At 72.8% G+C, this 55,629-nt stretch carries 49 protein-coding genes, 3 pseudogenes and 1 riboswitch (1 of these 53 running past the window's edge); of the genes and pseudogenes, 26 read left to right on the forward strand and 26 right to left on the reverse strand.

What is annotated here, in order from left to right; all coding sequences use genetic code 11:
- The first annotated feature begins 341 nt into the window (after positions 1-341).
- Together ACIQ9G_RS18760 and ACIQ9G_RS18765 are read left to right on the forward strand one after the other, a co-directional pair.
- A complete protein-coding gene (locus ACIQ9G_RS18760; RefSeq protein ID WP_403610511.1) occupies positions 342-1,337 on the forward strand; it encodes a DUF1259 domain-containing protein in 996 nt (331 codons plus the stop codon).
- On the forward strand, positions 1,334-2,539 hold the full coding sequence (locus ACIQ9G_RS18765; RefSeq protein ID WP_403610513.1) for a cytochrome P450: 1,206 nt from the start codon (positions 1,334-1,336) through the stop codon (positions 2,537-2,539). The genes ACIQ9G_RS18760 and ACIQ9G_RS18765 overlap by 4 nt, the downstream gene beginning before the upstream one ends.
- 381 nt (positions 2,540-2,920) lie before the next feature.
- On the opposite strand, the gene ACIQ9G_RS18770 is transcribed toward ACIQ9G_RS18765, so the two are convergent.
- Positions 2,921-3,061, reverse strand: coding sequence for a hypothetical protein (locus tag ACIQ9G_RS18770; RefSeq protein ID WP_403610515.1), 141 nt, complete (start codon positions 3,059-3,061; stop codon positions 2,921-2,923).
- A gap of 245 nt (positions 3,062-3,306) precedes the next feature.
- Here ACIQ9G_RS18770 and ACIQ9G_RS18775 point away from each other — a divergent pair, with 245 nt between their 5' ends.
- The 4 genes from ACIQ9G_RS18775 (at position 3,307) to ACIQ9G_RS18790 (ending at position 7,723) form a co-directional block, all read left to right on the forward strand.
- On the forward strand, positions 3,307-5,001 hold the full coding sequence (locus ACIQ9G_RS18775) for an MFS transporter (protein ID WP_403610517.1): 1,695 nt from the start codon (positions 3,307-3,309) through the stop codon (positions 4,999-5,001).
- 398 nt (positions 5,002-5,399) lie between these two features.
- Positions 5,400-5,603 carry a cold-shock protein gene (locus tag ACIQ9G_RS18780; RefSeq protein WP_065963989.1) on the forward strand — a complete coding sequence of 68 codons (204 nt, stop codon included), beginning with the start codon at positions 5,400-5,402 and terminating at the stop codon, positions 5,601-5,603.
- Between the two features lie 179 nt (positions 5,604-5,782).
- Positions 5,783-7,273, forward strand: a complete 1,491-nt coding sequence (locus tag ACIQ9G_RS18785; RefSeq protein WP_403610520.1) for a DEAD/DEAH box helicase — start codon at positions 5,783-5,785, stop codon at positions 7,271-7,273.
- Between the two features lie 132 nt (positions 7,274-7,405).
- Complete coding sequence (locus tag ACIQ9G_RS18790) at positions 7,406-7,723, forward strand: CBS domain-containing protein (protein WP_403611283.1); 318 nt, start codon at positions 7,406-7,408, stop codon at positions 7,721-7,723.
- A gap of 207 nt (positions 7,724-7,930) precedes the next feature.
- Here ACIQ9G_RS18790 and ACIQ9G_RS18795 read toward each other — a convergent pair whose 3' ends face one another.
- Positions 7,931-8,305: a hypothetical protein gene (locus ACIQ9G_RS18795; protein WP_403610523.1), complete on the reverse strand. Its 375-nt coding sequence runs from the start codon at positions 8,303-8,305 to the stop codon at positions 7,931-7,933.
- Between the two features lie 638 nt (positions 8,306-8,943).
- Between ACIQ9G_RS18795 and ACIQ9G_RS18800 the strand changes: the two genes are divergently transcribed.
- Positions 8,944-9,288, forward strand: coding sequence for a MerR family transcriptional regulator (locus tag ACIQ9G_RS18800; protein WP_403610525.1), 345 nt, complete (start codon positions 8,944-8,946; stop codon positions 9,286-9,288).
- A 38-nt stretch (positions 9,289-9,326) separates the two neighbouring features.
- Here ACIQ9G_RS18800 and ACIQ9G_RS18805 read toward each other — a convergent pair whose 3' ends face one another.
- The 9 genes and pseudogenes from ACIQ9G_RS18805 to ACIQ9G_RS18845 form a co-directional block, all read right to left on the reverse strand.
- A complete protein-coding gene (locus ACIQ9G_RS18805; protein WP_403610528.1) occupies positions 9,327-9,587 on the reverse strand; it encodes a hypothetical protein in 261 nt (86 codons plus the stop codon).
- Positions 9,584-11,230, reverse strand: a complete 1,647-nt coding sequence (locus ACIQ9G_RS18810) for an FAD-dependent oxidoreductase (protein WP_403610530.1) — start codon at positions 11,228-11,230, stop codon at positions 9,584-9,586. The genes ACIQ9G_RS18805 and ACIQ9G_RS18810 overlap by 4 nt, the downstream gene beginning before the upstream one ends.
- Before the next feature lie 71 nt (positions 11,231-11,301).
- Entirely contained in the window at positions 11,302-12,048 is a 747-nt protein-coding gene (locus tag ACIQ9G_RS18815; protein WP_403610533.1) for a ferric reductase-like transmembrane domain-containing protein, read from the reverse strand.
- Between the two features lie 394 nt (positions 12,049-12,442).
- Complete coding sequence (locus tag ACIQ9G_RS18820; RefSeq protein WP_403610535.1) at positions 12,443-13,930, reverse strand: NADH-ubiquinone oxidoreductase-F iron-sulfur binding region domain-containing protein; 1,488 nt, start codon at positions 13,928-13,930, stop codon at positions 12,443-12,445.
- Positions 13,927-14,772 carry a hypothetical protein gene (locus ACIQ9G_RS18825; protein ID WP_403610538.1) on the reverse strand — a complete coding sequence of 282 codons (846 nt, stop codon included), beginning with the start codon at positions 14,770-14,772 and terminating at the stop codon, positions 13,927-13,929. Before ACIQ9G_RS18825 ends, ACIQ9G_RS18820 begins: the two co-directional genes overlap by 4 nt.
- A gap of 305 nt (positions 14,773-15,077) precedes the next feature.
- Positions 15,078-15,277: pseudogene (locus ACIQ9G_RS18830) on the reverse strand (TerD-family protein); the annotation flags it as partial.
- Positions 15,278-15,557: 280 nt separating this feature from the next.
- On the reverse strand, positions 15,558-16,751 hold the full coding sequence (locus ACIQ9G_RS18835; RefSeq protein WP_403610541.1) for an NAD(P)/FAD-dependent oxidoreductase: 1,194 nt from the start codon (positions 16,749-16,751) through the stop codon (positions 15,558-15,560).
- 108 nt (positions 16,752-16,859) lie between these two features.
- Complete coding sequence (gene sigJ / locus ACIQ9G_RS18840) at positions 16,860-17,804, reverse strand: RNA polymerase sigma factor SigJ (protein WP_403610544.1); 945 nt, start codon at positions 17,802-17,804, stop codon at positions 16,860-16,862.
- A gap of 105 nt (positions 17,805-17,909) precedes the next feature.
- A complete protein-coding gene (locus tag ACIQ9G_RS18845; protein ID WP_403610546.1) occupies positions 17,910-18,704 on the reverse strand; it encodes a hypothetical protein in 795 nt (264 codons plus the stop codon).
- 300 nt (positions 18,705-19,004) lie between these two features.
- Here ACIQ9G_RS18845 and ACIQ9G_RS18850 point away from each other — a divergent pair, with 300 nt between their 5' ends.
- Entirely contained in the window at positions 19,005-19,916 is a 912-nt protein-coding gene (locus tag ACIQ9G_RS18850; protein ID WP_403610548.1) for a hypothetical protein, read from the forward strand.
- Positions 19,917-20,211: 295 nt separating this feature from the next.
- Here ACIQ9G_RS18850 and ACIQ9G_RS18855 read toward each other — a convergent pair whose 3' ends face one another.
- Entirely contained in the window at positions 20,212-20,694 is a 483-nt protein-coding gene (locus tag ACIQ9G_RS18855) for an SRPBCC family protein (RefSeq protein WP_403610550.1), read from the reverse strand.
- Between the two features lie 392 nt (positions 20,695-21,086).
- Here ACIQ9G_RS18855 and ACIQ9G_RS18860 point away from each other — a divergent pair, with 392 nt between their 5' ends.
- Complete coding sequence (locus ACIQ9G_RS18860; protein ID WP_403611285.1) at positions 21,087-21,662, forward strand: cysteine hydrolase family protein; 576 nt, start codon at positions 21,087-21,089, stop codon at positions 21,660-21,662.
- 193 nt (positions 21,663-21,855) lie between these two features.
- On the opposite strand, the pseudogene ACIQ9G_RS18865 reads toward ACIQ9G_RS18860, so the two are convergent.
- From ACIQ9G_RS18865 to ACIQ9G_RS18875, 3 genes and pseudogenes are all read right to left on the reverse strand, one after another.
- Positions 21,856-22,218 (reverse strand): annotated as a pseudogene (locus tag ACIQ9G_RS18865) (hypothetical protein).
- 102 nt (positions 22,219-22,320) lie between these two features.
- Positions 22,321-23,766, reverse strand: a complete 1,446-nt coding sequence (gene rox, locus ACIQ9G_RS18870) for a rifampin monooxygenase (protein ID WP_403610553.1) — start codon at positions 23,764-23,766, stop codon at positions 22,321-22,323.
- 160 nt (positions 23,767-23,926) lie between these two features.
- On the reverse strand, positions 23,927-24,508 hold the full coding sequence (locus tag ACIQ9G_RS18875; RefSeq protein ID WP_403610555.1) for a TetR/AcrR family transcriptional regulator: 582 nt from the start codon (positions 24,506-24,508) through the stop codon (positions 23,927-23,929).
- Between the two features lie 118 nt (positions 24,509-24,626).
- Between ACIQ9G_RS18875 and ACIQ9G_RS18880 the strand changes: the two genes are divergently transcribed.
- The 5 genes and pseudogenes from ACIQ9G_RS18880 (at position 24,627) to ACIQ9G_RS18900 (ending at position 28,671) form a co-directional block, all read left to right on the forward strand.
- Entirely contained in the window at positions 24,627-25,664 is a 1,038-nt protein-coding gene (locus ACIQ9G_RS18880; RefSeq protein WP_403610557.1) for an aldo/keto reductase, read from the forward strand.
- Positions 25,665-25,749: 85 nt separating this feature from the next.
- Positions 25,750-26,115 (forward strand): annotated as a pseudogene (locus ACIQ9G_RS18885) (tyrosinase family protein); the annotation flags it as partial.
- A 125-nt stretch (positions 26,116-26,240) separates the two neighbouring features.
- Positions 26,241-26,486: a hypothetical protein gene (locus ACIQ9G_RS18890; protein WP_403611328.1), complete on the forward strand. Its 246-nt coding sequence runs from the start codon at positions 26,241-26,243 to the stop codon at positions 26,484-26,486.
- A gap of 1,112 nt (positions 26,487-27,598) precedes the next feature.
- The gene (locus tag ACIQ9G_RS18895) at positions 27,599-28,255 is read left to right on the forward strand and encodes a YeeE/YedE family protein (RefSeq protein WP_403610559.1); all 657 of its coding nucleotides are present in this window, start codon (positions 27,599-27,601) and stop codon (positions 28,253-28,255) included.
- The gene (locus ACIQ9G_RS18900; RefSeq protein WP_403610562.1) at positions 28,255-28,671 is read left to right on the forward strand and encodes a YeeE/YedE thiosulfate transporter family protein; all 417 of its coding nucleotides are present in this window, start codon (positions 28,255-28,257) and stop codon (positions 28,669-28,671) included. The genes ACIQ9G_RS18895 and ACIQ9G_RS18900 overlap by 1 nt, the downstream gene beginning before the upstream one ends.
- 152 nt (positions 28,672-28,823) lie before the next feature.
- Here ACIQ9G_RS18900 and ACIQ9G_RS18905 read toward each other — a convergent pair whose 3' ends face one another.
- The 4 genes from ACIQ9G_RS18905 to ACIQ9G_RS18920 form a co-directional block, all read right to left on the reverse strand.
- Complete coding sequence (locus ACIQ9G_RS18905) at positions 28,824-31,139, reverse strand: transglycosylase domain-containing protein (RefSeq protein ID WP_403610564.1); 2,316 nt, start codon at positions 31,137-31,139, stop codon at positions 28,824-28,826.
- Positions 31,140-31,159: 20 nt separating this feature from the next.
- Entirely contained in the window at positions 31,160-33,745 is a 2,586-nt protein-coding gene (locus ACIQ9G_RS18910) for a glycosyltransferase (protein WP_403610567.1), read from the reverse strand.
- A complete protein-coding gene (locus ACIQ9G_RS18915) occupies positions 33,742-34,620 on the reverse strand; it encodes a hypothetical protein (protein ID WP_403610569.1) in 879 nt (292 codons plus the stop codon). Before ACIQ9G_RS18915 ends, ACIQ9G_RS18910 begins: the two co-directional genes overlap by 4 nt.
- Positions 34,621-34,710: 90 nt before the next feature.
- On the reverse strand, positions 34,711-35,214 hold the full coding sequence (locus tag ACIQ9G_RS18920) for a DUF1877 family protein (RefSeq protein ID WP_403610572.1): 504 nt from the start codon (positions 35,212-35,214) through the stop codon (positions 34,711-34,713).
- A 177-nt stretch (positions 35,215-35,391) separates the two neighbouring features.
- On the opposite strand from ACIQ9G_RS18920, the gene ACIQ9G_RS18925 reads away from it, so the two are divergent.
- The 3 genes from ACIQ9G_RS18925 (at position 35,392) to ACIQ9G_RS18935 (ending at position 37,712) form a co-directional block, all read left to right on the forward strand.
- Positions 35,392-35,841 (forward strand): hypothetical protein, encoded by a 450-nt coding sequence (locus tag ACIQ9G_RS18925; RefSeq protein WP_403610574.1) that lies wholly within the window; start codon positions 35,392-35,394, stop codon positions 35,839-35,841.
- 288 nt (positions 35,842-36,129) lie between these two features.
- Positions 36,130-36,834 carry an RNA polymerase sigma factor gene (locus ACIQ9G_RS18930; protein WP_403610577.1) on the forward strand — a complete coding sequence of 235 codons (705 nt, stop codon included), beginning with the start codon at positions 36,130-36,132 and terminating at the stop codon, positions 36,832-36,834.
- Between the two features lie 95 nt (positions 36,835-36,929).
- Complete coding sequence (locus ACIQ9G_RS18935) at positions 36,930-37,712, forward strand: hypothetical protein (RefSeq protein ID WP_403610580.1); 783 nt, start codon at positions 36,930-36,932, stop codon at positions 37,710-37,712.
- Positions 37,713-37,755: 43 nt separating this feature from the next.
- Here the strand turns inward: ACIQ9G_RS18935 and ACIQ9G_RS18940 are convergent, their stop codons facing one another.
- Positions 37,756-38,877: a RimK family alpha-L-glutamate ligase gene (locus tag ACIQ9G_RS18940; RefSeq protein ID WP_403610583.1), complete on the reverse strand. Its 1,122-nt coding sequence runs from the start codon at positions 38,875-38,877 to the stop codon at positions 37,756-37,758.
- A gap of 242 nt (positions 38,878-39,119) precedes the next feature.
- On the opposite strand from ACIQ9G_RS18940, the gene ACIQ9G_RS18945 reads away from it, so the two are divergent.
- The 7 genes from ACIQ9G_RS18945 to ACIQ9G_RS18975 all read left to right on the forward strand — a co-directional run bounded on the left by ACIQ9G_RS18945 (position 39,120) and on the right by ACIQ9G_RS18975 (position 48,046).
- On the forward strand, positions 39,120-40,811 hold the full coding sequence (locus tag ACIQ9G_RS18945; protein ID WP_403610585.1) for an acetolactate synthase large subunit: 1,692 nt from the start codon (positions 39,120-39,122) through the stop codon (positions 40,809-40,811).
- Between the two features lie 126 nt (positions 40,812-40,937).
- Positions 40,938-42,131 carry a PP2C family protein-serine/threonine phosphatase gene (locus ACIQ9G_RS18950; RefSeq protein WP_403610588.1) on the forward strand — a complete coding sequence of 398 codons (1,194 nt, stop codon included), beginning with the start codon at positions 40,938-40,940 and terminating at the stop codon, positions 42,129-42,131.
- A 53-nt stretch (positions 42,132-42,184) separates the two neighbouring features.
- On the forward strand, positions 42,185-44,806 hold the full coding sequence (locus ACIQ9G_RS18955; protein ID WP_403610591.1) for a SpoIIE family protein phosphatase: 2,622 nt from the start codon (positions 42,185-42,187) through the stop codon (positions 44,804-44,806).
- A 36-nt stretch (positions 44,807-44,842) separates the two neighbouring features.
- Complete coding sequence (locus tag ACIQ9G_RS18960) at positions 44,843-45,184, forward strand: hypothetical protein (protein WP_403610593.1); 342 nt, start codon at positions 44,843-44,845, stop codon at positions 45,182-45,184.
- A 255-nt stretch (positions 45,185-45,439) separates the two neighbouring features.
- Positions 45,440-46,249 carry a hypothetical protein gene (locus ACIQ9G_RS18965; protein ID WP_403611287.1) on the forward strand — a complete coding sequence of 270 codons (810 nt, stop codon included), beginning with the start codon at positions 45,440-45,442 and terminating at the stop codon, positions 46,247-46,249.
- Positions 46,250-46,431: 182 nt separating this feature from the next.
- Positions 46,432-46,797, forward strand: a complete 366-nt coding sequence (locus tag ACIQ9G_RS18970; protein ID WP_403610596.1) for a hypothetical protein — start codon at positions 46,432-46,434, stop codon at positions 46,795-46,797.
- Between the two features lie 229 nt (positions 46,798-47,026).
- On the forward strand, positions 47,027-48,046 hold the full coding sequence (locus tag ACIQ9G_RS18975; RefSeq protein WP_403610598.1) for a hypothetical protein: 1,020 nt from the start codon (positions 47,027-47,029) through the stop codon (positions 48,044-48,046).
- Positions 48,047-48,097: 51 nt separating this feature from the next.
- Here ACIQ9G_RS18975 and ACIQ9G_RS18980 read toward each other — a convergent pair whose 3' ends face one another.
- Positions 48,098-48,988 carry an NAD(P)-dependent oxidoreductase gene (locus ACIQ9G_RS18980; protein ID WP_403610601.1) on the reverse strand — a complete coding sequence of 297 codons (891 nt, stop codon included), beginning with the start codon at positions 48,986-48,988 and terminating at the stop codon, positions 48,098-48,100.
- A gap of 160 nt (positions 48,989-49,148) precedes the next feature.
- Positions 49,149-49,844 (reverse strand): type 1 glutamine amidotransferase domain-containing protein, encoded by a 696-nt coding sequence (locus tag ACIQ9G_RS18985; RefSeq protein ID WP_403610604.1) that lies wholly within the window; start codon positions 49,842-49,844, stop codon positions 49,149-49,151.
- Between the two features lie 374 nt (positions 49,845-50,218).
- Here ACIQ9G_RS18985 and ACIQ9G_RS18990 point away from each other — a divergent pair, with 374 nt between their 5' ends.
- The gene (locus ACIQ9G_RS18990; protein WP_403610607.1) at positions 50,219-50,704 is read left to right on the forward strand and encodes a hypothetical protein; all 486 of its coding nucleotides are present in this window, start codon (positions 50,219-50,221) and stop codon (positions 50,702-50,704) included.
- A gap of 84 nt (positions 50,705-50,788) precedes the next feature.
- Here ACIQ9G_RS18990 and ACIQ9G_RS18995 read toward each other — a convergent pair whose 3' ends face one another.
- Complete coding sequence (locus ACIQ9G_RS18995) at positions 50,789-51,472, reverse strand: DUF6445 family protein (RefSeq protein WP_403610609.1); 684 nt, start codon at positions 51,470-51,472, stop codon at positions 50,789-50,791.
- 10 nt (positions 51,473-51,482) lie between these two features.
- On the reverse strand, positions 51,483-52,049 hold the full coding sequence (gene grpE, locus ACIQ9G_RS19000; RefSeq protein WP_403610611.1) for a nucleotide exchange factor GrpE: 567 nt from the start codon (positions 52,047-52,049) through the stop codon (positions 51,483-51,485).
- A gap of 265 nt (positions 52,050-52,314) precedes the next feature.
- Between grpE and ACIQ9G_RS19005 the strand changes: the two genes are divergently transcribed.
- Entirely contained in the window at positions 52,315-53,046 is a 732-nt protein-coding gene (locus ACIQ9G_RS19005; RefSeq protein WP_403610615.1) for a DUF4142 domain-containing protein, read from the forward strand.
- Positions 53,047-53,068: 22 nt separating this feature from the next.
- Here ACIQ9G_RS19005 and ACIQ9G_RS19010 read toward each other — a convergent pair whose 3' ends face one another.
- Both ACIQ9G_RS19010 and ACIQ9G_RS19015 read right to left on the reverse strand, forming a co-directional pair.
- Positions 53,069-54,760, reverse strand: coding sequence for a glycoside hydrolase family 13 protein (locus ACIQ9G_RS19010; RefSeq protein ID WP_403610617.1), 1,692 nt, complete (start codon positions 54,758-54,760; stop codon positions 53,069-53,071).
- A gap of 295 nt (positions 54,761-55,055) precedes the next feature.
- Complete coding sequence (locus ACIQ9G_RS19015) at positions 55,056-55,430, reverse strand: ArsR/SmtB family transcription factor (protein ID WP_403610619.1); 375 nt, start codon at positions 55,428-55,430, stop codon at positions 55,056-55,058.
- An 80-nt stretch (positions 55,431-55,510) separates the two neighbouring features.
- A riboswitch (cobalamin riboswitch) is annotated at positions 55,511-55,629 on the forward strand (it continues 82 nt past the right edge of the window).

The following is a 55,629-nucleotide window of genomic DNA, read 5'->3' on the forward strand; positions in this document are numbered from 1 at the left end:
TGACGGGACCGGCGAGGATGCCGCCGGACTCACCTGATCAGTCGGCATGCCCACCGTCGTGGCTGACTTTCGTCGGCTCAGGCACAGACGACCCCCGGGACGAGGTGCCGCCCTCACCGGTGGAGGGCGGCCACAGCCTTGACTCGGTCATTGAAACTCCCGGCCAAAGTCGCTATGCCGACCACGTGGCGTGCTGACAGGTGCAGATGGGGCACCAGGCGGGTTCGAGGTGTGGACAGCGGCTGTGCGGTGGCCCATTAGCCCACCTGGCGAGGTGTGCCGGTGCGGGGCGCCGGTCTGCGCGCTTTCGCGTGCTTCGATCGGGCCAGGAGGCATACGACATGGTTGACGACCGATCACACCGCACCCGCCCCCCGTTCGTCCCGTCCCGGCGCAACCTGCTGACCGCGGCGGTGGTGGCCCCCGTTCTCACCGGGGTCCCCGGCGCCCGGGCCCTGTCAGGGCCGCACGGCCGCGCCCAGGTGGCGCCGGTGATGACCACGCCGGCGGACTGGGCGGACGTGGGCAGGGCGCTGGGCCGGCCCGGTGACATGCGGCGGTTCATGTACCACACGGGTATGCCGCGCGGGGACCTCGAAGTGTTCTCCCACGGCGTCCGGATCGACCCCGCGCTCGCCCTGGGTACGCACGTGTCCTTCGTCCGGTACGCCGACGGCAGCACGCTCCTGATGGGCGACGTCGTGCTCACCGAGGACGAACTGCAGTGCGTCACCGACGTCCTGCAGCAGCACGACATCATGCAGACCGCGATCCACAAGCACCTGCTCGCCCACGAGCCGGACGTCTGGTGGCTCCACGTGCACGCCCACGGGCACGATCCGGTCGCCGTCGCCCGCGGCCTGCGCGCCGCGTTCGACCGCACCGGCACTCCGCCCGCCGAACCGGCCGCCCCCGCGCCGCGGGTCGACCTGGACACCGCCGCCATCGACGCCGCCATGGGCGTCAAGGGTGTCCCCGACGGCGTGGTCTACAAGTCCACCTACGTGCGCCGCGAGACCGTCGCCGACGGTCATCTGATCCTGCCCCCGGGGCTCGGCTCCACCACTTCCGTCAACTTCCAGCCGCTGGGCGGGGGCAGGGCGGCCGTCAGCGGTGACCTGGTGATGACCGCCGGCGAGGTCCAGCCCGCGCTCGTGGCCCTGCGGCGGGGCGGCATCGAACTGGTCGAGCTGCACCACCACCACCTGACCGACGAGCCGCGCCTGTTCTTCGTCCACTACTGGGCCGTCGGCGACGCCGTCGCGCTCGCCATGGCCGTGCGCCGAGCCGTGGACACCACCGACGTCGTCCCCATGCCCGGAGGAACCAGCTCATGACCGCGGACGACGAGCCGATCACCTGCCCGTTCGACCACAGCGAAGCCCTGGAGTTCGACCCCGCACTCGCGGACCTCATGCGCCGCGGCTCCCCGGCCCGCATCCGGCTGGCCTACGGCGACGCGGACGCCTGGCTGATCACACGTTTCGAGTCCGTCAAGCAGGTGACGACCGACCAGCGCTTCAGCAGGGCGGGCATCATCGGTCGGGACTATCCGCGGATGACGCCGGAGCCCATCGTCTCGCCGGAGTCGATCAACGTGATGGACCCGCCGCAGAGCAACCGCGTCCGCCACCTGGCCTCGCAGGCGTTCACCCAGCAGCAGGTCGAGGCGATGCGGCCCCGGGTCGTCCGGCTCGCGGACGACCTGCTGGACGAGATGGAGGAGCAGGGCCCGCCGGCCGATCTGGTCCGGCACCTCTCCGACCCGCTGCCCCAGCACACCGTCCTGGACCTCCTGGGCATCGAACGAGGGGAGTGGCCCCGCATCCAGGAGTCCCTGTACCAGCTCCTCGTCGTCGGCGAGGAGAACCAGGAGGCCGCCGCGAGCGCCAAGGCCGATCTGACGGCCTACTTCGCCAAGCTCGTCGAGCAGCGCCGCTGCACGCCCGGTCCCGACCTGATCAGCGTGATGGCCGCGGCCCGGGACGGCGAGGAACAGCTCGACGACCGGGAACTGGCGGTCATGACGATGGGGCTGGCGCTCAGCGGCCAGGACACGGCGACCTGCCAGATCAGCGACATCACCTACCTGCTCCTGACGCGACCCGAGCTGATGGACCGGCTCAGGCGGCGCCCCGACAGCCTCACCGACGTCCTGCACGAGATGCTCCGCTGCATCCCGTTCCGCAAGGGCGTGGGCATCCCCCGGGTGGCCCTGGAGGACGTCGAACTGGACGGCGCCCACATCCGGGCCGGCGACTTCGTCCACGTGTCCTACCTGACGGCCAACCGCGACCAGGAGCGCTACCAGGACCCGGACCTCATCGACCCGGACCGGCCCACGGCCCCGCACATGACCTTCGGCTGGGGCGGACACCGGTGCATCGCCATGCCGCTGGCCATGGCCGAGCTCGAAGTGGCCATCGGACGGCTCATGGAGAGGTTCCCCGGACTGCGGCTCGCGGTGCCACCGGAGAAGCTGCGCTGGGACACGAAGACGATCCGGCGCTTCCCGCTGGAGCTGCCGGTGGCCTGGTAGACACGCCCGCACCGCGAACGGTGGGCCACTTCCGGGGCGCTCCCGGAAGTGGCCCTCGCGCTGTGGCGCGGATATGAGCGGTGCCCGGCGGCGGCCCGCCGGAAAGCCCTCAGGCCGGCCGTGCCAGACGGGCCGTGAGGACAAATGGTGGGGACCAGGTCGCCGGCCGGTCAGGTGCCCTAGCCACTCCGCCACAGGTCATCCCCGCAACCGGCCGTAGATGACCCAAGCTTCCCAAGCTGAGAGCGCGAGTTCGATTCTCGTCACCCGCTCCATATGAAACCCCCAGGTCAGGAAACCGGGGGTTTTTCGTTGTCTAGAACGGTCGAGGGCGCGCGCACCACAACCGCACCATTGAGGGACCAATGAGCTCGCCGAGACTCACTGCTTCTTCCAGCCGACCGGTTCCTCACCGGCGCCCCTCCCCGTGTTGGCGCCGGCTTCGATGTCCGAGTCGAAGTTGCGGACGAGTACGACGCTTCGTTCCGGAAGCCGGCCAAGAGCGAACTCGCACAGCTCCATGAGCGCCGCGCTTTCCGCGTGCCCTTCTTGGCGCGGTGGGCGAGCCGGTGCGTCGACGACGCGAACGGGTGCACCCTCGGGTGAGTGGCGAGTGATGACGCCCGACTCGGCGGCGTCTTGGCAGGGCCGACCAGACGCCGTGTGCCACGCTGGGCCGCAGGCGAAGCCGCGACGTGGTCGGCTCAGGGCCTCGGAGCATGGTCCGGGCCTGCCTCGGAAGACGCGAGCGGACGCAGGGCGGAACCGTGGGGCGACGCGACAGACAGCGGCGGTCCGGCGGACCGGCCGGCGATGGGCCCGGACCGGAGTTCGGGGCGCTGTTCCTTCCCCTCGCCCTGGAGAACCTGCTGCTGACGTACACCTCGACCGCCATGAACGTGGCGCTGTCGGCGATCGTCAGGGATCTGCACACCACGCTGACCGGTGTGCAGTCCGCGATCTCGCTGTACTCCCTCGTGGTGGCCGCGTCCCTGATCGCCGCGAGCAAGATCGGGGCCCGCCGCGGGTTCCGGCGCACCTTCGTCTTCGGCGCGGGGGTGTTCGCGGTGGGGACGCTGGTGACCGCACTCGCCCCGAACATCACGTTCATGCTGGTCGGCTGGTCGCTGCTGCAGGGGATCGGCGTCGCACTGATGCTTCCGGCGCTGCTGTCCCTGCTCACCGAGGCGCTTTCCGGGGCCACGCGGACGAGGGCGCTGTCGGCGCTGGGCACGATCGGCGGCATCGGCGCGGCGGCCGGCCCCCTGCTCGGCGGCTTCATCACCCACTACTCCAGCTGGCGTGTGTCGTTCCTCATGAGCACCGTGGTCACGGTCGCGGTCGTACTCCTCATGCGGCGGGCGGCCGAACCCGAGTCGCCGCCCGCGCGCCCCGGGCAGCCTTTCGATGTGCCCGGGGCGCTGCTGTCCGCCACCGGAGTAGGGCTGCTGGTGGTCGCCATCCTGCTCGCGGGGCGTTACGGCCTGCTCAGGGCCCGGCAGGATTTCGAGGTCCTCGGCCACACGCTGTTCCACCGCGGCGGCCTGTCGCCCGTGCCCGTCCTCGCCGGTACCGGGCTGGTGGTGCTGGTTGCGTTCGCCGTCTGGGAGCGCCATCTGGTCGAGCGAGGCAAGGATCCTCTCGTGCGGCTGTCCGTCTTGCGGAACCGCACCGTCCGGGCCGGCACACTGACCCAGGCGATGCAGTACCTGGTGCCCAACGGCGCGCTCTTCCTCGTACCGGTGTTCCTGCAGACGACCCTGGGCTTCGACGCGCTCCGCTGCGGTATCACGCTGCTGCCGACGACCCTGGGGCTGATGCTGACCGCCGCGCCGGCCGCACGGCTCGTCGCCGCCCGGCGGATGACCCACCGCGCCGCCCAGATGTGGTCGTTCGTGTTCATCCTCGCCGGTTGTGTCGTCGTCGCCGCCCTGTTCGACCCGCGCCGGGGGATCACGGCCACGGGCCTGGCGCTGGCACCGGGTCTGTTCCTCGTCGGTATGGGGCAGGGCATGGCCACGACGGTCACCGACCTCATCCAGTCGGCCGCGCCGCCGGACGAGGTGAGCGACGTGACGGGGCTCTCGCGCAGTGGCACCTACCTCGGGAGTTCCCTGGGCGTGGCGCTGGCGGGTGCCGTCATGACCACGGCGCTGCTCTACTCCTTCGAGTCCGGGGCGGACGGCAGCCCCGTCCTGACGTCGGCGCAGAAAGAGCTGACGAAGGAGGCGCTCGGAAAGCAGGTCCAGGTCACGGCGGCGACAGACGAAGCGGTCCGCGCGAAACTCGAGGCACGGGGGGTGGCGGGGGCCGCCTCCCAGGAAGTCGTCAGCATCAACGCCTATGCCCGCGAGCGGGCGCTGACCTTGGGGGTCGCATGCATGGCCGCTCTGGCGGCTGTGGGATACCTGGTGGCGGCCCGGATCCCACGGGGCCGTAGGCGCGCACCGCGGACCCGATGAGGTACGTCCGTGGGCCGTCCTCGGCGCGTGTGGCCTTCGTCTCCCTTCGGGGGTCGCGGCACGCTCGCCGGTGTCCGTCCCGCGATGACGGCAACGGCCGCGTACGGACCTTCCCAGGAGGTCACAGCGCTGTGAGCGGAAACGCTCGCCGGCAACACTGCACCCCCGCGAACCAATATCTGTGGTTGCGACGCCAGAAATCGACACGGCGCACGATAAACATTCCTGCAACCAGAGATGGTGCGGAAATACGTACCGCGCAGGGCCGACACCGACGTGCTACTGTCGTCATCAGTTGCGAGTGTGGTTGCCAGAAGGATTTCCGACGGCTGAGCATCGCGGCGACACGGAATGCGCACAGGGCGTGTTCCTGACACCGTCTCCGAAGGAGAAACCAAATGGCTACCGGCACTGTGAAGTGGTTCAACGCGGAAAAGGGCTTCGGCTTCATCGAGCAGGACGGCGGCGGCGCCGACGTCTTCGCCCACTACTCGAACATCGCCACCCAGGGCTTCCGCGAGCTGCTGGAAGGCCAGAAGGTGTCGTTCGACGTCGCGCAGGGCCAGAAGGGCCCGACGGCCGAGAACATCGTTCCCGCCTGACGCGCCGACACCGACGCATACTTCGCAGCTGGGGCCCGCACCTTGGGGTGCGGGCCCCAGCTCGCTTTGTTTCCAGGGCGATTCCGCCCTGTCATTTCCGGCCCGTTCTCGCGATTCTCTGCGCCGCTCATTCTGCTGCGGAAATCCCTTGATACGCGCCCGCATCGAGGAGGTTCCGCATGAACCGCACACGCCCTACTCGCGCACGCCCCAATCGCACATACGACCGCTTCGGAGGAAATGCCGCAGCGGGCCGCTCCGGCACACCGCGCCGCTCCAAAGGTTACGGAAACCGACAGCCCGCGGGTGGCGAGTTCGCCCCGCCGAAGACGGTCACGCCCGCGTTGCCCGCCGTCGAGTCGTTCGCCGATCTCGCCATGCCGGCGCCCTTGCTGACCACGCTCGGCCATGAGGGCGTGACCGTGCCGTTCCCGATCCAGGCGGCGACCCTGCCGAACTCCCTGGCCGGCCGTGACGTACTCGGTCGCGGCCGCACCGGGTCGGGCAAGACCCTCGCCTTCGGCCTCGCGGTACTGGCCCGTACGGCGGGCCGGCGCGCCGAGTCGCGCCGGCCACTGGCCCTGGTCCTCGTCCCCACCCGTGAACTGGCCCAGCAGGTCACCGACGCGCTCGCTCCCTACGCCCGCTCCGTGAGCCTGCGGCTCGCCACCGTCGTCGGCGGAATGTCCCTCGGCAGGCAGGCCGGTGCGCTGCGCGCCGGTGCGGAGGTGGTCGTCGCGACGCCCGGCCGGCTCAAGGACCTCATCGACCGCGGCGACTGCCGGCTCGACGACGTCGCCACCACGGTTCTCGACGAGGCCGACCAGATGACCGACATGGGCTTCATGCCCCAGGTCACCGCCCTGCTCGACCAGGTGCGCCCCGAGGGCCAGCGGATGCTCTTCTCGGCCACCCTGGACCGCAACGTGGACCTGCTGGTCCGCCGCTATCTGACCGACCCGGTGGTCCACTCCGTCGACCCGTCGGCCGGTGCCGTCACCACGATGGAGCACCACGTACTCCACGTGCACGACGCGGACAAGCACCGCACGACCACCGAGATCGCGGCCCGGGACGGCCGGGTCATCATGTTCCTGGACACCAAGCACGCCGTGGACCGGCTGACCAGGCACCTGCTGAACAGCGGTGTCCGCGCCGCGGCCCTGCACGGTGGCAGGTCCCAGCCGCAGCGCACCCGGACCCTGGCGCAGTTCAAGGACGGCCACGTCACCGTCCTGGTGGCCACCAACGTCGCGGCCCGCGGCATCCACATCGACAGCCTCGACCTGGTCGTCAACGTGGATCCGCCCAGCGACCACAAGGACTACCTGCACCGTGGCGGTCGTACGGCCCGGGCCGGCGAGTCCGGCAGCGTCGTCACCCTCGTCACCCCCGATCAGCGCCGCGGCATGAGCCGCCTGATGGCCTCGGCCGGCATCACCCCGCAGATCACCCCGGTCCGCTCGGGCGAGGCGGAGTTGAGCCGCATCACGGGCGCCCAGGCGCCCTCCGGCGTCCCGGTGGTCATCACCGCACCGGTCGTGGAGCGCCCCCGCCGCGCGTCCTCGCCGTCCAGGGGCCGCCGGGGCCGCACCGGCCAGGGCCGACCCGTCGGTGCGGGGGTGGGGCGCGGGGCCCGGCGGCGACCCGGCGACGAGTCGGCTGCCTAGGCCGACGCGGTCCCCAAAGCCCCCGTTGGCCTCCCGGGAGACACAGTGGCCTCCGGGGCCTGCGAGGGCGACCAAGCCGACCGGCCCTTACCGAAGGAGACACCCTTGACGCCTGCGCGGACGCAGTACGGCATGACGGACCCCGCCCCCGTGACCGTGGTCGAGGACATCGAGGGGCACGGACCTCGGGTATGTGACGACATGACCGTCGAGGTGGCTCTGGCCGTCATGGCGAGTGCCCGGGTCGAGCACCTCACCGTGTGCGATGGGGACGACCAGAGCACGGCTCTGATCACCCTGGTCCGGCTCGCCGTTCTCCGCGACAGTTCCACGTACACGGACCGGATCCGTCTGCGGGACGTCCTCGACGGATCGCTGCCCTCGCCCGTCCGCCCCGACGGCGTCGGCGAGCACGGCGGGGCTCCCGGCGTACTGGCCCTCTCGCGCTGAGCCGCCTCGCCCCGGGCAGACACTCCACTCCAGGTCGCGTCGGCACTGCTCGGCGACACCGACCACCCGTGGCCGTATGAGGACGGGCGGGAAACCGCCCTCAGGATCCCGGTGGGGGCCCTGCCGACGCGCGTCGGCAGGGCCCCCACCGCTGTGTCGCGGTCCGCTCGGAAGCCGCCGGCCGGGCAACGGGGCGAAGCCGGCGTCTCACCGGTCGAAGTAGCTGAGATCGCCCACGGTCCATGCGCTGACGTCCTTGATCGCGACTCGGTACATGCCGCCCGTCTCCGGGATGCCGAGGCTTCCCTGCAGGATCCGGGCGAGATGGAAGTGCAGATGCGTGGGCTCCTCGCCGCGACCGGGCCGGTTCCCTCGCGAGCCGCGGGTGAAGACGTCCGAGAACGGACCGAGACGGTCCGAGTCCTTCAGGACCTCTGCCACCCGCTCCCTCCACACGGCCTCGGGAGCCAGCCGGCCGGTGATGACGGCACCGCCGACGACCACGGTCAGCGACATCTGATTGCTTCGCTCGGACTCCACCGCGGCGGAGATCGCGACGAGCAGCTCATCAGGGTTCGACATGACAGCAGAGCTTATGCGGCCCGCCCTTACGCGCGCCCCCCGCGGGGCTGAAGCGGCTGCGCGCTCGGCAGGAGGCGGCTTCCGCGGGCCGGTGAGCGACGACCGCGGCAGGGTTCCTTCTCCACCGGAAGGGTGAAATCTACTTTGGCAGAAGTAGACTTTCGCTCCCGGCGTGGGTACGCTTCTTCTCGTAGACGCGGTCGAAGGAGACCCGCCAGACACGAACTGGCGGGTGACTGAATACGAAGTACGCAGGTCAGTGCGGCTCTCGAGCCTCGAAGCCAAAGTGTTCCCAGAACGGTGACGGGACTGGGAGCCGCACTGGGCGGCTCGCACGTCGAGGAGCTGCCAAGAGTGGTATCGGTTCATCCAGTGGTTGGTTCAGAGAGGAACGGAGGAGCAGACGCCATCAGGATCGCCCGGCCCGAGAAGCACTCGGCCCGGGTACCGCAAGACCCCGGATTGGATGGTGGTCCCCGGTCACGCAGCTGCGATCCCCGCTCCCCCGCCCGCCGGGCCGGGTAGCGGAAACAGAAGGTCGGCACAGCAATAGGGCCGACAGATGGTGTTGAATTTCCTTCGGGGCCCTGGTGCCGTACGGCACCAGGGCCCCTCGACGCGTTGCACAACGAGGTGACATGACAGCGGACAACCCACTTGGTGATCGTCTGGACGACGACGACTACCCCGCATACACGATGGGCCGGGCAGCCGAGATGCTCGGCACCACCCCGGGCTTCCTCCGAGCCATCGGTGAGGCCCGTCTGATCACTCCGCTCCGCTCGGAGGGAGGACATCGCCGGTACTCCCGCTACCAGCTGCGGATCGCCGCTCGCGCCCGCGAGCTCGTCGACAGGGGGACCCCGATCGAGGCCGCCTGCCGCATCGTCATCCTCGAGGACCAGCTCGAGGAAGCTCAGCGCATCAACGCCGAGTACCGCCGTGCCACCGGCGAATCGGCGGGCAGTGCGGGGGCCCGCTGAAGACACGGGCGCCACCGTGTCCCGTCGTACGCAGGCTCCTACTTGCCGGTCGAGCCCTTCGGGGCGTCGGAGCCGGAGCCGTCTCCGGCGGCGGCCGGGACGGCCGGAGCTTTGCTCGGCGGCATCGGCGCGGCGGTGACCAGCACCCTGGCGTACGCGCCCATCACCGCCGCGGTCAGGACGAGGATCACCAGCCAGCGCAGATGCAGGCGGGCGGGCAGGCTCAGCGCCCAGGGCAGCAGCCCGCCGGACGGTGGACGCCCCGAGCGGCGGCCACGTGAACGTCCGCCTCGGCTCATCGTCTGCTCCTTCTGTTCAGGGTCCGCGAGCGCGGACGGGACCGGCCGATCTGATCGCGGTAGTCGAGAAGTTCCAGGGGCATGTCGAAAGCGACGGCTGCCACCATCTGCGGGCCGTGGGTGGTCTCACGGGTGTAGCGGGCGACGAAGCGCTCGGAGCGCAGCGACCCCTCGGTGATCTCCACATCGGTTCCGAGAGAGGGGATTCCCACGGCCTGGATGCGGGTGCCGTGCTGCTCGGACCAGAAGCGCGGAACCGGTGCGAAGCGGGCGGAGCGGTCCGGGCCGCGCAACAGCGCGTCCGCGGCATGCTGCCCCATCTCCACGGCGTGGATGAGGTGCTCCGTCCGGCGCGGCTCGGCGTCGAAGCGCAGATTGGGCCAGCGGGCCACGTCACCCGCGGCGACGACATGCGGAGCCGGCCGGCCCCAGCGGTCGGTCGCGTGGCAGGTAGGAGCGCACAGCACGCCGTCGGAAACGTCCAGTCCGCTGTCGCGCAGCCATTCCGTGCGTGGTTCGCTGCCCAGACCGAGGACGACGAAGTCCGCATCGATCAGGCCGCCGTCGTCCAGCCGCAGCCTGAGTTGGTCACCGTGGTCCTGCCAGTCGGTGATCCGTGTGCCGAGTCGTACGTCGACCCCCGCCCTGCCCTGGATGTCACCGACCACGGCGCCGACCCGCTCACCGAGGACCCGGCGCAGCAGCGGTGCGCTGTGCACGACGAGGGTGACGTCCAAGCCGCGGCCACGGAGCGTGCAGGCCAGTTCGCAGCCGACGAATCCACCGCCCAGGATCACCACGTGGCGGGCGTGTGCGGCATCCATCGCCCGCCGTACCGCGGCGGCGTCCTCCAGTGTGCGGATCGTGCGGATGCGATCGCTGAAGAGCGGGGCTTCGGGAAGGCGCCTGGCGTCCACCCCGGTGGCCACGACCAGCCCTTCGAAGGGAAGCCGCTCGCCGCCCCGCAGGTGCACGGCCGACCCGTAGAGGTCGAGGCCGATCAGCCTGGTGTCCAGCAACCAGTGGGCGTCCAGCCCTTCCTCGGCCCTGAACGTCATCTGCTCCGCCCCGAGTTCACCGGAGAGGAACTGCTTGGACAGGGGCGGGCGGCTGTAGGGGCGGTGTGCTTCCTCGCCCACGATGACGAGCTCCCCGTCGAAGCCGCGTTCTCTGAGCCGGCTCGCCGCGCTGAGGCCGGCCAGCCCCGCGCCGGCGACGACGATCCGTTTGCGGCTCGCACGCGCTGCCGCACCACTGCGCACGGGACGTCCGGAACGTCTCTCGTCAGCGGAACCGGCGGTGCGGGTGCGCCCTCCCTCGATCTTGATGGCCTGCATGGGGCAGCATCGCGCGGCCTGACGCGCATTGGCCGCGAACTCCGCCGGAACGGCACGGGTGTAGTGCAGCGAGCCACCCTCGGAGATCCGGAAGACCTCGGGCGCCTCCTGCTGGCATATCCCGTAGATGTGGCAGCGGTTGTTGTCCACGCTGATCCGGGCGGGCTCGTCCTCCGGGACCAGCACGGGGCGCGGCAGGTCGAACGACTCGGCGGGAAGCGCTTCCGCGGCCGGGAGTCCGGCCGGGGCATGCCAGGCCGGGTGGGCGGCGCCTGGCTGAGCCTGCTGGGGGATGAACGGCACCACCCCATGACGGTCCCCGGGTGCCGTGGACGTGGGCGGGAAGTGCTCCCCCCGGTGCCCGGTATGAGGATGGCTCACCTGGCGGCTCCGGCCCCGCTCGGGAAGGCCCGCCGGCGCAGCCTGGAGCGTGAGGGGAAGACGCGGATGAGGAAGGCCACCAGCACCGTGCCGGCACCCGCCGCCACGCCGACCGCCACCAGGTTCAGATGGCGCGGTTCCGGGTGGACGAGAAAGACATGCAGCCAGATCAGGACGAAGGACGCGTAGGCGAGCTGATGGACCCGCAGCCAGCGGTGGTAGCCCAAGCGGTTCTGCAGCCACACCGAGCAGGCCACGGCGATGGCCAGCTCCGTCCCGAGGATGCCCATTCCCACCGGGACGCGCTGGACGCCGCCGAAAAAGGGCAGCGTCAGCTGCGCCCAGCCGATCCGCCAGATCGGCTGGTAGAGGAACGTCAGACCGTGGATGCCTCCGAAGATCACCGCCGAGAGGGCCAGCGTCATGTGGGCGCCGTAGAAGGTGGCCCTGTTGACGGCGCGCTGCATGAACCGCAGCCTCAGCATCACCCCCAGGACGACTGTCGAGACCATCAGCACGTAGGCGATGATTGCGGCCAGCCGTGCGATCTTGTGCACGCCGATGTCGTACGGCACGTGCTCGCGGTACGCGTCCAACGGTGATCCCGGTATCGGCGGCGCGGCAGCGACGGCCTCGGGAGCCAGAAGCGCGGTGGCGCCGGCGACCGTCACTGCGACGACCAGCCACCCGGCACATCCGCCGACGACAGGACCGCGCCCGGACGGCACCTTGTCCCTCAGCATGTTGTGAGCTCCTCGCATCGACATGCCCCGCGGAACGCACGGACGGGTCGGCCGGTCGGGGCGGCCGCCGCACGCGGAGTGCGTCCACGCAGGGGATGACACCAATGCCCCCGAGGGCGAGCCACCTGCGGATGAGTCCGCTGCCCCCGCAGAGGCGGCGCGCTGATGGCCGCAGACGCTACACGAATGCGGACGGCCGATCGGCGTCTTCAGGAAGACAAACGCAAGGGGAATGCCGCGAAATGTTCTCTTTGCGAAGCCGAAGGGGCCGGTTCCGTGGGCAATCTCTGAAAGTCCTCTGAATCCCGTGTGCGCACGGTGCCTTCGCGCGGAGATCCCGCCGGGAGTGAGAATCCCCTGTGAGAAGCGCCACTTCGTTCGCCTCCGACACCGGTCACCGGAACCCGTGACGCCTGAGACGCACGGCCAGGGCCGGGCACTGGTTGACGGCGCGGCGGGCGCCGTGCTCCTGCCAGGGGGCGACCGGGATGGTGGTGGAGGTGGGGTAACCGTGCGGGCCGAGGCGAATGAGCTCGGGGGCCAGCACGGCGCACAGACCGTGGCCGGCGCAGCGGGACCAGTCCACCTCCAGTCGGGCGCCTTTCGCAGGGGGGAGGGGCAGTACGCCGCGCACGGGACGGCCGCAGCCGGGGCCGGACAGGTGGGCGTCGACGTCCTCGGAGAAGACGTCCAGCGCGGTGAGCAGGAAGCGGGCCGTGCCGTCCGGGTGGGAGCAGGCGCCACCACCCTGGGCCGCGCCGAGGGCGCGCCGGGCGTCCTCCAGCACCTCGGGCCCGCCGGCACCGGCGGCCAGCACCGCCAAGGCCTCGGCGGCATCGGGCAGGCCGCGCTTGCACGGTCCGCACTGGCCGGCGGACTCGGTCGCCAGCCAGGCCGCGATCCGGGCGGTCTCGCCGAGCGGGCAGGTGTCGTGGGGCAGCGCGACGATCGCGCCCGCGCCGAGGGTTCCGCCGAGGCCGGCGAGTCCGGCACGGGAGAGCGGCGCGCCGACGGCGTCCGACGGGTGCAGCCAGGCGCCGTGGTAGCCGCCCACCAGCACGCCAGCGCCGGGCTGGAGGCCGCAGGCGTCCAGTACCGGCCCCAGCGGGGTGCCGGTCGGAACCTCGACCACGAGCTGATCAGCGCCTGGCCGGTTGACGGTGAGCAGGACCGTACCGGGTTCACCGACGGCGCCGACGGCGGCGTAGGAATCAGGTCCGAGCCGGGCCGCGACGGCGAGTTGGGCCCAGGTCTCGGCGTTGGACAGCAGCGTCGGACGGCGACGCACCCCGCCCGTTCCGCCGTCGGCCGCGCGGGCCTTCAACGGCGCCGGTACCACCGGCAGGCCGTTGATGCCACGGATCAGGGCCCCGGATTCGCCGGAGACGAAGCGGTCGGGCAGGCACACGGTCCGGGCCCGGCAGGGAAGTTCCCGCTCGGCGAGGGCCGCCGGGACCGACATCTCGCCGGGACCGCCCGCGGCGACGCCGATCACGATCTCCTCGGCTCCGAACGCGGCCGCGGCCAGGCAGGCACCGTCCAGTACCAGATGCGGCACGCGGGCGAGCAGCATCTTGTCCTTGGCGCTGGCCGGTTCGCCCTCCGCGCCGTTCACCACGACGACCGGCCGCGCGCCGGCGCGGTCGGCGGCGGCGAGCGTGGCCCGGGCCTTGCGGGCGAACGGGAAGCCTGCGCCGCCGCGGCCGGACAGGTCGACGGCTTCGGCCAGGGCGAGCAGAGCGTCCCGGCCCGGTGGGCGGAGCGGCGGGTGGACACGGGTGTGCGCGGCGAGGTCCAGGCGCTGGTGGCGGTCCAGACCGGCGGTCAGCCGGGCCGAATCCAGCCGGCGCACCTCGGGCAGCTCCAGCGGGGCGTCCTTCACTCGCTGCTCCCCGGCTGGGCCAGGCGGACCGGCCAGGGCCCTGGTTCCGCGGCGTGCTTGGACTGTCCGGGCAGGCCGGCACTCCGTGGGAATCGGCGAGCCACCGTCGTCGGTGCCGCGGGCCCGGCGGCCCAGGCGATCGGGCGGGCGCCGGTGAAGGGCCGGGCCGACCGCGTGGACAGGTCGGCCAGCGCGGCCGGGCGGACCGCAGCGGGCCGATAGGCCTTGGCGCCGCGCCGGCGCCGGCTCAGGTTCCGGTGGCGGCCCAGGCAGGAAAGTGCACGGACCAGCAGTGCGAGCGCCACCAGGGCCGCGAACAGGCCGTAGCCCCAGATCACCCACGGGTGCGCCTTGCGCCCAGCCGTCAGCCCGTGCGCCAGTGAGACCGGCCAGCAGACGTACGCCGTCGAGTGCAGCACCCGCCACAGCCAGGGGCGTCGGCTGCCGGCGAACCGGCCGCGGAGCACGCCGGTGGCCGTGATCAGCACGAGCAGGTCAGCGGCGATGGCGCCCAGGCTCACCGGGAGGGCGGCGCCGCCGGTGAACGGGGCCACCGCGGTCAGCGGAGCGACGTGCCGCCCGACGACCTTGACCGCGATGTGTGTGGTCAGGAAGCCGAGCGCCGCGACGGCGCTCGCCCGATGCACCGACTGCACGGCCACCCGCAGCCGGGGGGTCAGCATCAGCCGGTCGGTGGCGGCGAGCCCGCATGCCACCACGGCCGTCAGCGAGAGCAGGGTGAAGACACCGGCGAAGCAGTCCAGGAAGGCCATCACCCGGCCTGCTGCTCCCGCCCACGCAGCGCCGACCACGGGCCGGGCGAGCAGGGCGACGCTGGGCATGGGGCACCTTCTTCCTTGCGATCGGCTGACGCGGCCAGGCCGTGGCGGGCCGGATCGGGGTTCCGAATGCCCACGTCGGGGCAGCGCGCCGCCGGGGCGTGGCCCCTGCGGCACTACACGACAGGGGCCCATCGTTAGCTCGCGCCCGGCCCCGTGCCAACCGCCTCCGATACGACCCACGACCGTAGCGGGGCCCGGCCTCGGCGCCGGACGCTCGTCAGACGACGGGCGATATGGTCCACGACCGTCCGTAGTAGATACCGAGAGCGGCGTGACGAGACTCACCGACCAGCAAGCCAGGGGGCCACCCCGGCGTTGGAGATGTCTCCGAACGTCCGGGGCCCACCGTTCTGGTGATGGCCACCCCGACCACCACATGCCCGTACGGGGGTGAGAGACGTTCGAACTCCAGGATCATCACCTCCACGACCCCGAAGCCCATGCCGGTCCGGCCGTGCCGGCTCATGTCGATGGTGCCGTCCGGCGACCGGCTGTCGTAGTGAACCGGAGCCTTGACGTCCCGAGGGCTCGGACGGCTCCGACGTGCCGGAGAAGAAGAACACTTCCGGCATGTGCGGCCAGTGCACCGGAGTCCGGCCCACGGCCACGGCGCAGACCCACGTGGCCACCACGGTCACCATGCCGACAGGCCTGCCCGGCCGTCCTGCTTCTCTCGCGGCCCCGGGTGGACGGCCGCCACAACGGTGACATGACGACCCGTGCTCAGGTCCCCAACCTCCCGGCGATCCACGACGCCGCAGCCCCCGCGCGCCCTTGAGGACGCATCAGGCCGGCGTCTCGACCGCCGAGCCCGCCCGGGCCGGCTCCCGCACCACGCGGCGGCGGCGGGCCGGCATGAGCAACGGGTGGGCGACACCCCAGGCGGCGCCCTTGCAGACCAACTCCTTGTAGCGGGCGGCGATCCGTCCCGTCAGGGCGGTCCGCACGGCGCGGTCGTCGGCGGTGACGTACTGGATCAGGCCTTCCTTGCGGCCCAGCGAGATGCACTGGTTGAAGTAGCGGAGCGGCACCTTCGGGAGCTTCCCGCCGGTCAGGCGCGCCGCGATGGCGTCGGCGGCCTGCCACGCGGTCGGGACGCCCGAGGCGCACGACATGCGCAGCGGCTTGTCGCCGGGACCCGTCACCATGGCCGCGTCGCCGATGGCGTACACGTCGGGATGCGAAACCGAGCGCATGGTCCGATCGACCACGATCCGGCCTGTGCCGGTGACCTCCAGGGTGGTGGCCCGGGCGATCGGGTGGACGGCGAAGCCGGTGGTCCACACGGTGACCGCGGCGGGGATCGTCCCGCCCTCGGCCGTGGTGACGCGGTCGGCCTCGACGCCGGTGACGGCGGTGTGCTCGTGCACGGTGACGCCGAGCTTGTCGAAGACCTCGCGCAGGTGCCCGCGGCCCTTGCCGGAGAGCCAGTCACCGAGGCCGCCGCGGGCGACGAGGGCGACATCGAGGTCCGGCCGGGCCTCGGCGATCTCGCTCGCCGCCTCCAGGCCGGTGAGACCGCCACCGACCACGACCACGGGCTCTCCGGCGTCCAGGCGGGCCAGGCGCTCACGCAGCCGCAGCGCTCCGGGACGGCCGGCGATCTCGTGGGCGTGCTCGGCGGTGCCGGGGACGCCGTGGTCGTTCCAGCCGCTGCCGAGGGCGTAGACGAGGGTGTCGTACGCCAGTTCCTCGGCGCCGTTCGCCGCGACGACCGTGACCGTCTTGCGGTCCACGTCGACGCCGGTGACCTTCCCGAGCTTCAGTTCGACGCCGGTGCCCGCGAACATCTCGCTGAAGGGCCGCGGCTTGAGGTCCTGGCCGACCGCGAGTTGGTGCATCCGGACGCGCTCTACGAAGTCGGGCTCGGCGTTGACGAGGGTGAGGGCGACCTCCCCGGGGCGCAGCCGTCCAGCGAGGCGCCCGGCGGCGATGGCTCCTGCGTATCCGGCTCCGAGGACGATGATGCGGTGCTGCATTTCCTGGCTCCTGTCGTCAGCGGGTTCGCCACTTGAACCGGGCCGGCCGCCCTTTCCTGACAACAGCGCGATGTGAAGCACCTCACATCAGGATCAGAAGGCTCAGGATCAGAAGACGTGGAGCAGGGGTTCACCGTGGTCGGCGGACGCCCACCGCCGGGTCGCCCGTTCGAGCTTGTCGGGGTTGACCTGATTGCGGAACGCGGCGATGCCGCCCGCGGTGACCTCCAGGCAGACGACGCCGACGACCCGGCCTTCGACGACCGCCACGACGGCGGGGTCGCCGTTGGCGGTCGTGGCGTAGACCTCGGGTGAGCCACCGGCCAGGACGCGCTTGGCCTTGCTCGGTCTGAACAGGCCCCGCATGAACTTCGCGACCGCGAGCGCGCCCTCGAACGCCTTGGCCCGGGCCGGGACCTTCCCGCCACCGTCGCCGATCGAGACGGCGTCCTGGGTGAGCAGCCGTACGAGTGGCTCGGTCCGGCCGCTGGTGGCCGCCGCGAGGAACTCTTCGACGATCCGCCGGGCGGCGGCCTCGTCGATCTCGGTGCGGCTCTTGCCGTCCACCACGTGCTTCTTGGCACGGTGGAAGATCTGCTGGCTGGCGGCCTCGGTGATGTCGAGGATCTCGGCGATCTCCCGGTGGGGGTAGGCGAAGGCCTCCCGCAGCACGTACACCGCGCGCTCGTTGGGGGAGAGGCGCTCCAGCAGGGTGAGGACGGCGTACGAGACCGATTCGCGCTGTTCGGCGGTGTCGGCCGGGCCGAGCATAGGGTCCCCCGCGAGCAGCGGCTCGGGGAGCCATTGGCCCACGTAGGTCTCGCGCCGCGCGCGGGCCGAGGTGAGCTGGTTGAGGCACAGATTGGTGAGGACCTTCGCCAGCCATGCCTCGGGGACCTCGATGTGATCGACGTCGGCGGCCTGCCAGCGCAGGAACGTCTCCTGCACGGCGTCCTCGGCCTCACTCGCGGAGCCGAGGAGGCGGTAGCCGATGGCCTCCAGGCGAGGCCTGGAGGCCTCGAACCGTTCCACGTCGTTCACGGTCAGGGCCATGGCCCGGATCCTAGCTCCCAGAGGGGCCGTACTCCCCCGCGTCAGGTGGGCCGGCCGCGGGGGCGGTCGCGGGACGCCCCAGCGGCCCGGCTGTTCCGGTGTGCGTCACGCGCCGAGCGGCAAGGGCGACGGGCTCGCCCCGCTGTGCGGGTACAGCCAGGGGCTTTCGGCCCCTGCTCCGAGGTGGGTGATCGCTGTCAGCGCGTCCGACGCGTTCTTGCAGCGCGGGTGCCGTGCGGCGAAGGCCGCGATGCGGTCCCGCTGGGTGAGGAGCCAGTCGGCGACGGCCTGCGGGTCGCCGTCGTACCACCAGAACCGGAAGTCCTCCCACAGGAGTTCGGTCGCCCAGTGGACCGCCAGCCGGACGAGGCCGGCGTCCGCCTCGGGGCCGGGGAGTGCCGCCATGTACTCCAGCCACGGCCCCAGGCCGTCCGTGGCGTTGGCGATGCCTTCCACGAGGTCGGTGATCTCCCCGGGGGACCGGCCGTCGGTCACGGCGATCGCGAGCAGGGCCCGGAAGGCCCGTTCGACCGCCGTACGTTCGGAAACCGGCCAGTCGATCAGCCGGGCTCCGTGCGGGCCGAGACGGTCGAGTTCCCCCGCCGGGTCGGTCCCGGGGCCGTCCGGGCCCCAATGGCGCAGGGCACGGGGCAGGAGGCGACGCCACAGGACGGGGTACTGGTCGGCGCTCCAGTGATCGACGACCTCTCGCAGGAAATGCCCGAGGAGATCTTCCGGTACGGCGGACGGGTCGCCGCCGAGGATGCGCAGCTCCGGCGTGCAGAAGGTGCAGCCCTCCACCGGCCGGTCGAGCTCGGGCGGCGGAGCGAAGATCCGGTCCACCTCGGCGAGCGCGTGCTCCCACATCGCGTAGGGGTCGAGGGCGAGCTGATCAGGCATGGCAGGTACCTACCGATGACTCCGCACAGGGCGCCTGGCGAAGAGCGTGACGCTACCACCCGACGCACCCGGTGCCACCCCGTCCCACCCCACCCGGCCGCCCGCGCGCGGTGCGCGGCGGACGGGGACGACAGGGCCACCGTGACGCTTGATCAAGTTTCGGCGCTTAGAAGGTGGGACCTGATCGGTTCCTCAACCAGCCATATTTCAGGGCGACTTGACCAGAGCAGGCGCGCGTGTCGCGCGTGTGATCGGTCGAGTTCACCACACTCCCTTGGGGGGACCTTGACGAGAAGTACCATGCCGAGGCGCGTACTGGCCCGCACGATGGGCGTGATCGCGGCAGTCACCGTCGCGCTCACGGCCGCCCCGCTGGGGGGCACCGCGGAGGCCCAGAGCGCGGAGTCGGGAACGCTCAGCTTCAGCGGCGGCACCGGCGAGCCCATCTCGGGCGGTCAGTCGTACGCGTACGCGGCCGGCGCGGTTCAGCTGTTCGACGTCCAGGGCAGCCAGGACGAGAACAGCCTGACCGTCGCGGTCGACGCGGACGAGAGCACGCGCTGGCGTCTCATCATCGCCGCGCCCGACGGTCAGAAGCTGACCGAGGGCACCACGTACACCGGGGCCAAGCAGTGGCCCTACGCCCAGCCGGCCGATCCGGAACTGCAGTTCAGCGGGACCGACAACGGGACCGACAAATGGTGCAACACCAATTCCGGCTCCTTCACCATCGAGCACGTCGCCTTCGGCCCCTACGGCTACGTCCGCGAACTGGACGCCACCTACGAGCAGTACTGCAACGGGTCGACGGTGCCGCTGAGCGGTGAGGTGCACGCGGTCATGCCCGAGCCTCCGGCCGAACTGACCCTGGGAATGACCACCGACCCCAACGGCACGGTGGACGTCCGGGACGGTCACATCACCGTCGGTGGCACCGTGACGTGCAACAAGCCCGCGAGCGTCTCGCTGACCGGGCAGGTCTTCCAGGTCCAGAACAACGGAACGCCGGGCGCGTCCTACTCGGCCACCGTCGCCTGCACCCCCGGCGCGCCCGTCCCGTGGTCCGTCAGCCTGACCAGCCAGGAACCCGACACCTCGTTCCGGCCGGGCACCGCGACGATGCGCGGCAAGGCCAGGGCGGACGACCGCGACTACCCGGTGACCGTCGACACCGGGCAGCAGGAGTCCGAGGTCACGCTTTCCAAGGTCTGACCGCCGGCCGCGGGTGACCACGACGGCGATCCGGGCCGACAGCGGCTGAACCGGCCGCGCAGCCGGCACGGCCCCTCACCGGGGCCGTGCCGACCTGTGTGTGGTCCGGGCCGGCCCGCCGGAGCGCGGAGCCGACCGGTGTCCTGGCCGATGTGTCGCTCCGATCCGGGTCCTGGCCCGGGTCCTGGCCCGGGTCCTGGCCGGGGTCCTGGCCGGGGTCCTGGCCGGGGTCCTGGCCGGGGTCCTGGCCCGGGTGTCGCGCAGGCGCCCGTCGGCGCGTGAGCCTGTCGGGCCGTCAGGAGCCGGTGCCCGCGCCCGGGTCCTCCGGGCGGATGCGTCCGCGCCAGCCTTCGCCCTCGCCGCCGCCGCCCTCGATGTAGTCCTTGAAACGGCGCAGGTCACCCTTCACCCGCATGTCGATCACGCCCAGCGCGTCCGCGCCCTTCTCGGCGACACCGGTCGGCTCGACCTCCATCGTGAGCTCGACCCTGGTGTGCGCGTCGCCCAGCCGCTCGAAGCGGACCGAGCCGCGCTGCCGGGTCTCGCCGCCGACGGACCGCCAGGTGATCCGGTCGTCCGCCAGCTGGTCGACGATCTCCGTGTCGAACTCGCGCCGCACCCCGCCGATGCTGGTGGTCCAGTGGTTGTGCCGGTCGTCGAGCTGCCGGACCTCCTCGACGCCTTCCATGAACTTCGGGAACTTCTCGAACTGCGTCCACTGGTCGTACGCCCTGCGGAGCGGGACCTCCACGTCGACCGTTTCCTTGACCGTGCTCATAGATCCCTCCTGGTCCGCTGGTCGCCGGAGCCGGCCGCGCCGGCCTCCCGCCTCTGTGCGAGGCACCGGGTACCCGGGAAACCGATGTGAAGACCACGGCTTCGGAACGGGACCCCGCGCCTCAGCGGCCGAGTGCGTTCCGCAGCTCCTTCTTGGTCATCGAGGAGCGCCCCGGGATGTCGCGCGTCGGGGACTCCCCGCGGGCCTCGGCGCTCTCCCTGATGTGTCCGTACCGGCGAGGACACCCGCGCGCCCCCGTTACGCCCGCCGGGCCACGGGGTACTCGGCAGCGCGTTCCCGAAAGCGCCGCCACACACCTCACCCGGGAGACACGATGTCCGACATCCCGCCGCAGCCGCGTGACTGAGAGAGCCGGACGGGCGGCGGAGGCCATGGAGCGGCGGTCGGACCCGACGGGGCTCGCTCTCCTCGTGGTCGACATGATCAACACATACGAGCACGAGGACGCCGAACTGCTCGTGCCGTCCGTCGAACGTGTCGTGCCCGTCCTGGCGGGGCTGCTCGACCGGGCCCGCGGGGCAGGCGTGCCGGTGATCTACGCGAACGACAATTTCGGGCTGTGGCGCTCCCACCACGGAGAGCTGGTGGACGCCGCGCTGGCCGGGTCCCACGCCGACCTGATCGAGCCGATACGGCCCGACGACGAGTCGCTCTTCGTGGTGAAGGCCCGCCATTCCGCCTTCTACGAGACGCCCTTGGCCTACCTCCTGTGGCGTCTGGCCGTCGGACAGGTGGTGCTGGCCGGTGCGGTCACCGAGCAGTGCGTCCTCTACTCCGCCCTGGACGCGCACATCCGCCACCTGGAGGTCACGGTGCCCAAGGATGCCGTCGCCTCCATCCACCCCCATCTGGCGTCCGCCGCGCTGGAGATGATGGAGCTCAACATGGGCGCCCGGATCGTCACCGCGAAGGAGATCGACTTCACGGATTCATCCGCCGGGTCCTGACCGAACTCGCCCGTGCGGAGTTGGCCGTGCGGAGTTCGGCCGTGCGCACTCGCCGTGCGACATCGGCCGTGCAGAAGGTGATCGTCAGGATCATCCGCGAGTCGCTCCCCATTCGGCGATGGGCGCGCGCCGTCGATACAACTCTTCGGCGTCGGGGTGTGTCTGACGTGCTGAACCGGCGTTCGCCCGCAGTTCACCGTCCGTTGCCGCCGCTTCCCATGACCATCCCCGCGCCGATCACGAAGAGACGCTGGAGTCGTCCGACCAGTCGGCCCAGGCGGCGACGGTCAGGCCGGCCGTGGTGCCGGCCACGGCGGCCGCGACGTGACGCCGGGATGCCGGGATGCCGGGATGCCGCCCAGTACACCGGCATCAGCAGCGTCAGCACCAGCCCGATCACCTGCCAGGCCTCGTACGGTCCGGTCGTCGTGCCGTCGGGGTGTACGTCACGCTGCTGGTCCCAGCCCAGCCAGGCGGCCCAGAGCGGCAGCGACGCCCCGGCGGGCACGAGGACCGGCAACAGCGGGAGCACGGGTTTCATCAGTCCTTGGCGCATGGCCCAAGCGTTCCGGCTCACGCCGTCGCCGGACAGAGCCCCCGTACTCAGCCCGACCCGAGTACCCGGACCGGGGTCATGGTGCCCCCCGGGCCGTCGTCGTCAACGGCGGTCGGGGCCGCGGCCGACGGCGGTGCCGAACCACTTCGGGAGGTGGCCGAGCAGATCCCGCTGGTCCTCGCCGGCCCACGCCACGTGGCCGTCCGGCCGCAGCAGCACCGCGGGCACGTCCAGGTCCTCGGCGACGTCGGCGACGTGGTCGACCCGGTCCGCCCAGCCCTCCACCGAGAGCCGGCCGGTCTGGTCGAGCAACAGTCCGCGGCCGTGGTGCATCAGCTCGTAGAGGCGGCCCCGTTTCAGGTTCACGTCCCGCAGCCGCCGGCCGAGCAGGTCGTGGCCCTCGCCGAAGTCGTAGCGGACCTCGACCGCGGTGATCATCCCGGTCACGTACCGGTTCACCTCCTCGAAGTCCATCAACTCGGAGAACAGCTCCCGCAGTGCGGTCGCGCCCGGATCGGTCCCCAGCAGCGTCATCTGTGCCCGGGTACCGGCCAGCACGCGGGCGCCCACCGGGTGGCGCTCGGCGTGGTAGCTGTCCAGCAGCCCCTCCGGCGCCCAGCCGTTGACCGCGGCGGCCAGCTTCCAGCCGAGGTTGAACGCGTCCTGCACACCGAGGTTGAGGCCCTGCCCGCCGGTCGGCGGATGGATGTGCGCCGCGTCACCGGCCAGCAGCACCCGGCCCACCCGGTAGCGCTCGGCCTGCCGGGTGGCGTCGCCGAACCGGGACAGCCAGCGCGGCGAGCGCGCGCCGAAGTCGGTCCCCGCGACCGCCCGCAGCCGGTCCCTGAACTCCTCCAGGGTCGGCGCGGTCGTCCGGTCCTCGGCCACCTCCGCGGCGGGGACGACGACGCGGTACACGCCCTCGCCCTCGGGGATGACACCGAAGCGCAGTTGAGTGCTGCGGACCTCCTCGACGACGGCGGCGATCGTCTCCGGATCCTCGGTCAGTTCCATGTCGCCCAGCAGCGTCTCGACCTTGGCGGGCTCGCCGGGGAAGCCGACGCCGAGCAGCCGGCGCACCGTGCTGCGGCCGCCGTCGCAGCCGACGAGGTAGCGCGAGCGCAGGCGCGTGCCGTCCGCCAGCTCGACGCCGACCCCGTCCTCGTCCTGGCTCAGCCCGATCAGCTCACGGCCGCGCCGGAGCTCGGCTCCCAGTTCCCGGGCACGTTCGTCGAGCAGTCGCTCGGTGACCGGCTGCGGGGTGGCGAGGCCGTACGGGTGGGCCGTGTCCAGGCGGTCCGGCCACGGTTTGACGATGCCGCCGAAGAGACCCCCGACCTGGAACTTCTCACTGACCGCGAGGAACCGGTCCAGCAGGCCGCGCTGGTCCATCACCTCGACGCTGCGCGCGTGCAGCCCGCGTCCGCGGGACTGCCCGCTCGGCTCGGTCAGCTTCTCCAGCACGACCACGTGCACTCCGGCCAGCCGCAGCTCGGCGGCCAGCATCAGTCCGGTCGGTCCGCCACCGGCGATGATCACGTCGATCATCAACGCCCCCATTGTTTCCGCAGGTTGTCGCTTCGGCCGGAGATTCTGCGGCACGAGAGGGGCCTTGCCGCAAGCCCCCCGGTGCGCTATACGTTGAGAGTGGCAAGGAGTGGGGTGACCTCCTTGCCTTTGTCATTTCTTCGCGCCGGCGCCTGAGGACCTAGGCGAATTTCGCGGTGTCCGTCGGGCGCAGGCCGTCGAGGGCGGCTCCCAGGATCGGGGCGACGTAGTCGGGGTCGCCGTGGATCGTGGCGATGGCGATGACCATGTCGCAGATCTGCTCGAGGGTGAGGTCGGCGCGGACTTCGCGGGACTCCTGTGCGGCGACGAGGAGCGGCCGGCCGGCGGCCAGGACCCGGGGGCGGTTCTCGCTGAAGACGGGGTTGTCGCCGCCGGACTGCGCCAGAAGCTCGGAAGCGATGTCGTGCTTGCTGGTGAAGAAGGCGAAGAACCGGTGCAGCCAGGCCGTGAGAACCGCTCCCGGCGTCTCGCCCTCGACGGTCCCGGCGGCCTCGCAGATGGCGTCGACCTCGTCGACGTAGAGGGCCTCCAGGAGCTCCCGGCGGCCGGGGAAGTTGCGGTAGAGGGTCGCCATGCCGACCCCCGCGCGGCGCGCGATCTCGGCCATCGACACCTGGGCGCCGGGTTCGGCGAAGGCGGCGCGGGCGACCGCGAGGATCTTGCCTCGGTTGCGCTCGGCGTCGGCACGCCTCGGCGGTGCGGGCAGCTGGTCCGGGGTCATCGGGCTTCCTAAATGGATAGGCTATCCGGTACGCTGAACGGACAGGCTATCCGGTTCTGCGTGGAGCCTGATTCTACCCATCCGCCGCGATCGGTTCGCGGTGAGCGGAGGAGCTTCGATGGACTACCGACCCCTGGGACGCACCGGCGTCTCCGTCAGCCGGCTGTGCCTCGGCGCGATGATGTTCGGCGCTTTCGGCAACAGTGACCACGACGACTCGATCAAGATCATTCACCGCGCGCTGGACGCCGGCATCAACTTCGTCGACACCGCCGACGTCTACTCCGGCGGGGAGTCGGAGCGGATCGTGGGCAAGGCGCTCGGCGGCGGGCGGCGCGAGGACGTCGTACTGGCCACCAAGGTCGGCCTGCCGTTCGGTGAGGACCGCAACCGGCGGGGGGCGTCGCGGCGCTGGATCACGGAGGCGGTCGAGGGCTCGCTGCGCCGACTGGGGACCGACTGGATCGACCTCTACCAGGTCCACCGTCTCGACGCGTCCGTCGACGTCGACGAGACCCTGGGCGTCCTGTCCGACCTGGTCCGCGCCGGGAAGATCCGTATGTTCGGAGCGTCGACGGCCGCCGCGTCCGAGATCGTCGAGGCGCAGTGGACCGCCGAGCGGCGCGGCCGCGAGCGGTTCCGCACCGAGCAGCCGCCGTACTCCCTCCTGACCCGTGCCGTCGAGTACGACGTGCTGCCGACCTGCCTGCGCCACGGGATGGGCGTGCTGACCTACAGCCCCCTGGCCGGCGGCTGGCTCACAGGGCGCTACCGCAAGGGCCGGGAGGTAGCCGGGCCGGGCTCGCCGGCCCGTCAGCGCCGCTTCCCCGGCGCCTACGACGCCACGTCCCCGGCGAACGCGGCGAAGCTCGACGCCGCCGACGCCCTCGGAGCGCTCGCCGACGAGGCCGGCATGACGCTCGTTCAGATGGCCATCGCGTTCGTCACCCGCCATCCGGCGGTGACCTCCGCGATCGTCGGCCCGCGCACCATGGAGCACCTCGAGTCCTACCTGACGGCCGACGGCGTCGACCTGTCCGACGAGGTCCTCGACCGCATCGACGAGATCGTGCCTCCCGGGCACACGATCAACATCGCCGACAACATGTGGAGCACCAGTACGACCACGCTGGACGCCGCGTTCCGCCGCCGGTAGACCGGGCGGGCCTCGCCCCGCCGCGTGGCGGCGGGCCCGGGGGCGTTCGACGTCGGTCGGGGTAATTCACCCGTTCGGCCCATCGTTGAGAGGGGCACGCCATGGCTCACGTCGTCCGCAGGAACCAGGCACTCTCTCCGCCGACCAGAAGGCCCAGTTCGTCAACGCGGTACTGGAGGCCAAGCGCCGGGGCGCCTACGGCCAGTTCACCGAGATGCACGCGGAGGGCGCGCCCTGGTACCACCAGGTCCCCACCTTCCTGCCCCGGCACCGGGAGTTCGTCCGGATCTTCGAGGTCGCGGTGCACCGGCTCGCCGGGGACCAGCAGGCCACCATTGCGTACCGGGACTGGACGGACACCGTCGATCCCTGGTCGATCCGGGCGGACGACTTCATGGGCGGCGACGGCAGGGCCGGCGACGCCATCGTGACGACCGGCCCGTTCGCCTACGCCAACGGATGGACCTGCGTCGACCCCACCCGGTCGATCCCGGCGTTCCTCAGACGGCAGTTCGGAGCCGGCGGCCGCCAACTGCCCACGGCCGACGACGTGGAGGACTGCCTCCGGAAGACGCCGTGCCGCATCAGGACGGCGCGCGGACTCCGCGGTGGGCGTCCGAGACGCAGCGCACGTCTCCCGGGATGTACGTCATGCAGATGGACGGCGACCTCACCATCGACGACGCCGAGGGACACCGGGTGTGGAGCCTGGGCATCGACGGCACCGGCAACAGTCTCCGGCTGACCGAGGAGGGCGGCCTGGAGGTCAGCGGCCTGGCCGGCGCGATCGCGTGGCGGTCCACCCGGGACGTGACGGCCTGACCAGGGGACCCTCCCCGCCTCGTGCCCCGACGGTCTCCTGGCCGAGCTCGACGGCCAGGAGACCAGGCTTGATGATCACCTTCCGCAAACGCCTTCATTTACGATCCGCAATATTCACATCTTCATCACAATCGATCGCAGAATTTCTACCCTCTCCATGAACAACCGACCTGAGTGGTCAAGGATTCAACTGTGCGGCCGAATAACGATCAAACCGCCCGCACCGTGGCCAGCGGATATCCGGACATGGGAGATAGACCGGCGTATTCATCGCGTGGCGCACATCACTCCGTGATGTCAAGGGGTTGGCCGGGTAATACCCAGTCAGGTTGCCCGGGACACCGAAAAAGTGGTTGCATCACGGCTGAACACAATGACAGGAAGTCACAATTCGGCGCGGGGCCCGCATTTCTCAAGGCATTCGAAATCGCCGGCCGGCCGCAGCAAGGACAAGAACCGAGAACGGCAACCGCCCTCTCCGAACCGGGCGGCAGGCCCCGGTCAGGAGGGAGCAGCGTGAGTTGCTCGCACGCCGTGTCATGTCCCCTTTTCCCCCTACTCCGGGCGAGCTTGCACGGGTGGCGCGATTACTACTGCGACAGCCAGGACCAGTGGCACACCTGTGCCCGCTACAAGTCTTCGCTCGCGGGTGAGCGCGTGCCCATCAGCCTGCTGCCCAACGGAGCCGTAGCGCGGCACCTCGAGACCCCGGCCGCCGCGGAGACGGCCCGCGCGGGTATGCAGGGCGCAGGGATGCCCGGCGCGGGTATGCAGGGCGCAGGGATGCCCGGCGCGGGTATGCAGGGCGCAGGGATGCCCGGCGCGGGTATGCAGGGCGCCGGCGCGTACGGCGCGACCAACCCGGGGCAGGCGTGGCAGGCGCCCGCACAGGCCCCGCCGTCACAGCCCGATCCGTGGGCGCAGGGAGCCGGTTCCTGGTCCCAGCCGGGCACCGCTTCCTGGTCCCAGCCGGCCATGGCCGGGCATCACCAACCGTCATCACCCACCCTGACTCCCCAGCCCGGGGGTCGCCCCGACCGACGCGCGCGGCAGGCGTCCAGCCCGAGGCGCGGCTGGTGGGCTCGGCTCGCCGACTGGATGAGAGGCCCCGCATGAGTACGTACTGGCCCTGGTGGGCGGGAGCTGTCGGGCTCGCGCTGATCACCATCAACTTCACCCTCATCACCGACCGCTCCCTGGGTGTGTCGTCGGCGTGGGAGCGCGTGCTGAACTGGCGCAGCGAACGCGAACTCGAGCGGATGGACGAGGAGTTCGGCGACGACGAGGCGCTCGCAGCGGCGCTCGCCGCGGCCACCGCGGAGCACTTCGGCACGGTCGGCGCCCCCGCCGCGGCACCGGCTCCCTACCCGCAGGCGCAGCCGCCCCAGCCGGCCGTCGTCGAACCGGCGCCGGGTGCGGACTCCTCGGCCACGAACTCACGGCCCGCCCCGCTGGTCACCCAGGCCGCCCTGCTGGTGTCGGTCTTCTTCGGCGGACTGATCGCCGCGGTCACCTCCGGGCGGTTCCACGTGCGGTACGACATGGGCGCGGGCTTCCGGAGCCTGGTCACCGCCGACCCGGCCGTCATGGTCGGCGTGTTGTTCCTCGGCGGCGTCCTGGTCGGCTTCGGCACGCGACTGGCCGGCGGGTGCAGCTCCGGCCACGGTCTCAGCGGCTGCGGCCGGCTCCGTCCGGTCAGCATCGTCGCGACCGCCGTGTTCTTCGGCACCGCCGTCGCGGTGTCGTTCCTCCTGTGGAAGGTGATCTGATGCGTACCCGGGGCGCGATTCTGCTGGCCAACATCCTCACCGGACTGGGCCTGGGTTACGTCGTCACCAACATCGGCTTCGGCGACTTCGCCGAGCTGAACCGCATGTTCACCTTCCAGGACATGCGCATGTTCTACTCCTTCGCCGGCGCCGTCGCGATCATCGTGGTCGCGTTCGCCCTGGTGCGGGTCCGCCGCACCCCCGGGCGCATCCACGCCGGTGTGATCCCGGGCGCGGTGCTGTTCGGCACGGGCTGGGCGATCTCGGGCGGGTGCCCGACGATCCCGATCATCCAGGTCGCCAGCGGATACCTGCCCGCCTTCGTCACGATCGCCGGCATCGCCGTCGGCATGTGGCTGTGCCGCTGGGCCAGCAACCGGTTCTTCCAGTTCGACCGCGGCTCCTGCGGGATGTGACGCGGGGGAACCCGCGCCGTTCCCGAAGGACCGGGCCGGACGACCGACGACCGGACGACCGGACGACCGACAACCGACGACCGGACGACCGGACGACCGGACCAAAGTCACGCCATTGCGGCCCGGGGCCTCACGCCCCGGGCCACACTGCGTCAACGGCACTTGTGCGCATGGCACTTGGTGCGGTTCACCGGCGCGCCCGGGGTGGGTGCGGCGGTCGAGGGCGTCTTCTTGCCGGTCTTGGCGCCCCGCCCGCCAGGGGATGCGGACGGCGAGGGGGACGGGGCCCCGGGTTCGTCGGCGCCGTGGCCGAGGGGCGCGGGGGCGGGGAAGGGCGTGTCGGGCAGACCGGCGAGGGCGTCCCGCATGTACTGGGTCCAGATCTCGGTGGGGATGTCGCCGCCGAACACCTTCCGCAGGCCGCCGACACCGATCAGGGACTGCAACTGCGGGTGGGCCGGGTCCTCGCGGAAGAGGACGACGGAGGTGGCGAGCCGGGGGGTGTAGCCCACGAACCAGGCCGACTTGAAGTCGTCGGTGGTGCCCGTCTTGCCCGCGGCCGTCCGGCCGAGCGCCTGGGCCTTGGTGCCGGTGCCCCGGGCTATGACACCGCGGAGCACGTCCGTCACATTGCCGGCGACCTCCGCCGGCAGGGCCCGTACGGGGGCGGGGGCCGTGAAGCCGGGCAGGGGCGCGCCGTTGTGGACGACCTTCGTCACCGAGTACGGGGTGGCCTGCATCCCCTCGGCGGCGAAGGTCGCGTACGCGCCCGCCATGCGGATGGCGCTCGGTGTGGAGGTGCCGATGTAGAAGCCGGCGCTGGGGGCGGCGAGGCTGCTCGGGCGCAGGCCGAGGGCCTGTGCCGTGCGCGCCACACTGCCGTAGCCGACGTCCTCGCCGAGCTGGACGTACGGCGTGTTCACCGACTGCTCCATCGCCTTGCGCAGGGAGATGTAGCCCCAGCGCCGGGTGGTGTCGTTGTGCTGGTGGAGGAGGCCGGTGGGGTCCTTGGGGTCGGCGACGTAATTGCCCTGCTGGTCCTTGATCTTGAGTCCGTCGTCACCGTTGAACTTGCTGGCCGGGGTGATCGGCTTCGGGGACGTGCCGGGCCGCAGTACGGCCCCGTGCTGGAGCGCCGCGGCGAGGACGACGGGTTTGAAGGTCGAGCCGACCGGGACGCCGGAGGTGTCGGCGTTGTCGGAGAAGTGGTTGTGGTCGAAGCCGGGGCCGCCGTAGACGGCGAGGATCCTTCCGGTCGAAGGATCCACCGAGGCGGCTCCGACCTGGACGTTCCGGTCGACGGGCCGGTGGGCGGGGTCGAGGCGCTGCCCGCGCACCGCGGTGACGGCCCGGGCCAGGTGCGCCGTCCTCTTCCTGTCGAAGGTGGTGTGGATCTGGTAGCCGCCCCTGCTGAGGCTGCTGTCGGTGATGTTCCGGTCGTGAGCCTGAACGTAGGACCGGGCGAGCTGGACCAGGTAGCCGGTCTGGCCCGTGAGCCCCGAACCGGGGGTCCACTTCTTGGGGGCGGGGAATCCGGCGGCCGCGTAGCGCGCCCGCTGCTGGGGCGTCAGCCTGCCGATCTCGACCATCCGGTCGAGCACCCAGGACCAGCGTGCCTCCGCCTTCGCCCTGGCCACCGGGTCGGAGTCCGCGCGCTGGAAGAGGCTCGGCTCGTTGACCGCCGCGGCGAGGAAGGCTCCCCGGCTCACGTCGAGCTTCTCCACCGGCAGGTCGTAGTACATGCGGGCCGCGGCCTGGATGCCGTTGGCCTGGCGGCCGAAGAAGCAGGTGTTCAGATACCCCTGGAGGATCTGGTCCTTGGTCATGACGGCGCCGATCTTGGTGGAGATCAGCAGCTCCTTGAGCTTCCGTGAGACCGTCTGCGACTGGTCCAGGTAGGTGTTCTTGACGAACTGCTGGGTGATCGTCGAGCCGGACTGGACGGAGCCGCCCTCGGCCATGTCGACGACGGCGCGGAGGATTCCCTGCGGGTCGATGCCGGGGTCCGTGTAGAAGGACGCGTTCTCCGCGGCGATGAAGTCCCACCGCACGTCGGCGGGTACCTGCGCGAGCGTGGCGTTCTGCCGGTTGACGCTGCCGTCGGTCGCCAGGACCCTGCCGTCCGACCAGTAGTAGACGTTGTTCTGCAGCAGTGTCGTGGGATTGGGGTCGGGGATGGTGACCGTGGCGTAGGCGTAGCCGACGGCCGCCGCCGTGACGCCGGAGAAGAGCGCGAGGAACGCCAGCAGCTGACGCACCGACGGCAGCCAGCGGCGCGGGCCCGTCCTGGCCCCGCGCGGGTAGTCGATCCAGCGCTTCCGCTGCGGCGCCCGCCTCCGGGCGCGGCCCGGCACGTCGTGCCGGGGGGTCTGGTCACCGCGTGCGGCCCTGCGGCCCGTGGCGAGGTGTCCCCCGGCAGGCGTGCCGCCGGGAAAGCGCTGCGGCGGTCGGCGCCGGTGTCCGCTCATGGGCGCTGCTCACTGTCCTCTCAGTACGGTCGGGTGGTCTCGTGGTGTCCGGGCTGCCAGTGACCGGGGTGGGGCGGGGGCTGCTGCCGGGAGTCGTACGGCGCCTGCCGCTGGTGGGGGTCGTACGGCGCCTCTCGCGGGACACCGCCGTACGGGTCCGGGAGGGGGTGCGCGTCGTACGGGGCCGGCTGCTGGTACGGGTCGTACGGCGCCTCTCGCGGGACACCGCCGTACGGCGCCGGCTGCCGGAGGGGTTCGTACGGCCTCTGCCGTGGGAAGCCGCCGCCGTGTCCCGCCGGCACCGGGGCGTCGCCGTACGGCGCCTGCGCCGGGACGCCGTCGTACGGCGTCCGCCGCGGAGGGCCGTCGTACGGCGCCGGGTGGGCAGAGCCGGGGTCCTGCCGGGGAAGGCCGTGGCCGTCGTCGGGCGTCTCCGCGGCCACGGGGGCCCGCAGGCTGCCGTAGCGCTCCATGCGCTGCCACCGCAGCCGGGAGCCCGAGACGGCGGTGAAGACGGACTGGATCACCACCAGGTACATCAACTGCCGGTAGACGAACTGCTGCAGCGGCAGGCTCCACAGCGGGCCGGGCCGCTCCCCGTCCAGGCGGAAGGCGTACAGGCCCATCAGGAGCTGCAGCAGCAGGAAGGCCAGCCACAGCCCGACGATCCGGACCGGGTCGAGGAAGAACAGGCCGTACACGGCGAAGACGTCCACGACGGGTGCGAGCAGGGGCAGCAGCACCTGGAAGAGCAGCAGATAGACCAGGCCGCGGCGGCCCAGCTTCCCGGCCGCGCCGCGCTGCACCAGCGCGCCGCGGTGCTTCCACATCGCCTGGAGGGTGCCGTAGCACCAGCGGTACCGCTGCCGCCACAGGGCGTTCAGCGACGCGGGCGCCTCGGTCCAGGCCACCGCGCCCTCCTCGTACACCACGCGCCAGCCGTCGCGGCACAGCGCCATGGTGAGGTCGGTGTCCTCGGCGAGGGTGACGTCGCTGACGCCCCCCAGTTCGAGCAGCGCACGGCGGCGGAACGCGCCGACCGCTCCGGGCACGGTCGGCATGCACTCGGCGAGGTCGAACAGGCGGCGGTCGAGGTTGAACCCGACCACGTACTCGATGTGCTGCCAGCGGCCCAGCAGACCGCCGCGGTTGACGACCTTGGCGTTGCCCGAGACGGCGCCCACGTGGGGGTCGGCGAAGGGCTGCACGATCGCGCCGACGGTGTCGGAGTCGAAGACCGTGTCGCCGTCGACCATGACCACCAGGTCGTGGGTCGCGGCCGCGAGTCCGGTGTTGAGCGCGGCGGGCTTGCCCGCGTTCTGCTGCCGGATCACCCGTACCGGCAGGCGGAGCGACTCCACCAGGTTGGCGGTGCCGTCGGTCGAACCGTCGTCCACCACGATGATCTCCACCGGATGGTCCGAGGCGAGCAGGGAGCGCACGGCCGCCTCGATCCCGGCGCTCTCGTTGTACGCGGGGACGATGACGCTGACCGGCTCGGTCACCGGCGGCCCCCAGGACGCGCCCCGGCTCGCCGTCCGAAGCCGCCGGTGCCGGCGGGCGGCGATCAGGACGACCACCGCGCGCAGCACGCTGATCGCGCCGGCCGCGTACATCAGCAGGCCCAGCAGCCACACCAGCCAGTCGCCGCCCTGCAGCACCCGGATCAGGGCCAGCCCCTGCAGATGGTCGCCGAGGCCGGCGGACCGGACGGGCGGGGCCATGCCGACCGCGTCGGAGACCGTGGCGAAGGTGAAGCCCCGCGCCTTGAGCCGGGGCACCAGCGTGCCCAGCGCGGCGACGGTCTGCGACCGGTCGCCGCCGCCGTCGTGCATCAGCACGATCTGCCCGGCGTGGCCGTGCGGTGTCGCCCGGGCGAGGACGCGGTCCGTGCCGGGGCGCTGCCAGTCCCCGGCGTCCCGGGTGGAGAGCACCGTGACGTAGCCCGCCGCGCCGGCCTGCCGGAGGACGGACCAGTCGGCGTCGTCCAGCATGTCGTTCTCCGAGGAGTACGGCGGTCTCAGCAGCGCGGTGGTGACGCCGGCCGCGCCGGCCACCGCCAGCTGCGTCTCGCGCAGTTCCAGGGAACGCTGCCAGGGGGCGAGGCGGGACAGGTCGGGATGGGTGAAGGTGTGGATGCCGATCTGGTGGCCCTCGGCGACGATCCGGCGGACCAGCTCCGGGTGGGCGACGGCCTGGGTGCCGACGACGAAGAAGGTCGCGTGCACATGGTTGCGGCGGAGCACGTCCAGGATGCGCGGGGTCCAGACGGGGTCGGGGCCGTCGTCGAAGGTCAGCGCCACGGTGCGGGCCTTCACCCGGGCGGTGTGCGCTGTGCCGGCGGCGTTCGCGATCACGGGGCCGCCGTGGGTCACCTGACGCGGCACCGCCTCGCTCCGGCCGCGGGCGCCGGACGCGTCGTCCGACGTGATGCCGAACATGTGGTGGGTGTAGCCCTGCAGCAGGAGGGCCGTCGCCAGGGTCACCGTGAGCACGCTCAGCAGCAGCCAGTGGGTGCGGGGGGTGATCTGGCGGGTGCGGCTGCGGCCACGGCGCGCGGGGGCGGTGTGGCGTCGGCGGTCGGTCACGTCGGGGGCCTGGCTCACTTCACGGGGTTGCGGGTCGAGCCGACGCCGCGGCCCTGGGACACGGAGGTGGGGGCGGCGGTCGTGGTCGCCGTCGGAGTCGAGGCCGAGGTCGGGGACGTGGTCCCGGTGGGGGCCGCGGTGGTCCCGGAGGTGGCCACGGGGGTGGCGGAGCCGGTCGGCCGGTCGGCCGGGCCGACGGCCGCCCGCGTCGCGGTGGAGCGGGAGTTCCGTGGCGCCGCGACGGAGTCGGTGGTCCCGGACGACTGCTCCGTACCGGGCGCGGTGTCGGGTGCGCTCGCCCCGGGGGCGGCCGGGTGCGGGGAGTGCGGCTGCGGGACGGCCGGGGAGCTGATGCTGGGTCCGCCGAGCACGGTGCTGATCAGCAGGGCGACGTAGCCGCCTGCGGGGATCAGCAGCAGCCGGGTGGCGCGCAGGACGCGGCGCTGGCGTCGCCCCGAGGAGTCGACGAAGACGGGCCGCACCGCCTCGCCCGCCGCGTCCGGTTCCGGACCCGGTGGCGGTTCCGCCGCCACTTCCGGTACGGCAGGGACGGGGGTGGCGAACTCCGGGGGCGGCACGGTGAGGGCGTCACCGTAGCGGGCGTCCCACACCGTCGTGGCCGGGCCGGGGCCGGCCGCGTAGAGGTGCGTGCCGGGGGCGTGGGGGTACGTGCCCGTCGTGAAGGCGGCGTGCCCCGGGTGCGTCCCGTACGCGGGTTCCGGGGACCAGGGCAGGGTGGCCGTGTCGGTGGTGGCGGTGCCGCCGTATGCGTGCCCGTACGTGTACCCGTGGCCGTATCCGTGGCCCTGGCCCTGGCCCTGGGCGTACGGGTACCCGGCACCGGCGTACGGGTCCTGGCCGTACGCCGCGCCGCTGTCGTTCGTCCACTGCACGAGTCGTGCCCCCTGTCCTGGCCGACGACCGGCATGGTCGTCCGCATGGAAAGAGCGCACGCGGCCGAAAGTGTTACACCCGGGCGACCTTCACGTGCCCCGGGCGGGCAGCCACTTCACCACCGCCTCGCCGCAGTCGGCCGTCCGCGTGTAGAACGCCGTCAGCTCGCGGTGTCCCGTGATGAACGCGCCCCACGTCTCGGGCTCCGCCCGCGCACCGCCGTAGCGCGGCAGCAGTTCGTCGCGGGCGAAGAACCACAGCGCGTCGAAGTCGGCGGTGGTCAGGAACCTGGCCACCCGGCGGGCCTGGGCCGCCGTCAGCACCAGGAGCTGCGGCTTGCGCGGGTCGGCGCGAGGCACCGGCCGGCCGCCGAGGACCACCTGGGCCTGGGGCCGGTCGGCGGCGCGATGCGGGGAGACGCCGGCGTAGATGCGCTCCTGGTCCAGATAGCGCCCGTCCAGCACCTCCTCGCGGTGCCGGACGACCCGGTGCCGGACGGTCGCCGAGTCGTCCTCGAACAGCCGTTCAAGCCAGGTCGCACTGTTGCGCAGCGCCGGGGGCGGCACCGCTCGCAGACGGAGGTACGCGCTCATGCCAGGAGGAGCGCACCGGGGTGCCGAAGCGTCACGCGGGCGGAGGGACCGCCAGGTCCGGGGGCTCCCGCACCGTCGCACTTCCGTCGTACGGCCGGAGGGGGCCTCCCGGGCCCCGTCGCGGGGAAGCGCGCGGATCCGGGTGATGGATCGGCCGGTGACCTCGCTTCTCCGTACGTGACGACACAGCAGGAGACGAGACCCGACGCCGCGGCCAAGCCCGTGCGCTGGGCGGCGGACGTGGTGGCGACGATGCGCGAGGGGGCCCGGCTGCGCCTCGACTACTCGGCACCGAGCCTGTGGCGCGTCGACCGGATCATCGCCGACCTCCGGCGGGAGGAGACGCCGTACGCCGCCGTCGAGAGGGTGTTGCGCTCCTTCGGGGCGTACGCGGGTGAGGTGATCGTCCGCCAGGCCGACGCCGAGTGGTGGGCGGTGGACGGCGACCACCGGATCCGCACGGCGGACGGACGGCTGTGGGACCCCATCGACGAGGCCCGCCGCTGCTTCGCCGGACACGGTTCGCTGCGGCTGCTGTGCCGCGACGCGACGGCCGGCGCGGCGGCGGCCGCTCCCGTACCGGCGGGGGCGCCCTCACCGGCGCCCGGGGATCGCCGGCCTCGTTGACGCCGGGAGATGTGCGGGCGGCCGGAACCCCATGCAGTGGGAGGGGCTCCGGCCGCCCGCGGCCCTCTCCGTGCCGCTCCCGGGGGGAGTGGGAGAGCAGCACGGAGAGAGATCCGGGGGTGGATCGCGGCGTCGGGATCCGGCCAGGTGGTCGCTCTCGACCTGTCCCGGGCGGACTCGGCACTCATGAAGCGCACGGCCGGCGTGAAACGTCACCCGGCACACCTGCGCCGAAGTGAAGACACGTGGTGCGTTGTGACATTTCTGTGCGAGCGGACGCTGGTCATCATGGGGCCGTCGACGCGATCGGGCGCACGGCGGAGGCATGGACTCGCTGTGAATTCGGCGCGAACGAGGACAGTTTTGAGCCAGGTACGGCAACCCGGGCGCGTGGCGGCGAACGGGGAACTGGGCGCGGCGGTGGCGCGGGCCCAGGAGGGCGACGAGACCGCTTTCGCCGTGGCCTACCGGATCGTCCAGCCGGGGCTGCTCGGCTATCTGCACGGGATCGTCGGTGACGACGCGGAGGACGTGGCGTCCGACGCATGGCTGGAGATCGCCCGTGACCTCGGACGCTTCAAGGGCGACGGAGCCGGGTTCCGCGGCTGGACGGCGACCATCGCCCGGCACCGGGCCCTGGACCACCTGCGCCGCCAGCGCGTGCGGCCCCGGGCGGGGGGCACCGAACAGGACGTCCTGGACCTGCCCAGCCCGCACAGCACCCACGACCTGGCCCTGGAGTCCCTCTCCACCGAGCGGGCCCTGGAACTGGTCCGCGGACTGCCCCGGGACCAGGCCGAGGCCGTGCTCCTGCGGGTCGTCGTCGGCCTGGACGGTCCCGCCGCCGCACGCGTCCTCGGCAAGCGCCCGGGGGCGGTGCGCACGGCCGCCCACCGGGGCCTGAAACGCCTCGCCCGCCAGCTGGGTCTGGGCGACGAGGAGGGCGAGGGTGTGACGGATGAGGCTCCACGCACGCTTGGGGAGTCGAAATGAATCGAACTTGCCGTACAGGAACGGAAGCGGACATGGGTGAACGGCTGAGCGGCGGCGGAGTCAGAGGCCGTCGACGTGCGCACCCTCACGGCGAGGTGTCCGGCCGGTGGGACGACGTGCGGGAGACCGCCGCGCTGGAAGCGGCGCTCGCCGCCGCCCTGCGCGGAGGCGATCCCGCCCCCGCGGCCGAGCAGTGGGCCGTGGCCGCCTACCGGTCCGCCCGCGGCACGGGCGCGCACCGGTCGCGCACCCGCCGCCGGGACGACTGGCGGCAGCCCGAGGAGCGGCGGTCCGGACGCCCGATGAAGACGACGTTCGGCGTGGTGTTCGCCAGCCTGGCGCTGGGCGGTGTCGCGGTCGCGGCCATCGGTTCCGCCGGCTCGTCCGCGGACCGAGCCGGTGCCGGCCCGGGAGCCGCGCACCCGTCGGCGACCGCCTCGGACCGGCCGGGCGGTGCCCTCTCGTCGTCCTCCGGCGACCGCGGACCGACGGGCCGCCCGGCCTCCGCCCAGGACACCGAGGCGCACTGCCGCGCCTACGAGAAGGTCAAGGACCGCGGCAAGGCGCTCGACTCCACGGCCTGGCGGCGGCTCGTCGAGGCGGCCGGCGGCAAGGACCAGGTCCCCGCGTACTGCTCCGAGCAGCTCGCGCACGCGACGGCCGGGCCGGGCGGCACCGGCAGACCGGCCGGAGGCGCGACGGCGGCCGGCAAGGACACGGCGGGGAACCCGGGCAGCTCCGGCGGCGACACCTCCGGCAACGGCACGTCCGGCAGCGGCTCCGGCGGCACGGGCAACGCGGCCGGCGGCGGCCCGACCGGCGGCGACCGGAGCGGCGGCAGCGGCGGGAGCGGCGGCAGCGGCGGCAGCCGCAGGTAGGCGGCGGCGGGAAGCCCGGGGCGGTCGGCACCCGCGCCGGGATTCACGTGGACGTGGACTCTCCGGAGACTCTCGCGGGCACGCCGTCCGCCGTTCTCCGGGGCTTCCCTCCCCGGGCGCCGGGCCCCGCGGGCTCGCCGTCGAGGTGCGTCCGCCGTGCCGCCTCGGGCGCCTCGGCCCGCTCCGCGATCAGACCGGCGACCGAGTCCTTCACGAGGCCGAAGAGTTCGCGGCCGAGCGAGCGTCCCGCGGCGGCGAAGAGATCGGGGTAGAAGCCGGGGAAGGTGTTCTCGTCCACGATGACGGGCCGCCCCTCGCTCCGGATCAGATCGAAGCCGACCAGCGGCAGGCCCAGGGCCCGCTGGGCGAGCCGCGCGAGGCGGGCGTGTGCCGGGGGGACGTCGCAGGCGTCGACGTCGCCGCCGACGGCCTCCGGGTCGTACACCTTCCAGGCGCCGGTGGACATCCGGGTGAAACGGTGAGCGCGCTTGCGGTAGCCGTACATCAGCGTGCCGTTGACGAGGGTGGTGCCGACCCAGTCCGCGGGACCGCGGTGGGGGCAGAAGCGCTCCAGCAGGAACGTGCTCTCCGTGCCGGCCGCGACGGTGCTGTCGAGGTAGCCCGCCAGGTCCCGCAGGGTGGCGAAGTCCTCGATCAGCAGGACTCCCCGGCCGTACGAGCCGAGCCGGGGTTTCAGCAGGGCGCGGCCCCACTCGGCGAGGACCGGGGCGGCCGCCGCCGTGTCGCGGCGGTCGAGGAGGATCGTGTCGGGGACCGGGAGGCCGGCCCGGGACAGCCGCAGGTGCGCCCGGTACTTGTCCAGGCCCGTCGCGAAGCGATCCGGGTCGGGGACGACGGGGACGTCCAGGCTCAGTGTGCGCAGCGCCTCCAGGGTGTAGCCGCAGGGGTCCCGGGCCGTCCAGGCGTGCCAGACGTAGAGGTCGAGGTCGTTGAGGCAGACCTCGCCGCAGTACACCCTGCCGTCGCGGACGCATGAGCGGCGGATGTCCAGGCCGTGCGCGAACTCGACGTCAGGGAGGGTCGCCAGCAGGTCCATCAGCAGCGCGTGGTCGTCGGCCGGGATCCTGCCGATCTCCGCGCGAGCGGCCGGCGCCGGCGTTCCGCCGCGGGGGGCGGGCGGCAGAAAGGTGCCCACTGTCAGCATGGCCGTCTCCGCCGTCCGGGACCGGTCGAGGGGGGTCTCCCCAGAGCAGCACATCGCGCCGACGGCCGCATCTCGGCGGCCCGCGGGTGCCGCCCCGTGGGCGCTGCCGGCGCGGTCGTCCGCCACGGTGCGCCACCACCCGCCCCGACGCGCCCGTCCACCACGGTGCCCCACCCACCGGCCCCCGCCCGACCGGACGCCGACAAGTGGCCGGGCCCGGCGGGCATGCCTACGTTCGTCCCATGGGCACCGACGACGCGACCGGGTCGCGGAACACGGCAGCGGACGAGGACGTCGCGCACCTGCTGGTGCGCTGTCTGCGCGCCGAGGGCGTCGAGTACGTCTTCGGGATCCCCGGTGAGGAGAACATCCGCTTCGTCGACGCGCTGAACGGCTCCGGGATCCGGTACGTCCTGGTGCGCCACGAGCAGGCCGCCTCCTTCATGGCGGAGATCTACGGCCGGCTGACCGGACGGGCCGGCGTGTGCTCGGCCACGCTGGGGCCCGGCGCGATCAATCTGCTCCTCGGCACCGCGGACGCCACCACCAACAGCACGCCGATGGTCGCCCTGGCCGCCCAGGGCTCCCTGCGCCGTATGCACAAGGAGTCGCACCAGGTCATCGACCTGGTGTCGATGTTCGCTCCGGTCACCCGGTGGGCGGCGCGCGTCGAGTGCCCGGACGCGGTGCCGGAGATGACGCGCAAGGCGTTCAAGACCGCCGAGAGCGAACGCCCCGGCGCCGTGTTCCTGGCGGTGCCGGAGGACATCGAGGCCGAGCACCCCGCCGAGCCGCTGGCGCCCCTCCAGATCGACACGGTGCACGCCGACGCGCCGTCCCTCACCCAGATCGCGCGGGCCGCCGAGGTGCTCACCGCCGCACGGCACCCGGTCGTGCTGGCCGGTCACGGCGCCACCCGGGCCGGGGCGGGCGACGCCCTCGTACGGTTCGCCGAGCGGCTCGGCATCCCGGTCGCGACCACGTTCCACGCCAAGGGCGTCTTCCCCGACGACCACCCGAGCGCCCTCGGCGCGGTCGGCTTCATGCGCCACGACTACGGCAACTTCGGCTTCGACGCGGCCGACGTGCTGGTCTGTGTGGGCTACGAGATCCAGGAGTTCGACCCGGCGAAGATCAACCCGAACGGCGACAAGCGGATCGTCCACGTGCACCGCTTCCCCGCCGAGGTGGACACCCACTACCCGGTCGCGGTGGGCGTCGAGGGCGACCCCTCACTGGCGCTGGACGCGCTCGCGGCGGCACTGCCCGACGAGCTCGCCTACGACCCGGTGAGCAGCGGGAAGATCCGCACGCTGCTCGACGACGAACTCCGCTACGGGCGCGAGAGCGACGCGTTCCCCCTGGTGCCGCAGCGCGTGGTGGCCGACGTCCGCACCGCGCTCGACCGCCACGACGTCGTGCTCGCCGACACCGGCGCCGGAAAGATGTGGATGGCCCGCCTCTACCCCACCTACGAGCCGAACACCTGCCTGGTCTCCAACGGCCTGTCCACCATGGGCTTCGCGCTGCCGGGCGCCATCGCCGCCAAGCTCGCCCGGCCGGACCGGCGCGTCCTGGCGATGATGGGCGACGGCTCGTTCCTGATGAACTCCCAGGAACTGGAGACCGCCGTACGCGAAGGCGTCCCGCTGGTCGTCCTCGTCCTGGTCGACCAGGAGTACGGCCTGATCACCTGGAAGATGGAACTCGAACTCGGCCGCCACAGCCACACCCGTTTCACCAACCCGGACCTGGTCGCCTACGCCGAGAGCTTCGGCGCCCGCGGCTACGCGATCGAGAGCGCCGACCAGCTGCTGCCCGTGCTGCGCCGCGCCCTCACCGACGACGCGGTCTCCGTGATCGCCTGTCCCGTCGACTACGCCGAGAACCTGCGCCTGACCGACCGGCTGGGCAGTCTCAGCGGCCCGTTCTGACCCGGCGGCGACCCGGCCGGTCCCCGGGGGCCGCACGGGGCCGCACCGGGGGCGGCGGCCCGGTTCGGGCGCGTGGGACGCGGGGCGTGGGTGGACCATCAGGAGGCGGAGAGGGACGCTGTTGTCATGCGGTGGCTCCGTGGTACTCCCGGATCCGCGGCGGGCGGTCACGGCCGGGTCCTTCTCAGAGTCGAGCAGTGCGTACCCTTCGCGGTCGTACTCGTCGGTCTGGGCATCGAACTCTCACCGGCGCACTTCGTCTACACCGGGCCGCTCCTCACCGCGATGCCGCCGCTCGCCGCGCTGACCATGGGCCCGGTGGGCACCCTGTCGGCGGCCACCGGCGCCCTGGCGGTCACCAGCACGTCCGCCACGCTGCACCACTCGTGGGCCGGCGAGCAGGTGTACAGCAACATGCTGGGCCTGTTCGTGGTGTCCGTCGCGTCCGTCACCATAAGCAACCTCATGCGGACGCGCAGGAAGAACGAGCTCGACCAGATCCGCCGTATCGCGGAAGCCGCGCAGCTGGTCCTGCTGCGGCCCGTGTGCCCCCGGCTGGGCCCGCTGCGGGCCGCCAGCATCTACCTCGCGGCCGAGGCCGGGGCGCAGATCGGCGGTGATCTGTACGAGGCGGTGCAGACCCGGTACGGGGTCCGGTTGATCGTGGGCGACGTCCGGGGGAAGGGGCTGCCCGCGGTGCAGGCGGCCGCGGCGGTGCTGGGCGCGTTCCGGGAGACCGTCCACTACGAGCGCGACCTGGTCGAGGTCATCGACCACTGCGCGGCCGCCCTGCGCCGGGAGTGCGCCACCGCCGACCACGACGAGGAGTACCGGGCGGAGTGCTTCGTCACCACGGTCGTCGCCCAGGTGTCGAGCACGTCCGAGGTCGAGCTGGTCAACCGCGGGCATCCGCCTCCCCTGCTGCTGCACGAGGGCAGGGCCCGGCCCCTCGCCCCCCGGGTGCCGATGCCGCCGCTGGGTCTGGAGGACCTGCTGTCCGGCCCGCCCGCCGGCACCGAGCGCCATCCGTTCGCGCCGGGCGACCGGCTGCTCCTGCACACCGACGGCGTGGTGGAGGCACGCGACAGCTCCGACATCTTCTTCCCGCTGCCCGAGGCCATGGAGGCGGTGCGCGCCCACGGTCCCGAGGAGTTCCTGGAGCAGCTGCACCAGCGGTTGCTCCGGCACACCGAGGACTCGCTCGCGGACGACGTCGCCATGATCCTCGTCGACCGGCTCCCGGAGAGCGCCGAGCTCTGCCCCCACCCCGCGAAGGGCGGCGCGGGGTCACGACGCGCGGGCGGCGGCGAAGGACGGTAGAAGTGAGGTACGCGAGGAGGTACGGGGTCGACGCGGCGAGGTCGGAACGGGCGATGATCGACATGCACGGTGGCACCCCACCCGGAAGCGGTTCCGGACCGCTCCCGGACCCGGTGGCCGCGGCCACGGCCGTCGTCGACGACCAGGGGCTCGTGACCGGCTGGAGCGCGGGCGCCGAGCGCCTGCTCGGCTATCCGCACCAGGAAGTCGTGGGGCGTCCCGTGGTCCGTCTGTTCGGCTCGGACGTGGACGTCGAGCGGGGCTTCCGCGCGGTGCTCGGGGAGCACGCCGCCGACGGGGTGCGGCGCGGGACGACCGTGCTGCGGCACCGGGACGGCCGCCGGGTCGAGGTGCGGCTGCGGGTCTACCCGTCCTTCGACGGCGTGGGCAACGCACAGCAGCTGGTCGTGGTCTCGGCACCGTCCCCGGAGACGGAACAGACCGAGGGGGGACAGCCGGAGCCGGAACGGCCGGAGCCGGAACGGCCGACGACGGAACAGCCGGAGCCGGAACGGCCGGAGACGGAACAGCCGGAGACGGACGGGACCGAGGGAGGACAGCCGGAGCCGGAGGACGTCGAGACCTTCGCCGCGGACGAGGCGTTCACGCAGTGCCATCTGCCCGTGATGGTCTTCGACTCCGGGCTGCGGGCCCTGCGGGCGAGCGCCGGGGCCGTGCGCGAGCTGGGGATGAGCGAGGAGCGGATACGCGGGCTGCGGGTCACCGACATCCTGCCGCCCCACGTCTGCCGGACGACCGAGAACGGTATGCGCCGGGTGCTGGAGACCGGCGCACCGGAGCAGTTCCAGATACGGGGACGAGCGCGGCCGGAAGCGTCCGAGCGGGCCTGGTCCATCACCGTGTCCCCGATCAGGAGCCCGTCGGGGCGGGTGCGGCACGTGCAGCTCTCCGCGCTCGACGTGACCGAGCAGTTCCGGGCCCGGGAGCGGCTCGCGCTGCTGAACGACGTCAGCGCCCAGGTGGGCAGCACGCTGGACGTGATGCGCACGGCCCAGGAGATGGCCGACCTGGCGGTGGGCCGGCTCGCCGACTTCGTCACCATCGACCTGCTGGACTCCCTGTTCCGGGGCGTCGAGCCGCGGTCCCCCTCCCCGGGCACCGTCGCCCTGCGCCGCGTCGCGCAGCAGTCCGTGCTGCCCGGGGCGCCCGAGGCGGTGATCCAGCCGGGAGACGTGGACCACTACCCCGAGGCCGCTCCCCCCGTCCGGTGCCTGGTCACCGGCCGGCCCTCGCTGCACAGCACGATCGACAAGTCCGTCCAGGCCTGGCAGGAGGCGGACCCGGCGCGCTCCGGGGTGGTCCGGACGTTCGGGATCCACTCGGTCATGGTCATCCCGCTGCGCGCCCGCGGCATCACCCTCGGCGTGGCGGTGCTCGTCCGCCACCGGCGCCAGGACCCGTTCGAGGAGGACGACCTGCTGCTGGCCGAGGAGATCGGCGCGCGCGCCGCCGTGGCCGTGGACAACGCCCGGCGCTACACCCTCGAACGCGACACCGCCCTCGCCCTGCAGCGCAGCCTGCTCCCGCGCCGCCTCGCCGCCCAGGAGGCGGTGCAGGTCGCCTACCGCTACCTCCCGGCCCGCACCCGCGCCGGGCTGGGCGGGGACTGGTTCGACGTGATCCCGCTGTCGGGTGCCCGGGTCGCCCTGGTCGTGGGCGACGTGGTGGGCCACGGCCTGCGGGCCTCGGCCACCATGGGCCGCCTGCGGACCGCGGTCCGCACACTGGCCGACGTCGACCTCCCGCCCGACGAACTCCTCACCCACCTCGACGACCTGATCACCCATCTGGCCGCGGAGGAGGACGCCTCCGCGGAACCGGAGCAGGAGCAGGGGGCCGGGCCCGCCCGCGGGGCCGACCTCGACCTCTCCACGGCGCTCATCGCCACCTGCCTGTACGTGGTCTACGACCCGGTCTCGCGCCGCTGCACCGCCGCCACCGCGGGCCATCCGCCGCCCGCCGTCGTCACCGGCGACGAATCGGCGGACTTCGTCGACGTACCGCCCGGCCCTCCGCTGGGCGTGGGCGGCCTGCCCTTCGAGACCATCGAGTGGGAGCTGCCCCGGGGCAGCCTCCTCGTCCTCTACACGGACGGTCTCGTCGAAGGGGCCAAGCACGATCTGGGCCACGGCCTGGCGCTGCTGCGCCAGTGCCTGGAGCGGCGGGCCGACCGGCCGCTGGAGACCATCTGCGACGACCTGATCGAGACGCTGCTCCCGGCCCAGCCCCGCGACGACGTGGCGCTGCTGGTCGCCCGCACCCGGGCGCTCGACGCCGGCCATGTGGCCACCTGGGACCTGCCGTCCGACCCGGCGGCGGTCGCCGACGCCCGTGCCGCGGTCCTCGCCCGGCTGACGGAGTGGCGGCTGGAGGAGGTGTCCTTCACCGCCGAACTGGTGGTCAGCGAACTCGTCACGAACGCGATCCGCTACGGGCAGCCGCCCATCCAGCTGCGGCTGATCCACGCGGCCACCGCGCTGATCTGCGAGGTGTCCGACTGCAGCAGCAGCGCCCCGCACCTGCGGCGGGCCCGCACCTTCGACGAGGGCGGGCGCGGCCTGCTGCTCGTCGCCCAGTTCGCCGAGCGGTGGGGGACGCGCCCCCATGCCGCCGGAAAGACGATCTGGGCGGAGATCGACCTGCCCGGCGGATGATCCCCCCGCACCGCCCGTACGGAAGAAGGTGAGCAGATGACCACCTCACCGCGTTCGTCCCAAACCTCTCCCGACTCCTGGCGCTGGGTCTACGGACTGTGGGTGGTGATCGCCGGCCTCGCCGTGGTCCTGGTCTGCTACATCCTGGCCGTCGGCCTGGTCGGCCGGGGCAATGTGGCCGGCATGTTCTCCGGCGTCACCGGCGTCGTGGGCTCCGTCGTCGGCGCCTACTTCGGCGTACAGGTGAGCCATTCGGCGCGACGGGACGCGGAGCGGTCGCGCCAGGCCGCGGAGAGCAGGGCCCTCCGGCTCGCCGCGGCGGCACCCCCCGAAGTGGCGGAGAAGGCGCTGGCCGACCCGCCACCCACGCCCCGCTGACCGCACGCGCCCGTCGGCCGCACGCGGCTTCCCGACGGACCGGTGCCGGACCCGGCGCCGCACGGGGTGTTGTCGCGGCGCGCTGTACGGAAGATCATGGACCGGGGGGCCGCCCGGGAGCGGCCGGGCAACGCACTGGGCAGGATCGCGGTCCATACGGGTGTGGCACGGTGGGTGGGGGAATTGCTCCGAGGAGCACGGCGGCGCCTCGGCGCCGGGGGAGAGCGGCCGCGTGACCTTCTGGCGCGGGCCGGGCTGTTCGTCGGCCGGACCCTGCGCGACGAGTGGCACGGCATCGTCGTCGACCCGGTGCGGCAGCTCGTGCGCCGGGGGCTGTCCGGGCTGGTGCTCGCGTTCGTGGCCGCCTTCGGCGTGATCTTCTTCCACGCGGTGGCGCAGCGGCCGGCCGGTGAGGTGGCGGTGCGGCTGCTCGGCGGGGTCAAGGCCGACCTGCCGCTGTGGCTGGCGCTGCTGCGCACCCCGGTCTCGCTGTACGTGCCGGCCCTGGACCTGCCGGTGTGGGCGGGCATCACCCAGCTGTTCCTGGCGTTCGCGCTGGCCGAACTCGCCCTGGGCCGGGCCAGGACGCTGGTGGTGGCGTACGCGACCACGCTGGCCGGGACGCTGACCGTGCGGGTGATGCTGGCGATCGGGCCGGGCCGGTGGGGGCTGGGGCTGCCGCCCGAGATCGGGCAGGTCCTCGACACCGGTCCGTCCGCCGCCGTGGTGGGCCTGTTCACCTACATCGCGGTGGTCCGGCGCGCCCCGGTCGTTTTCGTCCTGACCGGCGGGTCGATGGTGTGGGAGTCGATCGCCGTGCCCAACCTGGCCGGCCGCGAGCACCTGATCGCCGTGGCCGCCGCGGTCGTGCTGGGCCTGCTCCACGGGCACCGCCCGAGGCGGCTGCTCCCCGGGGACCTCCCGAGCCGGCTGCTCGGCCGGGCGGCGTTCGTACCGGCGGCGCCGGTACCGGTGCCCGCACCCGTGTCCGTATCCGCGCAGCCCGTGGCGACCCTGGGCGGTGATCAGTCCCACGCACTGCCGCAGCCGGCCCGGGAGCCGTGACCGGCCCGGCCCGCGGTACTCGGGGCCCGGCACTCGAAGCCGGCACTCGAAGCTCGGCGCTCACCCCTGTCGGCCCCAACTCCCGCTGCCTATGCTGAAGTCCGGGCCCCGGTGCATTGACCGGCACGGGTGCCGCGCGGCGACCGCACCGGGTCGCCGCCGTACCGGGGGAAGGATGACCGATGGACTGGTTCTGGTGGGTGCTCATCCTGTTCTGGACAGGTGGCTTCGCATGGCTCGCGGACACCGCACGGACCGCTCTGCGCAACCGGCACGAGCGCAGGATGGAGCGGCTGGAGGCCGCGAAGTCGGAACGCCTGGCCGTGGAGGCGGCGCACAAGCCGCCGGAGCCGGTGTGCGGCTGCACCCATCACCTGGCCAAGCACGACAAGACGGGCCGGTGCCACGAGCGGGTGGAGGTGCCCACCGCCTGGGACGAGAACAAGAAGCCGCTGCGCTTCGAGGCCGGTGAGTGCAACTGCCGGCAGTACGTCGGTCCCCAGCCGCTGTCGCAGGTGTACGCCGAGGAGCTGACCGACCGCGCCTGACCGAACCCGCCGGGCGGACCGCGCCCGACGGGCCCGGCGCGGCGCTGCCGCCCCGAGCAGGTCACATCTGCGCGAGGTTTGCGAAGAATCCGCGCAACAGCGTCACAGAGGCTGCACCGCGTCTTTCGAAAGGCTCGTTAGCGTGACTGGCCGCTCGGTTCCACGTGCGAGCGTGTTCAGGCCACGGCCCCGGCGGGGCCGACGGCGTGTCGACTCAGGAAGACCGCGGATGGACTACTGCTCCTCGTGTCGCCGGTATCTCAACGGCGCCCTGGTGTGCCCCGGGTGCGGCGCCTACGCCCCGGACATAGCTCCCCCCGTCGCCACGGCCCGCGCCCCGCTGGCATCGGCCGGCGCGGCGGCGGGCCCGGCCGCCGGGTGGGAGGTCACGGCCTCGGGCGAGTGGCACAGCGGCCGCCGCCCGGACGGCCCGCCCACTCCGGCCGGCGTGCACTACGCACCCGGCATGGACGGCATGAACGGCATGGACGCCGTGCACGACACGGACGCCCCGCACGGCGTGGACGGGGCTCCGCGCGGCGAGGCCGGCGTCGTGGGCGTGGCGCCCGCGCGGATGGGGCGGGCGGCCCGGCGCCGCCGGCTGGCCCGCTGGAAGAAGACGCAGCGGCGGGCCCTGGTCGCGACCGCCGTCGCCATGGTGGGCGGCGGCCTGACCCTCGCCTCGATGGCCCAGCACACCGGCGACCGGGCCCAGGCGGCCTCGGCACCCGACTCCGCGAACGCGGGCTCCGTGGGCGACCTGCCGCCGCAGCACGTCCTCCCGGACTCGCCGCGCCCCGACGCCCGGCAGTCGTCCCCCGCCTCCTCCGCACCGCGGCGGACGGACGGGCGCACGCACGGGCGGTCCGCTCCCGCGCCGCAGGGCTCCACGGCACCGGACGTCCATCCGGACTCCGCCGCACTCCGCACGGCGGCTCCCACGACGGGACGTACGGCAGCGGGCGGCTCGGCCGGTACGACGTCGAGCGCCCAGGGGACGGGGAGCCTCTCCTCGTCCAGCGGCGGCACGGCCTCCGGCGGGTCCGGCACGGCGACCCAGCCGTCCACCGCGCCCACCGGCTCCGACAGCACCGGCTCGACCTCGGGATCCGGGACCGCGACGGGATCGGGGTCGCAGTCCGGTTCGGGTTCGACCTCCACGTCCGGGTCCGGGTCGACGCAGACGAGCCCCACGACCGACCCGACGTCGCCGTCCCAGCTCTGCCTGCTCGTGGTCTGCCTGGGCTGACCGCGCCGCCCCGGACCGGTGCGGGGCCGCCCGGCCGGGGCGGCCCCCCGCTCAGCCGGCCGGCTTGTCGTCGAAGCTCGCGAAGTACGCCGCGGCCATGTCCTCGTCGGCGTGGCCCTGGGCGGCGGCGCGGGCGAAGCGTTCCGCGCTCGCGGCGGCCACGTCGAGGCGGACCCCGTGCCGTTCGCCGGCCTCGACGATGAGGCGGGCGTCCTTCTCGGCGGTCGCCACCGCGAAGCTCGCCGGGGACAGCCGGTCCTCCAGCACGAGGGCCGCCTTGGCGCGCAGGTACCCCATGTCGAGCGGTCCGTCGGCGATGAGGCCGAAGAAGTCCTGCGGGTCCACGCCGAGCGCCCCGGCCAGGGCGAGGACCTCACCGGCCGCGGCGGTGACCGCGACCACCCAGCTGTTGGCCACCAGCTTCAGCCGGGTGGCACCGGCCGCCGCGCCGTCCTCGCCCGTCCACACCGTGCGGGCGCCGACCGCGTCGAAGACCGGGGCGACCGCGTCGCGGTGCTCGGCAGGGCCCGCGGCCAGGACGGTCAGCTGTCCGGCCTCCGCGGGCTGGCGGGTGCCGAGCACCGGTGCGTCGTAGAAGACGAGCGCGTGGTCGCGGGCGAGGCCGGCCAGTTCCTCGACGGAGTCCAGGCCGACGGTGGTCGACTGGACCCAGAGGGCGCCGGAGCGCAGGGCGGGGGCGGCCTCGCGCATGACCTCCAGCACCGTGCCGCCGTCGTAGAGCATGGTGAGGACGACGTCGGCGTCCCGCACCGCCTCGGCGGGCGTGTCCGCGATCCGCGCTCCGTCGGCGGCGAGCGGCTCGGCCTTGGCGCGGGTGCGGTTCCAGACCCGGACGGTGTGTCCGGCCTTCAGCAGGTTCCGGGCCATCGCGGAACCCATGATCCCGGTGCCCAGGACGCTCACGGTGAGGGTGTCGGTCATGTCGTCGGCTTCCTGATCCGTGCGGTGGGTGGTGGGGCGGCCCGGCGCGTCCGGTCGACGCGCCCGGTCAGGTCCGAGCCTTCCCGGAGCCGGCCGGGCCACGCCCCCTGAGGAGCGCGGCCCGGCCGTGCGCGCGCCCCGGCCGGCGCGCCCCCTTGGCTCAGCCCAGCTTCTTCAGCAGTTCCTGGGCGAGGGGCGCGGAGGACGCCGGGTTCTGGCCGGTGACGACGTTGCGGTCGGTCTCGACGTGCGGCGCCCACGCCTCCCCCGTCTCCACCTTCAGGCCCGCCTCGGTGAGCCGGTCCTGCAGCAGCCACTTGGCCCGCTCGGCGTTGCCCGCCATCCGCTCCTCGGCGTTGGTGAAGGCGGTGACGCGGTACCCGGCGTAGGCGTTGGTGCCGTCCTCCCGCACCGCCGCCAGCAGGGCGGCCGGGCCGTGGCACACCACGCCGACCGGCAGGCCGCTCTGCACCGCGCTCGTGAGGAGGCGGCCGGAGTCGGCGTCGACCGCCAGGTCCTCCATCGGGCCGTGGCCGCCGGGGACGTACAGGGCGTCGTAGTCCTCCAGGCGGACGTCGGACAGCGCGGCGGGGGCCGCGAACTCGGGGGCGGTGTCGATCACCTGCCGCAGCCGGGCGGCCTCCTCGGCGCCACCGGCGGCATCGGGGCTCAGGCTGGCCGGGTCGACCGGCGGGACCGCGCCGCCCGGGGTGGCCACGGTGACCTCGTGGCCCGCGGACTTGAACGCCTCGAAGGGGACGACCGCCTCCTCGGCCCAGAAGCCGGTGCGGTGCTTGCTGCCGTCGGCCAGGGTCCACTGGTCGGCGGCGGTCATCAGGAACAGGATCTTCGCCATGGTCGTAGCTCTCCTCGGACGGTCACGGGGGCGAGGATCCCGACGGTAGGATCGCCCGCCGCCGGCGAGCCAATAGAAGGTCCGATTCCTGCCATCGGAACTTCGATGTGTGCGTGCGCGGCCGCGCGGGACGGCCCGACGCGGCGGCCGGGCGACCGCCGCGTGCGACGGCCTCGGACGGCGGCCACGGGCGGCATCCGGGCGCCGCCCCCCTACGACCATCCGGCCGTGCGTCCCGCGCCACCACGGGGGCGGGCCCGGACGGGTGACGCCCGCGTGCGGGGGCCCGCCCGCGGCCCTTCACTGGAACTGACGAACCACCCCTCCCGCCGGCTCGCGGCGCAGGGGTCACCGCACGAGCAGTGGGAGGCGACATGGCCGGTCACCCGGCACGCTGGACGACGGGCGCGGCGCTGGCGGCGGCCGTGGCCGTGGGGCTGACCGGCTGCTCCGACAACACCGGCAGCCCGTCGGAGTCCGTGAGCAAGGCGGCCTCCGCCGCCTCGTCCCTCGCCTCGCAGGCCAACGAAGCGCTGGCGTCGGCGACCGCGGAGGCGGGCCACCGGCTCGACGAGGCCAAGGGCGGCGTCGACGCGAGGAGTTCGGTCAAGCTCGGGGCGCCGACGACGGACTCCGCCGGGCGCACCACGGTCCCCATTGCGGTCACCAACTCCGCGGACTCCACCAAGTCCTTCGCCGTTCAGGTCAACTACAAGGACTCCGGCGGCAACCTGCTCGACACGGTCGTGGTGACCCTCCACGACGTCCCGTCCGGCAAGTCGGCGAACGGCACCGCCCGCAGCACCCACAAGCTGTCCGGCCAGGTGAAGGCGGAGGTGGGCACCGCGCTGCGGTACTGACCCCGCCGCGGCGGCCGGAGGGCCCCGCCGGTCGGGCCGTCCCGAAGTTTCCGGGCGGTCCCGAAGGCCGGGCCGCCCCGAAGGTCACGCCATCCAGAAGAAGACCGCCGTCATCCGCTTCTCCTCCAGTGTCCGCCCGGTGTAACCGGTCGCGCTGTGCACCAGGTTGGCGTGGTAGAGCAGCAGCCGGTTGGCCCGGTGCGGCACGCGGACGTCCTCGGTGAAGGCGCCGGGTGCGACGAACCGGGTGCCGAGGGCCTCGACGAGGTTGGTGTGCGGGGCCCGGACGACATTGCCGCCGAGCCGCCCGCCGGGCAGGGACTGCCGGTAGAAGCCGGTCCCGCAGTCCTTGGGGACGGTGGGGTTGAGGTAGAGCACGGCCGCGTACCGGCACAGGGCACGGGAGTCGGTGTGCGGCCGGGGCTCGCTCTCGCCCTCGCCGACGACCTGGACGCAGTTGTGGTTGAGGGTGCCACCGCCGGGCGTCCGCTGCACCCACAGCTCCCGCGCGCCGGTGGCCTTCTTCACCAGCCGTTCGACACGGGCCAGTTCGGCGGGCTCCAGGCCGGGCATCGTCCGCATCCCGGGCCAGCTCTCCGTGGTGTACGGGTGGCCCCTGACCCAGTCGTCCCTGGTCAGGCACCGCTGCCGGACGGCCTCCACGTCGGGCAGGACGTCGTCCAGCACCCAGTAGTCACGGCCCTCGGTGGGCTTGCGATAGGGCAGGACGGGCAGCGCGGCGGGCACGCCGGGGGGCTGTGGGGGCATGGCGCCGAATCTAGACCGGGCCCTCCTCGGGGCTCTCCCCGGAAGCGGTCAACATTCCCTCAACCTTGGCCCCGCGTACGGTCATCGGCGGCTTTGCGGGGGCCTGCGCGGGGCCCGTCACCTCGACGTGGGCCGGGCGGAGCAGCTGGTCGCCGAGGCGGTAGCCGGGGCGGAGGACCGCCGAGCAGACGAGTGGGCCGGCGCCCGGGGAGACGTGGTGCGTCAGGGCGTCGTGGCACGCCGGGTCGAAGGGGTCGCCGACCGCGCCGAACGCCCGTACGCCGAGGGCGCCGAGCCCTTCCCGGAGCGCGCCGGCGATGTCCCGCAGACCCGGCGTGGAGGGTTCGTGCGTGTCCGCCCTGCCGACGGCGTCCAGCACCGGCAGCAGGGTGCGCAGCACGTTCACCGCCGCGATCTCGCGCACGGCCAGCCGGTCCCGCCGCACCCGCTTGCGGTAGTTGTCGTACTCCGCCTTCACCCGCTGCAGATCCGCGGTGCGCTCCTCCAGCAGGCGCCGCAGCGCCGCCGTCTCCGCCGGCTCCGCGGACGTGTCCGGCCTTCCGTCGCGCGTCGGCATCCGGTCACCTCCCGCAACCCGTGGCCTGCGCTCGCGGCCCCGATCGGCCCCTCTGCCGAGTAAAACCCGAGCGCCCCCGGGTCACATCCGGGCGGCGGCGCAACCGGCCCCCATGCGCGCACACTTTACCAACTCTTTACCTGAACGAGGGGCGCCGTGCGCTCCCGCGTCCGTACTCCTGGGTGTCCGAACCGCCCGCCGGCGGATCCACGACCGGGCAGGAGGCACGGTGCGCTTTTCGCGGAACGCGACGGGAACTCTCTTCGTGGGCGGAGCTCTCAGCCTGACTCTCGTCGCGCTCGCCTATCCGTCCATGCTCGGGGTCACCAAGGTCTCCACCGACCCCTCGCGCGTCATCGCCCAGACGCAGTGGGGGCCGCTGACCGAAGGGGACCGGGACTTCGTGGTCAAGGTGCGCGCGGCCGGACTGTGGGAGTACCCCGTGGGGCAGATGGGCCTGAAGAAGGGGCAGAGCAACGCGGTCATCACCGCGAGCAAACACCTGATCGACGGGCACGCGGCCCTGGACGCCAGCTGCCGCAAGATCGCTCCCATGCTCAACATCGCGATCCCCAACGTGGCCAGCCCCCAGCAGCAGGGCTTCGTCAGCAAGCTGGCCGCGGACCAGGGCAAGCAGTTCGACACGGACTTCGCCAACATCCTGCGCATCACGCACGGCTCGATCTTCAACACGATCGCGAAGATCCGCTCGACCACGAAGAACACCCTGGTGCGGACCCTGGCCGACCAGGCCAACGACACGGTGCTGGACCACATCACGGTCATGGAACAGACCGGCCTGGTCGACTTCGACCAGGTCCTCTTCCAGCAGACCACCCCGCCGCAGCTGCCCAGCACGGACCTGACCCCGCCGCCCCCGCCCCCGGGCCAGCCCGAGGTCGTCCTCACCCCACCGGTGAACAGCACCACCAGGCCGCCGGTCCTGCCGGGCGAGAACCCCGGCCAGAACGGCGCCCCGAGTCCGACGGTGGGATGAGAACCAGGTCCCTTCCCCCGGATCAGCCCACGGAGAGGCCCGGGCCGAGCCAGACGGTCGTGTCCGGGCCCAGCCGGCCGTCGTCCAGCGGGGCGCTGCTCAGCAGCACCTCGCCCGCCGGCAGCGCGACCGGCCGGTCCGACAGGTTGGTGACACACCGCCAGCCGTCGGACCGGGCGAACCGCAGCACCCCGGCCGGGGCGTCCTCCGCCCAGGTCAGCGACTCACCCTCGAGCAGCTTGCGGCGCAGCCGCAGGGCCGTGCGGTACAGCTCCAGGGTCGAGCCCTCCGCACCGTCCTGCGCCTCGACGGCGTACACGCCGAAGCCGTCCGGCTGCGGCAGCCAGGCGGCGCCCGCCCCGAAGCCGTACGACGGTCCCCCGATCGTCCACGGCAGCGGCACCCGGCAGCCGTCGCGGCCCTTGCGGACACGCCCGGTCTGCTCCCAGATCGGGTCCTGGAGCAGCTCCGTGGGCAGGTCGGCCACCTCGGGCAGGCCGAGTTCCTCGCCCTGGTAGACGTAGGCCGAACCGGGCAGGGCGAGCATCAGCAGCGTCGCCGCGCGGGCCCGGCGCAACCCCGCCGCCGCGTCGACCGCCGGGGCGCGGCCGCCGGACAGCAGCCAGGCGTTGTCGTCGGTGCCGGGCGGAAGCATCAGGCGGGAGGTGTGCCGGACGACGTCGTGGTTGGACAGCACCCAGGTGGCCGACGCCCCCGCGGCGCGCGCGGTGCGCAGCGACTCGGTGATGACCTGGCGCAGCTCACCGGCGTCCCATCCGGCCCGCAGGTACTCGAAGTTGAAGGCCTGGCCGAGTTCGTCCGGGCGGGCGTACAGCACACGCCGGTCGCCCGGTACCCAGGCCTCCGCGACCGCCGTGCGGGGCGGGGTGTAGGCGTCGAAGATCTTCCGCCAGTCGCGGTAGACCTCGTGCACCTCGTCCCGGTCGTAGTAGGGGTGGCTGCCGGGCGGTACCCGCAGCAGCGCGTCCTCGCCGGTGGCGCCGATGTCGCCGAGGTCCCGCAGCGGCTCGTCGAGGTCCTTGACCAGGGCGTGCGCGACGTCCACGCGGAAGCCGTCGACCCCGCGGTCGGACCAGAACCTCAGCGTGGTGCGGAAGTCGGCGCGGACCTCCTCGTTCTGCCAGTTCAGGTCGGGCTGTTCGGGTGCGAACAGGTGCAGGTACCACTGCCCGTCGGGCACCCGCCGCCACGCGCTGCCGCCGAAGACGGACTGCCAGTCGGTGGGCGGGAGTTCGCCGTGCTCACCCCGGCCGTCGCGGAAGACGTACCGGTCCCGGGCCGGGGATCCCGGGCCGGCCCGCAGCGCCTCCTCGAACCAGCGGTGCTGCCGCGAGGTGTGGTTGGGCACGATGTCGGCGATCACCTTCAGGCCCAGCCGGTGCGCCTCGGCGACCATGGCGTCGAAGTCGTCGAGGGTCCCCAGGCGCGGGTCGACGTCCCGGTGGTCGGCGACGTCGTAGCCGCCGTCGGCCAGTTCGGACGGGTAGAAGGGGCTGAGCCACAGGGCGTCGACGCCGAGCGCGGCGAGATGGGCCAGCCGCTGGGTGATGCCCCGGATGTCGCCGAGTCCGTCGCCGTCGGCGTCGGCGAAGCTGCGGGGGTAGACCTGGTAGACGACGGCCTGCCGCCACCAGTCGGGGTCGCGGGACGAGAGGTCGGGCGGGGAGTCGTGCGTGGTGGTGCGGTCGGTCACGCTTTCTCCTCTTCGGCTGCGTACGAGCGTCACGTACGACTCTGTCCACCTCGCCGGAAAAGTGAAACCCGTTCGGGCAAAGCGGAGTTGGTGCGCCGAACGGCACGCGCCCGCGCCGGACCGGCGCACGCCGGATCGACGGACGCGGGGCCGGCGCGCGCCGGATCACCGCACCTCGGACCCGCGCGCCGGACCAGCGCGCCGGACCAGCGCGCCGGACCAGCGCGCCGGACCAGCGCACCTCGGATCGGCGCGCCGGTTCACCGCACCTCGGGCCGGCGCACCGCACCCCGCGTCAGCGCGCGCCGGGTCGGCCCGTGTCCGCCACGCAGTGCTGCAGCAGCTGCCGCACCTGCGGGTCGACGATCCGGTAGCGCACCACGCGCCCCTCCTTGTCCCCCTCCACGGCCCCCGCCGCGCGCAGCAGCCGCAGGGCCTGCGAGACGGCCGGGTCGTTCATGCCCGTGGCGATCGCGAGGTCGGAGACGGCGAGCGGGCCGGTGCGGTGCAGGGCCAGCAGCAGGGCGAGCCGCTTGGGGTCGGCGAGCAGGGAGAAACGGTCGGCCCAGGCACGGACGTGGCCGGCATCGCCGATCGCGGCGATGGCGTCGCACACCCGGTGGCCGTCGATCGTGCGGCGGTCTGCGCGGTCCGCGGGGACGAGATGCATGGCGTCATCCTCGCAGGCACCCCCGTGTGATCTTCCATACCTGCCCAGGTGCGCAGCTATGCAGGGAACCGCGCACGGCCCTACGGTGGGCGGGCCGTGGTGTTCGGGAAGCCGGTGACGGCCCTTCAGGGGCCCATGCCGGAGCGGCCCTCGCCACTGTGATCGGGGAGTTCCCGTTCCGTCCGGCTCACGCCGGGCC

The organism is Streptomyces sp. NPDC096152 (assembly GCF_044763235.1).
Taxonomy (GTDB): Bacteria; Actinomycetota; Actinomycetes; order Streptomycetales; family Streptomycetaceae; genus Streptomyces.

Coding starts and splice junctions, on each gene's coding strand:
- ACIQ9G_RS18970 (WP_403610596.1), top strand. CDS start 46,432: ATGGACTGGTTCTGGTGGGTGCTCATCCTGTTCTGGACAGGTGGCTTC.
- ACIQ9G_RS18880 (WP_403610557.1), top strand. CDS start 24,627: ATGGACTACCGACCCCTGGGACGCACCGGCGTCTCCGTCAGCCGGCTG.
- ACIQ9G_RS18995 (WP_403610609.1), bottom strand. CDS start 51,472: ATGCCCCCACAGCCCCCCGGCGTGCCCGCCGCGCTGCCCGTCCTGCCC.
- ACIQ9G_RS18960 (WP_403610593.1), top strand. CDS start 44,843: ATGACCACCTCACCGCGTTCGTCCCAAACCTCTCCCGACTCCTGGCGC.
- ACIQ9G_RS18920 (WP_403610572.1), bottom strand. CDS start 35,214: ATGAGCGCGTACCTCCGTCTGCGAGCGGTGCCGCCCCCGGCGCTGCGC.
- ACIQ9G_RS18815 (WP_403610533.1), bottom strand. CDS start 12,048: ATGCTGAGGGACAAGGTGCCGTCCGGGCGCGGTCCTGTCGTCGGCGGA.
- ACIQ9G_RS18875 (WP_403610555.1), bottom strand. CDS start 24,508: ATGACCCCGGACCAGCTGCCCGCACCGCCGAGGCGTGCCGACGCCGAG.
- ACIQ9G_RS18900 (WP_403610562.1), top strand. CDS start 28,255: ATGCGTACCCGGGGCGCGATTCTGCTGGCCAACATCCTCACCGGACTG.
- ACIQ9G_RS18790 (WP_403611283.1), top strand. CDS start 7,406: ATGACGGACCCCGCCCCCGTGACCGTGGTCGAGGACATCGAGGGGCAC.
- ACIQ9G_RS18800 (WP_403610525.1), top strand. CDS start 8,944: ATGACAGCGGACAACCCACTTGGTGATCGTCTGGACGACGACGACTAC.
- ACIQ9G_RS18955 (WP_403610591.1), top strand. CDS start 42,185: ATGATCGACATGCACGGTGGCACCCCACCCGGAAGCGGTTCCGGACCG.
- ACIQ9G_RS18855 (WP_403610550.1), bottom strand. CDS start 20,694: ATGAGCACGGTCAAGGAAACGGTCGACGTGGAGGTCCCGCTCCGCAGG.
- grpE (WP_403610611.1), bottom strand. CDS start 52,049: ATGCCGACGCGCGACGGAAGGCCGGACACGTCCGCGGAGCCGGCGGAG.
- ACIQ9G_RS18785 (WP_403610520.1), top strand. CDS start 5,783: ATGAACCGCACACGCCCTACTCGCGCACGCCCCAATCGCACATACGAC.
- ACIQ9G_RS18770 (WP_403610515.1), bottom strand. CDS start 3,061: ATGGAGCTGTGCGAGTTCGCTCTTGGCCGGCTTCCGGAACGAAGCGTC.
- ACIQ9G_RS18760 (WP_403610511.1), top strand. CDS start 342: ATGGTTGACGACCGATCACACCGCACCCGCCCCCCGTTCGTCCCGTCC.
- ACIQ9G_RS18895 (WP_403610559.1), top strand. CDS start 27,599: ATGAGTACGTACTGGCCCTGGTGGGCGGGAGCTGTCGGGCTCGCGCTG.
- ACIQ9G_RS18850 (WP_403610548.1), top strand. CDS start 19,005: ATGCCGAGGCGCGTACTGGCCCGCACGATGGGCGTGATCGCGGCAGTC.
- ACIQ9G_RS18985 (WP_403610604.1), bottom strand. CDS start 49,844: ATGGCGAAGATCCTGTTCCTGATGACCGCCGCCGACCAGTGGACCCTG.
- ACIQ9G_RS18825 (WP_403610538.1), bottom strand. CDS start 14,772: ATGCCCAGCGTCGCCCTGCTCGCCCGGCCCGTGGTCGGCGCTGCGTGG.
- ACIQ9G_RS18805 (WP_403610528.1), bottom strand. CDS start 9,587: ATGAGCCGAGGCGGACGTTCACGTGGCCGCCGCTCGGGGCGTCCACCG.
- ACIQ9G_RS18765 (WP_403610513.1), top strand. CDS start 1,334: ATGACCGCGGACGACGAGCCGATCACCTGCCCGTTCGACCACAGCGAA.
- sigJ (WP_403610544.1), bottom strand. CDS start 17,804: ATGGCCCTGACCGTGAACGACGTGGAACGGTTCGAGGCCTCCAGGCCT.
- ACIQ9G_RS18780 (WP_065963989.1), top strand. CDS start 5,400: ATGGCTACCGGCACTGTGAAGTGGTTCAACGCGGAAAAGGGCTTCGGC.
- rox (WP_403610553.1), bottom strand. CDS start 23,766: ATGATCGACGTGATCATCGCCGGTGGCGGACCGACCGGACTGATGCTG.
- ACIQ9G_RS18860 (WP_403611285.1), top strand. CDS start 21,087: ATGGAGCGGCGGTCGGACCCGACGGGGCTCGCTCTCCTCGTGGTCGAC.
- ACIQ9G_RS18845 (WP_403610546.1), bottom strand. CDS start 18,704: ATGCCTGATCAGCTCGCCCTCGACCCCTACGCGATGTGGGAGCACGCG.
- ACIQ9G_RS18945 (WP_403610585.1), top strand. CDS start 39,120: ATGGGCACCGACGACGCGACCGGGTCGCGGAACACGGCAGCGGACGAG.
- ACIQ9G_RS18950 (WP_403610588.1), top strand. CDS start 40,938: ATGCGGTGGCTCCGTGGTACTCCCGGATCCGCGGCGGGCGGTCACGGC.
- ACIQ9G_RS18990 (WP_403610607.1), top strand. CDS start 50,219: ATGGCCGGTCACCCGGCACGCTGGACGACGGGCGCGGCGCTGGCGGCG.
- ACIQ9G_RS18940 (WP_403610583.1), bottom strand. CDS start 38,877: ATGCTGACAGTGGGCACCTTTCTGCCGCCCGCCCCCCGCGGCGGAACG.
- ACIQ9G_RS18980 (WP_403610601.1), bottom strand. CDS start 48,988: ATGACCGACACCCTCACCGTGAGCGTCCTGGGCACCGGGATCATGGGT.
- ACIQ9G_RS18795 (WP_403610523.1), bottom strand. CDS start 8,305: ATGTCGAACCCTGATGAGCTGCTCGTCGCGATCTCCGCCGCGGTGGAG.
- ACIQ9G_RS18975 (WP_403610598.1), top strand. CDS start 47,027: ATGGACTACTGCTCCTCGTGTCGCCGGTATCTCAACGGCGCCCTGGTG.
- ACIQ9G_RS18930 (WP_403610577.1), top strand. CDS start 36,130: ATGGGGCCGTCGACGCGATCGGGCGCACGGCGGAGGCATGGACTCGCT.
- ACIQ9G_RS18905 (WP_403610564.1), bottom strand. CDS start 31,139: ATGAGCGGACACCGGCGCCGACCGCCGCAGCGCTTTCCCGGCGGCACG.
- ACIQ9G_RS18835 (WP_403610541.1), bottom strand. CDS start 16,751: ATGCAGCACCGCATCATCGTCCTCGGAGCCGGATACGCAGGAGCCATC.
- ACIQ9G_RS19015 (WP_403610619.1), bottom strand. CDS start 55,430: ATGCATCTCGTCCCCGCGGACCGCGCAGACCGCCGCACGATCGACGGC.